At 35.5% G+C, this 57,671-nt stretch carries 56 protein-coding genes and 5 pseudogenes (1 of these 61 running past the window's edge); 48 read left to right on the top strand and 13 right to left on the bottom strand.

Annotation, left to right across the window (positions count from 1 at the left end):
* From ACIQ7N_RS04420 to ACIQ7N_RS04365, 12 genes are all read left to right on the top strand, one after another.
* Positions 1-400, top strand: the 3' portion of a protein-coding gene (locus ACIQ7N_RS04420; protein ID WP_402930479.1) for a flavin reductase family protein. It extends 74 nt beyond the left edge of the window; 400 of the gene's 474 nt are visible here — the last part of the coding sequence; the start codon falls outside the window, past its left edge; its stop codon occupies positions 398-400.
* A 21-nt stretch (positions 401-421) separates the two neighbouring features.
* Complete coding sequence (locus ACIQ7N_RS04415; protein ID WP_402930478.1) at positions 422-1,318, top strand: cytidyltransferase; 897 nt, start codon at positions 422-424, stop codon at positions 1,316-1,318.
* 33 nt (positions 1,319-1,351) lie between these two features.
* Positions 1,352-2,794, top strand: a complete 1,443-nt coding sequence (locus ACIQ7N_RS04410) for an aldehyde dehydrogenase family protein (RefSeq protein WP_402930477.1) — start codon at positions 1,352-1,354, stop codon at positions 2,792-2,794.
* 63 nt (positions 2,795-2,857) lie between these two features.
* A complete protein-coding gene (locus tag ACIQ7N_RS04405) occupies positions 2,858-3,211 on the top strand; it encodes a DUF485 domain-containing protein (protein WP_248716596.1) in 354 nt (117 codons plus the stop codon).
* Positions 3,212-3,215: 4 nt separating this feature from the next.
* Positions 3,216-4,772, top strand: coding sequence for a solute symporter family protein (locus ACIQ7N_RS04400; RefSeq protein WP_402930476.1), 1,557 nt, complete (start codon positions 3,216-3,218; stop codon positions 4,770-4,772).
* A 327-nt stretch (positions 4,773-5,099) separates the two neighbouring features.
* Entirely contained in the window at positions 5,100-5,858 is a 759-nt protein-coding gene (locus ACIQ7N_RS04395) for a fumarylacetoacetate hydrolase family protein (protein WP_402930475.1), read from the top strand.
* Positions 5,859-5,892: 34 nt separating this feature from the next.
* On the top strand, positions 5,893-6,681 hold the full coding sequence (locus ACIQ7N_RS04390) for a fumarylacetoacetate hydrolase family protein (RefSeq protein ID WP_402930474.1): 789 nt from the start codon (positions 5,893-5,895) through the stop codon (positions 6,679-6,681).
* A gap of 13 nt (positions 6,682-6,694) precedes the next feature.
* The gene (locus ACIQ7N_RS04385; RefSeq protein WP_132356870.1) at positions 6,695-7,081 is read left to right on the top strand and encodes a 5-carboxymethyl-2-hydroxymuconate Delta-isomerase; all 387 of its coding nucleotides are present in this window, start codon (positions 6,695-6,697) and stop codon (positions 7,079-7,081) included.
* Between the two features lie 179 nt (positions 7,082-7,260).
* Positions 7,261-8,721, top strand: coding sequence for an aldehyde dehydrogenase family protein (locus ACIQ7N_RS04380; RefSeq protein WP_402930581.1), 1,461 nt, complete (start codon positions 7,261-7,263; stop codon positions 8,719-8,721).
* Positions 8,722-9,179: 458 nt separating this feature from the next.
* A complete protein-coding gene (locus tag ACIQ7N_RS04375) occupies positions 9,180-9,998 on the top strand; it encodes a helix-turn-helix domain-containing protein (RefSeq protein ID WP_402930473.1) in 819 nt (272 codons plus the stop codon).
* A 759-nt stretch (positions 9,999-10,757) separates the two neighbouring features.
* Positions 10,758-12,155 carry an APC family permease gene (locus ACIQ7N_RS04370; RefSeq protein WP_402930472.1) on the top strand — a complete coding sequence of 466 codons (1,398 nt, stop codon included), beginning with the start codon at positions 10,758-10,760 and terminating at the stop codon, positions 12,153-12,155.
* Positions 12,156-12,379: 224 nt separating this feature from the next.
* Positions 12,380-13,759, top strand: a complete 1,380-nt coding sequence (locus ACIQ7N_RS04365; RefSeq protein WP_402930471.1) for an aminotransferase family protein — start codon at positions 12,380-12,382, stop codon at positions 13,757-13,759.
* Between the two features lie 354 nt (positions 13,760-14,113).
* Here ACIQ7N_RS04365 and ACIQ7N_RS04360 read toward each other — a convergent pair whose 3' ends face one another.
* From ACIQ7N_RS04360 to ACIQ7N_RS04345, 4 genes are all read right to left on the bottom strand, one after another.
* Positions 14,114-14,272 (bottom strand): YjcZ family sporulation protein, encoded by a 159-nt coding sequence (locus tag ACIQ7N_RS04360; RefSeq protein ID WP_402930470.1) that lies wholly within the window; start codon positions 14,270-14,272, stop codon positions 14,114-14,116.
* Between the two features lie 406 nt (positions 14,273-14,678).
* Complete coding sequence (locus ACIQ7N_RS04355) at positions 14,679-15,305, bottom strand: exosporium glycoprotein BclB-related protein (protein WP_402930469.1); 627 nt, start codon at positions 15,303-15,305, stop codon at positions 14,679-14,681.
* Between the two features lie 520 nt (positions 15,306-15,825).
* The gene (locus ACIQ7N_RS04350) at positions 15,826-16,350 is read right to left on the bottom strand and encodes a SpoIIIAH-like family protein (protein ID WP_402930468.1); all 525 of its coding nucleotides are present in this window, start codon (positions 16,348-16,350) and stop codon (positions 15,826-15,828) included.
* A 289-nt stretch (positions 16,351-16,639) separates the two neighbouring features.
* Positions 16,640-17,674, bottom strand: a complete 1,035-nt coding sequence (locus ACIQ7N_RS04345) for a YdcF family protein (RefSeq protein ID WP_402930467.1) — start codon at positions 17,672-17,674, stop codon at positions 16,640-16,642.
* Between the two features lie 233 nt (positions 17,675-17,907).
* On the opposite strand from ACIQ7N_RS04345, the gene ACIQ7N_RS04340 reads away from it, so the two are divergent.
* Positions 17,908-18,399 (top strand): GNAT family N-acetyltransferase, encoded by a 492-nt coding sequence (locus ACIQ7N_RS04340; RefSeq protein WP_402930580.1) that lies wholly within the window; start codon positions 17,908-17,910, stop codon positions 18,397-18,399.
* A 201-nt stretch (positions 18,400-18,600) separates the two neighbouring features.
* Here ACIQ7N_RS04340 and ACIQ7N_RS04335 read toward each other — a convergent pair.
* Positions 18,601-18,780 (bottom strand): annotated as a pseudogene (locus ACIQ7N_RS04335) (GNAT family N-acetyltransferase); the annotation flags it as partial.
* Positions 18,781-18,938: 158 nt separating this feature from the next.
* Positions 18,939-19,808 (bottom strand): cation diffusion facilitator family transporter, encoded by an 870-nt coding sequence (locus ACIQ7N_RS04330; protein WP_371873265.1) that lies wholly within the window; start codon positions 19,806-19,808, stop codon positions 18,939-18,941.
* Positions 19,809-20,147: 339 nt separating this feature from the next.
* On the opposite strand from ACIQ7N_RS04330, the gene ACIQ7N_RS04325 reads away from it, so the two are divergent.
* Positions 20,148-20,900, top strand: a complete 753-nt coding sequence (locus ACIQ7N_RS04325) for a GNAT family N-acetyltransferase (protein WP_402930465.1) — start codon at positions 20,148-20,150, stop codon at positions 20,898-20,900.
* A 9-nt stretch (positions 20,901-20,909) separates the two neighbouring features.
* Here the strand turns inward: ACIQ7N_RS04325 and ACIQ7N_RS04320 are convergent, their stop codons facing one another.
* A complete protein-coding gene (locus ACIQ7N_RS04320; protein WP_248716580.1) occupies positions 20,910-21,071 on the bottom strand; it encodes a hypothetical protein in 162 nt (53 codons plus the stop codon).
* A 107-nt stretch (positions 21,072-21,178) separates the two neighbouring features.
* On the opposite strand from ACIQ7N_RS04320, the pseudogene ACIQ7N_RS04315 reads away from it, so the two are divergent.
* The 3 genes and pseudogenes from ACIQ7N_RS04315 (at position 21,179) to ACIQ7N_RS04305 (ending at position 23,511) form a co-directional block, all read left to right on the top strand.
* A pseudogene (locus tag ACIQ7N_RS04315) lies at positions 21,179-21,516 on the top strand (cupin domain-containing protein).
* An 86-nt stretch (positions 21,517-21,602) separates the two neighbouring features.
* Positions 21,603-22,286 (top strand): VOC family protein, encoded by a 684-nt coding sequence (locus ACIQ7N_RS04310; RefSeq protein ID WP_402930464.1) that lies wholly within the window; start codon positions 21,603-21,605, stop codon positions 22,284-22,286.
* Between the two features lie 232 nt (positions 22,287-22,518).
* Complete coding sequence (locus ACIQ7N_RS04305) at positions 22,519-23,511, top strand: zinc-dependent alcohol dehydrogenase family protein (protein WP_402930463.1); 993 nt, start codon at positions 22,519-22,521, stop codon at positions 23,509-23,511.
* Between the two features lie 358 nt (positions 23,512-23,869).
* Here ACIQ7N_RS04305 and ACIQ7N_RS04300 read toward each other — a convergent pair.
* Positions 23,870-24,391: pseudogene (locus ACIQ7N_RS04300) on the bottom strand (pyridoxal-phosphate dependent enzyme).
* A gap of 477 nt (positions 24,392-24,868) precedes the next feature.
* Between ACIQ7N_RS04300 and ACIQ7N_RS04295 the strand changes: the two are divergent.
* From ACIQ7N_RS04295 to ACIQ7N_RS04275, 5 genes are all read left to right on the top strand, one after another.
* Entirely contained in the window at positions 24,869-25,627 is a 759-nt protein-coding gene (locus ACIQ7N_RS04295) for a formate/nitrite transporter family protein (protein ID WP_248716576.1), read from the top strand.
* A 301-nt stretch (positions 25,628-25,928) separates the two neighbouring features.
* Positions 25,929-26,324, top strand: coding sequence for a hypothetical protein (locus tag ACIQ7N_RS04290; RefSeq protein WP_402930462.1), 396 nt, complete (start codon positions 25,929-25,931; stop codon positions 26,322-26,324).
* A 107-nt stretch (positions 26,325-26,431) separates the two neighbouring features.
* On the top strand, positions 26,432-26,857 hold the full coding sequence (locus ACIQ7N_RS04285; protein WP_132356853.1) for a GatB/YqeY domain-containing protein: 426 nt from the start codon (positions 26,432-26,434) through the stop codon (positions 26,855-26,857).
* A 150-nt stretch (positions 26,858-27,007) separates the two neighbouring features.
* Positions 27,008-27,607, top strand: coding sequence for a TetR/AcrR family transcriptional regulator (locus ACIQ7N_RS04280; protein ID WP_402930460.1), 600 nt, complete (start codon positions 27,008-27,010; stop codon positions 27,605-27,607).
* Positions 27,608-27,664: 57 nt separating this feature from the next.
* Positions 27,665-28,621: an SDR family NAD(P)-dependent oxidoreductase gene (locus ACIQ7N_RS04275; RefSeq protein ID WP_402930459.1), complete on the top strand. Its 957-nt coding sequence runs from the start codon at positions 27,665-27,667 to the stop codon at positions 28,619-28,621.
* 83 nt (positions 28,622-28,704) lie between these two features.
* Here the strand turns inward: ACIQ7N_RS04275 and ACIQ7N_RS04270 are convergent, their stop codons facing one another.
* Positions 28,705-30,411, bottom strand: a complete 1,707-nt coding sequence (locus tag ACIQ7N_RS04270) for a methyl-accepting chemotaxis protein (RefSeq protein WP_402930458.1) — start codon at positions 30,409-30,411, stop codon at positions 28,705-28,707.
* Positions 30,380-32,029 carry a pyridoxal phosphate-dependent decarboxylase family protein gene (locus ACIQ7N_RS04265; protein ID WP_402930457.1) on the bottom strand — a complete coding sequence of 550 codons (1,650 nt, stop codon included), beginning with the start codon at positions 32,027-32,029 and terminating at the stop codon, positions 30,380-30,382. Before ACIQ7N_RS04265 ends, ACIQ7N_RS04270 begins: the two co-directional genes overlap by 32 nt.
* Before the next feature lie 491 nt (positions 32,030-32,520).
* On the opposite strand from ACIQ7N_RS04265, the gene ACIQ7N_RS04260 reads away from it, so the two are divergent.
* The 18 genes and pseudogenes from ACIQ7N_RS04260 (at position 32,521) to ACIQ7N_RS04175 (ending at position 51,239) form a co-directional block, all read left to right on the top strand.
* Positions 32,521-33,711, top strand: a complete 1,191-nt coding sequence (locus ACIQ7N_RS04260) for a DHH family phosphoesterase (RefSeq protein WP_402930455.1) — start codon at positions 32,521-32,523, stop codon at positions 33,709-33,711.
* Positions 33,712-33,948: 237 nt separating this feature from the next.
* The gene (locus ACIQ7N_RS04255; RefSeq protein ID WP_402930453.1) at positions 33,949-34,794 is read left to right on the top strand and encodes a DUF4179 domain-containing protein; all 846 of its coding nucleotides are present in this window, start codon (positions 33,949-33,951) and stop codon (positions 34,792-34,794) included.
* Positions 34,795-34,898: 104 nt separating this feature from the next.
* Positions 34,899-36,059, top strand: a complete 1,161-nt coding sequence (gene chrA, locus ACIQ7N_RS04250; protein ID WP_402930452.1) for a chromate efflux transporter — start codon at positions 34,899-34,901, stop codon at positions 36,057-36,059.
* A gap of 429 nt (positions 36,060-36,488) precedes the next feature.
* Positions 36,489-37,634 carry a radical SAM family heme chaperone HemW gene (gene hemW, locus ACIQ7N_RS04245; RefSeq protein ID WP_402930451.1) on the top strand — a complete coding sequence of 382 codons (1,146 nt, stop codon included), beginning with the start codon at positions 36,489-36,491 and terminating at the stop codon, positions 37,632-37,634.
* A gap of 89 nt (positions 37,635-37,723) precedes the next feature.
* The gene (gene hrcA / locus ACIQ7N_RS04240) at positions 37,724-38,752 is read left to right on the top strand and encodes a heat-inducible transcriptional repressor HrcA (protein WP_402930450.1); all 1,029 of its coding nucleotides are present in this window, start codon (positions 37,724-37,726) and stop codon (positions 38,750-38,752) included.
* A gap of 17 nt (positions 38,753-38,769) precedes the next feature.
* Positions 38,770-39,336, top strand: coding sequence for a nucleotide exchange factor GrpE (gene grpE, locus ACIQ7N_RS04235; RefSeq protein WP_132356845.1), 567 nt, complete (start codon positions 38,770-38,772; stop codon positions 39,334-39,336).
* A gap of 75 nt (positions 39,337-39,411) precedes the next feature.
* Positions 39,412-41,250, top strand: a complete 1,839-nt coding sequence (gene dnaK / locus ACIQ7N_RS04230; RefSeq protein WP_132356844.1) for a molecular chaperone DnaK — start codon at positions 39,412-39,414, stop codon at positions 41,248-41,250.
* A 232-nt stretch (positions 41,251-41,482) separates the two neighbouring features.
* Positions 41,483-42,601 (top strand): molecular chaperone DnaJ, encoded by a 1,119-nt coding sequence (dnaJ, locus tag ACIQ7N_RS04225; RefSeq protein ID WP_132356843.1) that lies wholly within the window; start codon positions 41,483-41,485, stop codon positions 42,599-42,601.
* Between the two features lie 21 nt (positions 42,602-42,622).
* Positions 42,623-43,564, top strand: a complete 942-nt coding sequence (prmA, locus tag ACIQ7N_RS04220; protein ID WP_132356842.1) for a 50S ribosomal protein L11 methyltransferase — start codon at positions 42,623-42,625, stop codon at positions 43,562-43,564.
* Between the two features lie 82 nt (positions 43,565-43,646).
* A complete protein-coding gene (locus ACIQ7N_RS04215) occupies positions 43,647-44,384 on the top strand; it encodes a 16S rRNA (uracil(1498)-N(3))-methyltransferase (RefSeq protein ID WP_132356841.1) in 738 nt (245 codons plus the stop codon).
* 753 nt (positions 44,385-45,137) lie between these two features.
* Positions 45,138-45,959: a CsxC family protein gene (locus tag ACIQ7N_RS04210; RefSeq protein ID WP_132356840.1), complete on the top strand. Its 822-nt coding sequence runs from the start codon at positions 45,138-45,140 to the stop codon at positions 45,957-45,959.
* Positions 45,960-46,486: 527 nt separating this feature from the next.
* Complete coding sequence (locus ACIQ7N_RS04205; protein WP_402930449.1) at positions 46,487-47,920, top strand: BC_2427 family protein; 1,434 nt, start codon at positions 46,487-46,489, stop codon at positions 47,918-47,920.
* Between the two features lie 137 nt (positions 47,921-48,057).
* Positions 48,058-48,843 carry a CsxC family protein gene (locus ACIQ7N_RS04200; protein ID WP_402930447.1) on the top strand — a complete coding sequence of 262 codons (786 nt, stop codon included), beginning with the start codon at positions 48,058-48,060 and terminating at the stop codon, positions 48,841-48,843.
* A gap of 136 nt (positions 48,844-48,979) precedes the next feature.
* Complete coding sequence (locus tag ACIQ7N_RS04195; protein ID WP_402930446.1) at positions 48,980-49,384, top strand: phage holin; 405 nt, start codon at positions 48,980-48,982, stop codon at positions 49,382-49,384.
* The gene (locus ACIQ7N_RS04190) at positions 49,374-49,571 is read left to right on the top strand and encodes a hypothetical protein (RefSeq protein WP_402930444.1); all 198 of its coding nucleotides are present in this window, start codon (positions 49,374-49,376) and stop codon (positions 49,569-49,571) included. The genes ACIQ7N_RS04195 and ACIQ7N_RS04190 overlap by 11 nt, the downstream gene beginning before the upstream one ends.
* Positions 49,572-49,612: 41 nt before the next feature.
* A pseudogene (locus ACIQ7N_RS04185) lies at positions 49,613-49,861 on the top strand (N-acetylmuramoyl-L-alanine amidase); the annotation flags it as partial.
* Between the two features lie 26 nt (positions 49,862-49,887).
* Positions 49,888-50,067: an SPOR domain-containing protein gene (locus ACIQ7N_RS04180; RefSeq protein WP_402930579.1), complete on the top strand. Its 180-nt coding sequence runs from the start codon at positions 49,888-49,890 to the stop codon at positions 50,065-50,067.
* A 485-nt stretch (positions 50,068-50,552) separates the two neighbouring features.
* On the top strand, positions 50,553-51,239 hold the full coding sequence (locus ACIQ7N_RS04175; RefSeq protein ID WP_402930443.1) for a hypothetical protein: 687 nt from the start codon (positions 50,553-50,555) through the stop codon (positions 51,237-51,239).
* A gap of 252 nt (positions 51,240-51,491) precedes the next feature.
* On the opposite strand, the gene ACIQ7N_RS04170 is transcribed toward ACIQ7N_RS04175, so the two are convergent.
* The 3 genes from ACIQ7N_RS04170 to ACIQ7N_RS04160 all read right to left on the bottom strand — a co-directional run bounded on the left by ACIQ7N_RS04170 (position 51,492) and on the right by ACIQ7N_RS04160 (position 52,248).
* Positions 51,492-51,599, bottom strand: a complete 108-nt coding sequence (locus ACIQ7N_RS04170) for an SHOCT domain-containing protein (RefSeq protein ID WP_402930442.1) — start codon at positions 51,597-51,599, stop codon at positions 51,492-51,494.
* A 79-nt stretch (positions 51,600-51,678) separates the two neighbouring features.
* Positions 51,679-51,945, bottom strand: a complete 267-nt coding sequence (locus ACIQ7N_RS04165) for a hypothetical protein (protein ID WP_402930441.1) — start codon at positions 51,943-51,945, stop codon at positions 51,679-51,681.
* 99 nt (positions 51,946-52,044) lie between these two features.
* Positions 52,045-52,248: a helix-turn-helix domain-containing protein gene (locus ACIQ7N_RS04160; RefSeq protein ID WP_402930439.1), complete on the bottom strand. Its 204-nt coding sequence runs from the start codon at positions 52,246-52,248 to the stop codon at positions 52,045-52,047.
* Positions 52,249-52,494: 246 nt separating this feature from the next.
* On the opposite strand from ACIQ7N_RS04160, the gene ACIQ7N_RS04155 reads away from it, so the two are divergent.
* The 8 genes and pseudogenes from ACIQ7N_RS04155 to ACIQ7N_RS04120 form a co-directional block, all read left to right on the top strand.
* Positions 52,495-52,695, top strand: a complete 201-nt coding sequence (locus ACIQ7N_RS04155; protein WP_402930438.1) for a helix-turn-helix domain-containing protein — start codon at positions 52,495-52,497, stop codon at positions 52,693-52,695.
* A 181-nt stretch (positions 52,696-52,876) separates the two neighbouring features.
* Entirely contained in the window at positions 52,877-53,272 is a 396-nt protein-coding gene (locus ACIQ7N_RS04150) for a hypothetical protein (protein WP_402930436.1), read from the top strand.
* A gap of 54 nt (positions 53,273-53,326) precedes the next feature.
* A complete protein-coding gene (locus ACIQ7N_RS04145; protein WP_402930435.1) occupies positions 53,327-53,545 on the top strand; it encodes a hypothetical protein in 219 nt (72 codons plus the stop codon).
* A 530-nt stretch (positions 53,546-54,075) separates the two neighbouring features.
* Positions 54,076-54,267, top strand: coding sequence for a hypothetical protein (locus ACIQ7N_RS04140; protein ID WP_402930434.1), 192 nt, complete (start codon positions 54,076-54,078; stop codon positions 54,265-54,267).
* Between the two features lie 26 nt (positions 54,268-54,293).
* Positions 54,294-54,560, top strand: a complete 267-nt coding sequence (locus ACIQ7N_RS04135; RefSeq protein ID WP_402930433.1) for a hypothetical protein — start codon at positions 54,294-54,296, stop codon at positions 54,558-54,560.
* A gap of 293 nt (positions 54,561-54,853) precedes the next feature.
* Complete coding sequence (mtaB, locus tag ACIQ7N_RS04130; RefSeq protein WP_402930431.1) at positions 54,854-56,203, top strand: tRNA (N(6)-L-threonylcarbamoyladenosine(37)-C(2))-methylthiotransferase MtaB; 1,350 nt, start codon at positions 54,854-54,856, stop codon at positions 56,201-56,203.
* A gap of 186 nt (positions 56,204-56,389) precedes the next feature.
* Positions 56,390-57,061 carry a deoxyribose-phosphate aldolase gene (deoC, locus tag ACIQ7N_RS04125; RefSeq protein ID WP_402930430.1) on the top strand — a complete coding sequence of 224 codons (672 nt, stop codon included), beginning with the start codon at positions 56,390-56,392 and terminating at the stop codon, positions 57,059-57,061.
* 398 nt (positions 57,062-57,459) lie between these two features.
* Positions 57,460-57,671: pseudogene (locus ACIQ7N_RS04120) on the top strand (IS5/IS1182 family transposase); the annotation flags it as partial.

The raw sequence follows: 57,671 nt of genomic DNA, 5'->3' as shown, positions 1-57,671 counted from the left end.
TGGAGAGCCTCATGGCATGACAGCAAATGCCTTCATGTCAGTGTCGCTAAATCCAAAACTCGTACTAATATCGATTAAAGAAAATGCAAAAATGCTCGATAAAATTAACCGCTCCGGTAAATTTGCGGTAAATATTTTATCAGAAGACCAGCAAGAAATTTCTATGTTATTCGCTGGTCAGATCAAAGAAAAACGTGAACCTGAATTTGACCGCCTAAACGACATCTCGGTAGTAAAGGATGCGCTAGCAAATATTGTGTGTAATGTATATGGAAAGCAAGTAGCTGGTGACCATACGCTGTTCCTTGGAGAAGTAGAAAATATTGTCCTTCGTGAAGGAAATCCTCTGACATTCTTTGCAGGGAAATATGGCCAGATTACTGCACCGCAACTAACTTAACATAAAAGGGGAGGGCAAACGATGGAGACGGTTTATATCAAAAGTTCAATGGATCAATCAACATGCACTGAAATGGAAGCTTGTGTTTTGGCTCTCGGTTTTTTTGATGGCGTTCATATCGGTCATCAAAAAATTCTTGAAACAGCAAAACAAATTGCTTTGCAAAAACAATGCGCCTTTGGTGTTATGACGTTTTATCCGCACCCAAAAGATATACTCTTTCCTCATATGGAGCCGATGACTTATTTAACTCCGCTTCCTTTGAAAGAAGATCGATTTGAAAAGCTGGGGGTTGAAAAATTATTTGTTGTTGAGTTTAGCCCTGAGTTTGCCCGTCTTTCTCCTAACGATTTTGTTGAACAATACATTATTGGACTTGGATGTATACATGTTGTAGCAGGCTTTGATTATCATTATGGCTATAAAGGACTCGGTAATATGAAAACGTTAGCGGAGTATAATCCCGGAAGTTTGGGTGTAACGACTGTTCCAAAAATCCAACATTCTGATGAAAAAATTAGTTCCACAGCAATCCGAAAATTGCTTGATGAAGGTCATGTGCAAATGATTCCTATGTATCTTGGTGATTATTATGAAATTAATGGGGAAATGAATCAAAGTTCTCTTTTTTACAAAAAACATCAGTTTCTTAACTTAATAGTAAAAAAGAGATACCGAATGCCTAAACCTGGTATTTACCATATTCAAGTTGAAATAGATGGTACTCATTATGAGGGAACTTGCCACCAAATAGCTAGTAATGAGCAACACACTTCATTGTTAATACAATTAAAAGATTGTTCTGTATTCCCATATAAGAAGCGGATAAAGGTAAAGTGGCTAAGCTATAAATATGGCAAGCAGAATGAGTCATACGGCATGAATGAATACATGAAAAAAGATGAGCTAGTGATCTAATTAATAGTAGGCTATAACAGAAAGGAGTAGACTATGAATTTAAAAGTACAAGCAAGACAGAAAAACTTATATATTGATGGTCAATGGCAAGAAGCCACTGAACAGGCATCTCTAACATCTCCATATTCTGGAGATGTTATTGCATATATTCCTAAGGCTAATGACAAAGAAGTGAATGAGGCAATTGAAGCTGCAGTTCGTGCAAAAACAGTCATGGCGAAAATGCCAGCTCACGAACGTGCAGCTATTTTGGAACGTTTGGTAGTTTTGTTAGAGAAGCGTTTAGATGAAGCGGCAGAAATTATCGCTTTAGAGGCAGCTAAACCAATTGCTACTGCAATCGAAGAAGTGAAACGGACAATACAAACGTATAAGTTTGCAGCTGAAGAAGCAAAGCGAATTCATGGAGAAACACTTCCATTGGATGCTGCACCAGGTGGAGAAAAACGAGTAGCATATACGGTGCGTGAACCTATTGGGGTTATTGGAGCGATTACTCCATTTAATTTCCCGATGAATCTAGTTGCCCATAAAGTAGGTCCTGCCATTGCCGCAGGAAATACAATTGTATTAAAACCAGCAAGTCAAACGCCACTATCTTCTTTCTTTTTAGCAGAGTTGTTACAGGAGGCTGGTTTACCGAATGGAGCTCTTAATGTGATTACTGGAAGCGGAAGAGTCGTGGGGGATAAAATCGTGACCGATGATAGAATTGCAGCCATTACATTTACCGGAAGCCCAGCAGTTGGGATTGGTATTCGAAACAAAGCAGGACTGAAGCGTGTGACATTAGAACTGGGTTCAAATGCAGCGGTTATTATTGATGAAGGGATCGATATAGATACAATTATTAATCGTTGTGTGAAGGGAGCCTTTTCCTTTCAAGGTCAAGTATGTATATCATTACAACGCATTTATATACATGAAAGTTTGTACGAAACATTTGTGCAAAAATTCGTTGAAGCAACTCAACAACTCAAAATTGGTGACCCTTTAGATCCACGTACGGATGTTTCAGCGCTTATTTCAAAAGAAGATGTAGAACGTACTTTAGATTGGATTCATGAGGCGACACAACATGGGGCAGAAGTAGCAACTGGGGGAATCGCCAAAGGAAATATTCTATTGCCAACGGTCCTATTAAATGCAGCGTCTTCTTTAAAAGTTTCGTGTCAAGAAGTGTTTGCTCCAATTGTTATCATCAATAAAGTTCAAGCAGTAGAGGAAGCAATTGAACAAGTAAATGATTCGCGATATGGTCTTCAAGCAGGGATTTACACGGATAATGTTCATACAGCGTTAACTGCAGCTGAAAACCTTCATGTTGGAGGCGTAATGATTAATGATATTCCAACGTTTCGTGTAGATAACATGCCTTATGGTGGTGTGAAGGAAAGTGGAATGGGAAGAGAAGGAATAAAATATGCTGTAGAAGAAATGACCGAGCTAAAACTAGTGGTTTTTAATAGAAATTAAAAATGGAAGAATTAGAAGCATGTAAGAACCCTATTGAATTATTAGGAAAGAGGTGCTATCAATTTGGAGCTAGTAAAAGAACAGCGTAGTGTAAAAAAAGACATCGAACAACAAGATAACAAACAAATAGATTATGACAAAATTTCCACTTCAGAGGATTTTAAACAACTACTTTTAGATAAGAAAAAGTTTATTATTTCATACACAATTTTTTATTTGGCTTATTCACTAGCTTTACCATTCCTAGCCTTGTTTACAAATATATTAAACGTTCAAGTAATAGGAGACATTACGTTGGCGTGGATTTACGGTATTTCAATTATCTTTATGTCATTTGGGGTATGCAGTGTTTATGTAAAGAAGTCTGCTGAATTTGACGAAAAAGTAAAGCAAATCATAGTAAAAGAGGGGCTGTAGACATATGGGATGGGACATTATTCTTCTTTTTGTACTCATGTCAATAGGGGTACTTTTTATTACGTACTATGCTTCCAAAAAAACAAAAACGGCAGGTTCTTTTTATACAGCTGGAGGTGGTCTGACTGCTAGGCAAAATGGACTTGCTTTAGCTGGAGACTTTATGTCTGCATCTACCTTTTTAGGGTTAATTGGAGCCTTTTCTTTAACGGGATATGACGGATTTTTCCTCATGTACGGTGCCCTCGTTTCGTTTCTTGTCATTTTATTTTTAGTTGCTGAACCATTAAGAAATCTTGGAAAATATACGTTAGGTGACATGATTACTGCTCGATTTAAGTTTAAACAAGTACGAGGTGTAACGGCCTTCAATACAATTATTATTTCAGTTTTTTATATGCTTGCACAGCTCGTTGCTGCAGGAGCTTTATTCAAATTATTATTAGGTATTCCGTATAATATTTCAGTCCTTATTGTTGGTGTGGCTATGTTAGCTTTTGTTTTATTTGGAGGAATGACCGCAACAAGCTGGGTTCAAATTATTAAAGCTATTCTTTTAGTAGGTGGAACCTTTATTATGTTTGTCATGGTTATGTGGAAATTTAATTTTAATTTTATTGGCATTTTTACAGATATGAAAACCGCCACTCCTTTTGGAATTGATTTCTTAAATCCAGGTTTAAAATATAAAAACGGTTGGGATGCTGCTTCTTTAACACTTGGGCTCATTCTTGGGACAGCAGGTCTACCCCATGTATTAGTTCGCTTTTTAACTGTACCTAATGCTCAGGTAGCCAGAAAGTCAGTTGTTTGGCTTATGTGGATAATGGGCATGTTCCACATTATGGTCATTTTCCTTGGGTTTGGCGCAGCGAAGCTAGTTGGAACTTCGAGTATTATAGAGGCTAACTCAGCAGGGAATATGGCAGCGCCATTATTAGCAAAGTATATTGGCGGAGATTTTATGTTTGCTTTCATTTCTGCGGTTTCTTTTGCTACTATTCTCGCAGTGGTTGCTGGAATTGTAGTTACGGGAGCAACAGCATTTTCCCATGACTTTTATAACGAAATTTTAAAAGACGGGAAAGCAACTGAAAAACAGCAAATGTTTATGGTACGTCTTGCTTCGATTGTCATCACTGCTATCGCCATTGCCTTATCACTATTTTTGCAAAATTTTAATGTTGCCTTTGTAGCCTCAATCGCTCTTACATTAGCAGCGAGTTCGAATTTACCAGTTATTTTATTAACTATTTTTTGGAGAAAGTTCAACAAAACGGGAGCAATCTTTGGGATGCTTATAGGATTAATTAGCACGATTGGTCTAGTAATGGTAAGTCCAAATGTTTGGAACCCAGAACCAGGTGTAGCCCTATTTACTGGTCATCCTATTTTCCCTCTAGCATCACCAGGAATTCTTTCGATACCGTTAGGTTTTTTAGGCTGCTATATTGGTACCCTTATAGGGGCCCGTAAGTCAAAAAATGCAGCAGATAATTTTCCAGAAATTATCGTTAAGTCAAATATAGGTAATGATGTTAAAGGTGTAGTTAATCATTAGTGATCGTTTTACAAGTTCAATAAGATGAAATAATCATCAGAAAAATTTACGAGTTTATCTTCATTCGCAGAAGACTCCCACCTCTATAGGTGGTGAGATGAATGCGATTTTGGTACCTTTGCAGTGGGTGTCCAAACACCTGCTGAAATAGAGGAACCCAGGCTAAGAACTTCACATCCTGTGAAAACGCCTGAGTGACCAACATCGTGTTGGCCTAAAGCCTCCGGCGGATGTCACGGATTTTCAAAGGAATGAATTGTGCTGGCACAATTCAAAATCCGGACGCTAATTACGCCAAGGCGAAATTGATAAGAGGAGTGAATCGTTATGAGTAAGGCAATTATTAAATTTAGTGAAGCCCTTCACACAAAAGAGGTGGAAGTAGATCCTCAAAGCAATACAATTATTCTCGGTGATAGAAATATACCAGTAGGGCAGTCTTCTTTGGAGGCGCCAATTTCGGGTACAGTTTATGGGGCTTTATTAAATTATAGTGGCGAGCTTAAGGCATTAGGTTCATCGTTAACGAAAGAACCTTATAACCAGCCTCCTAAAACGCCTGTCTTATATATAAAACCAGTGAACACCATTACTGGATTTAAATCTTCCATTCCATTACCCAAGGATACATCACATCTGCAAATAGGTGCCTCACTAGGCATTGTCATTGGGAAAAAGGCTACTCGTGTAACAGAAGAAAAAGCTTTAGATCATGTATTAGGATACACCATTGTAAATGATGTAAGTATTCCACATGAGAGTTTTTATCGACCAGCTGTTAAACAAAAAGCGAGAGATAACTTTTGCCCTGTAGGTCCATGGATTATTGAACGCGATGCAATCTCTGACCCTAATAAGTTAACGATTACTGTATTCGTTAATGATGTATTAAAACAAAAGAATACAACGGCCAATTTAATTCGTCCTGTATCACAGTTGATTTCTGAAATTTCGGAATTTATGACGCTGTATGAGGGAGATGTTTTGCTAGTTGGGGTACCTGAAAATCCTCCGCTTGTGAAAGAGGGAGACCTGGTACGAATTGAAATCGATGGAATCGGTTATTTAGAAAATCCAGTTAAATGAGAATCTCATTGTTTGGTAAAGGAGCGCGATTATTATGAAACATGCACGTGTAGTATTTCAGGATGTTATTCATCACGCAATTGAAACAAATGATGGTCACCTGAAACTAGATAATGGACAAATTGTTTCTGAAGAGGAAGTTGTCTGGCTACCACCTGTACAACCTAGAACCGTTTTTGCTTTAGGACTAAATTATGCAGACCATGCAAAGGAACTTGCTTTTCAAGCACCAACAGAACCTTTAGTTTTTCTAAAAGGCCCTAATACTTTTATTGGTCATCGAGGTCAGACTTACCGACCAGCTGAGGCTACCAATATGCATTATGAATGTGAACTTGCAGTTGTCATTGGTCGTTCCGGGACAAACATTAAACAAGAAGACGCTTATGATTATGTAGCAGGATATACCGTTGCAAATGACTATGCCATCCGTGATTATTTAGAAAACTATTATCGTCCGAACTTAAAAGTAAAGAATAGAGATACTTGTACACCAATCGGTCCATGGCTAGTCGATGCAAAAGATATTAAAGATCCTATGAACCTTACTTTGCGTACTTATGTAAATGGAAAAGTGACGCAGGAAGGCACAACGAAAGATATGATTTTTAGTATTCCGCAATTGATTGCGTATTTAAGTAGTTTTATGACATTAAATAAAAACGACATTATCCTTACAGGTACGCCTGAGGGCTTAGTTGATACAAAGGTAGGGGATCAAGTCATTACTGAAATTGAAGGTGTGGGACGACTAGTAAATACTATTATTAGTGAAAAACAGTTCTTAAGAACAGAAAGTGAGAACGCCATTTTTAGTCAGTGAAAGGGATGAAAACATGCCGCATTTTATTGTTGAGTATACCGATAACATAAAGAAAGAAGCAGACATTCCAAATTTGCTAAAAAAAGTGAACGATGTTTTGATTAGCCGTAGTAATCTTTTTCCGACTGGAGGCATTCGATCAAGAGCAATTGAACTTCAAGATTACCGAGTAGCAGATGGAGCAGAAGATGATGCATTTGTTCATGCTATTTTAAAAATTGGGGCGGGAAGATCTGCTGAACATAAGAAAGAAACTTGTGACGAACTTTTCGAAGTAATAAAGGATCACTTTGCTGATCTATATACTAGTCGATATCTAGCATTATCGATGGAATTGATTGAATTCAGTGAGGAAGGAACATATAAATATAACAATATTCATAAGCGTTTTAAAAAGTAAGAAGGCAGTTAGCCCTATCTAGTTTTGTTTTAATTATCATTTGATAATGGTAGTTCCGCTTTTTACAATAAAAAACAATTAACAGCACCTACAATTTAGGTTACATCGCGTTAAGTATAGATTTTATTTCAGGAAGGGGACTTTAAATGACAAAAAACCAGGCTTTAGATGTGAACTGCATGGAATGGGCAAGTACACTAAACAAAAGTTATATTGGGGGTCAATGGGTAGAGGGGCGGAGTAAAAGAACGTATGCAATAAAGGATCCATATGATCAATCGACTATTACATCTGTAGAATTAGCGAATGTTGAGCAAATAAAAGAAGCATATCATAAGGCAAAAGCTGCACAAAAGAAATGGGCTAAATCTACTCCAGAACAAAGAAGAGAGGTTTTAACGAAAGCATTAGACTATTTAGAGAAAAATAAAGAATATATTTTGGATTTAATTACACGGGAAACAGGTGGAACATTACTTAAAGCTCATATTGAGTTTGGCTTCGGGGTTAGTGACATTAAAGATTCTATTAATATGGTAGATGAAATATACACACCCAAAAATTATGCATCTACTACACCAGGAAAGGTTAGCCGTGTATATCGATTACCTTTAGGTGTTATTACGTCCATCACACCTTTTAACTTTCCTTTTAACATGGCAACAAGAACAATTTTCCCTGCCATTGCTCTCGGGAACAGTGTTGTTCATAAGCCGGATCTCCAAGTTGGAATAGTTGGTGGGCAAGTTTTTGCAAAGGCTTTCGAAGAAGCAGGGCTTCCTGCTGGAGTGTTTAATTCAATTTTAACCGATCTTCAAGAATCAGGAGATGAATTCTTGTTAAATACGAATTCTTCGTTTATCAGTTTTACAGGATCAACTGCAGTAGGAAAACATATTAATAAGGTAACAGGCGGAACATTAAAACAAATGGCATTAGAACTAGGAGGCAATAATCCTTTAGTAGTTTTAGGAGATGCCGACGTAGAACAAGCAGTGAGAGTCGCCATCTTCGGAAAATTTTTGCATAGTGGCCAAATCTGTGCGATTACAAACCGAATTATTGTTAATCGAGATATTTATGATGAATTTGTTGCTAGATACGTAGAAAAAGTAAAGGGATTAACAGTAGGAGACCCCAAGGACCCTAACACAATTATTGGACCTGTTATAAATGAAAAACAAGCTGATAAAATTATGGATTTAGTTAATAAAGCAAAGGAAAGTGGATTAAAAGTTGCCGTAGAAGGTGACCGTACAGGGAATGTTATTTCCCCATTTGTATTTGTTGATGTACCTAATGATTCATGTCTTGCATCTTGTGAAATCTTCGGTCCTGTTGCACAAATTATTCCGGCCGAAAATGATGAAGAGGCCATTCGTTTTGCGAATGACACGGAATATGGATTATCCTCTGCCATTATAACTAGTGACTTAGAAAGAGGAGAAAAATTAGCTCTTGAGATCGAATCTGGTACAACACATATAAATGATATGCCTGCAGTGTTAGAAGGAAATGCTCCATTTGGTGGAGTGAAACAAAGTGGAATTGGGCGTTTTGGATATGAATGGATTGTAGATGAGTTTACTGTTGCGAAATGGGTATCTGTACAGACGAGTAAATTAGATTATCCGTTTTAGGATGACAGCAAGATTCTAATTTAGATTTGAAGATATTTCTCAATAAAGCATAAAACGTTCATAAACCTGTTGTTAGAAAAGCCTGTAACCTTGAGTGGATAAGGAATACAGGCTTTTAAATTAGTGATCGATAATGTTTATGAATGGGAAAAGCGCTCTTAATAGCTGTTTTAAAATTTTCCCGCTAAAAAATTAGAAACTATGGGGGAGGATGATTAATTATCTAAATTTTCCGACAGTTCTGTTGATTATTTTTCCTTTTTTTATTACACTAATTTACGAACGTTCGTAAAGAGGTGGCATATGAAATCTCTACTAAGTAAGAACAAGTTAGGTAATCCAAGAAGAAATTTCTGTAAACCGTTGATTCAGCTGTTATTCGATTAACCGAGGAAATTATCACATATTAAGCATCGATTTGTAAGCGTTTACGAATTTGTATTAAAGGTGGTATAAAATTGATTAATCCTTTAAATTCGAAAATAATTAGTTACTTGCCGTCTCAGCCTGACTTTGAATTTCAGACAGATTACTATACTGAACAAAAAGTTAGAATGAAACCAAATCAACCATCTATTCTGTTTTACCAATTTAAAATGGGAGGGGTAAGTAATCGAATTTCTGTTATCCCGGATGGGTGTATCGATATTCTCATTAATTGTGATCAGCATTACGGAAATATTTGCGGAAGCGTTACTAAAAGTAGAGTGATTAACCTTGTCCCAAACAGTACATACTTTGGTATTCGTTTTCTGCCATGCCTAGATATTAAGAAACTAAAATTCGGTATAAAAGACCTTATAAATAAAGAAATTTCCTTAAATGAAATGTTTCCTGTAAATACGAATATTTTAGAACGGGTAGTAACCGATGAAAGTTTTATGGAGAGAGTCAATATATTCAATGAAATATTGGAAAGCCAAATTTTTGAGATTGATAAATCATCAAAACTAATAAAACAAGCATTATATAATATATACGTGACAAGAGGTAATATTACCATAACTCAACTTGCAGAAGAAGTAGGATATTCAACTAGATATTTAAGAAAACAATTTGAAGACCATATTGGTATTTCCCCAAAATTATTTAGCCAAATAGTAAGATTCCAATCATCCCTAAATATGCTTCTGAGGACAACCCACTATACGTTAAATGATGTTATTCATGAGAATGGTTATTATGACCAAGCCCATTTAATTCATGAGTTTCGAAATTTTGGATGCATGACACCTTATCAATTAACCGGACAAAAAAGTTGCCTGAAAACAAGCTAAATAATGTTTGTAAAGCTAAAGAGGTGGGATATAACAAATAACTCTTTGCGAAAGCCGAATTCTTTCAAATAAATGAAGGAATATATTTAGAAAACCCGAACAATGGCAAAACACCGTATGCGTGTCTTGTAAATTTGTTCGGGTTTTACTTTAGTAGTTAAAATACTATTGTCCCTGCCCCTTTTTTAAGTACATTCAATAAGCGCATAGTTGAAGAATTAGTGGTTAAAAATTTGGAATGTTCCGATTTTTACAATATCAAATTATTATAATCTGATAATCTGTAATTACTATAAAGAGTGCTTATTTTTCTTACTACAGTTCAAAGGAAAAATCGGCAATCAACAAAACAAAAGAGGGGAGTCAGATAAAAGACGAAATACGAACTGTTTATTAGTGGTAATGGGTTCAGGTTGTGTTAGGCAGAACGTAAATGCCGTATTACCCGAGGCCTAACCAGAAGTTGTGGACCTTACAGACAAAGCTGCTAGGAAAGCTTTAGGCGGATGCCTTGGAAAGAGCAAACGACACTGTTTAGGGCGCTAGCATTTGGGGTTTGGATCAAAATGAGTTAAAGTGTGTCATCGAATGGCCCGTGTTATAAAAGTAGAAACAGTTAGTATACAGTTTTTTAAACCATGCAACATCTTTCAAAGGGATGAAACAAATGGTTTCGGACGTGATGTAGGAGTGCCGGCTATGGACAGTTAGACAAAGCATACCTGAATTGGTATGGAGGGTAAATAACAAAATTATAATATGCCAATGGGGGTAGGGATTATAGAAACACAAAAATCAATAGAGAACATTCAAATTTTATCAGATGGGCAAAGTCTAAAAAGAAGTTTAAAAATGCGAGATTTAGTTATTTTTGGTCTTGGCTTTATGGCACCAGTTGCAGCGATGTCAATGTTTGGAATTATCACATTGGTATCACAGGGCCATTCTGTCCTGTCATATGTTCTTGGTTTTGTTGCAATGTTATTTACGGCGTACAGTTTCGGTAAAATGGTTGAAGCTTACCCAGTTGCAGGCTCAACCTATACCTACGCCCATAAAGCGCTACACCCTAAAATAGGATTTATAGCTGGATGGGGAATGCTCCTAGATTATTTGTTGATACCTATGCTAACTTTTTTGATCAGTGCAAGTTTTGCAAACGCCCTTGTACCAAGCATCCCGGTTTGGGGTTGGGTTCTCATCTTCGCTATCCCAATCACGTTTGTAAATATAATTGGCATTGATATAGCTACTAAGTTGAATTCAGTTTTAGTGCTCCTCATGATTATCGCGGTGATTGCCTTCGTTGTCAGCGCAAGTCACTATATTATAATGGGTGATTTAACTTTAATAAACTATAAGGCAATTTATGATAGTGAATCATTTTCAATAGGAGCAGTTATAGGCGGGGCAGCTATTGTTATTGTCGCTTACTTAGGTTTTGATGCTATTACAACCTTGGCTGAAGAGACGAACGTAGGGGGGAATAAAATTGGTTTGGCCATCTTGTTTACCTGTGTCATTCAAACGGTATTTTATGTTTCCGTAACTTATTTAGCAGTGATTCTTGTAGGAAACTATTTAGCTATTGATAATCCCGACACAGCCTTCTTCAACGTTTTAGAGACTATAGGGGGAGGGTTCCTTCAGACGTATATTACACTTACGATTATCGCATCTGGAATTGCAAGCGCCTTAGCTAGCCAATCAGCTTCAAGTCGTCTGCTTTTGGGGATGGGACGTGACAATGTCATCCCTCAAAAATTTTTTAGCTATATCCATCCAAAGTATAAAACACCGATTAATAATATTTTATTAATGTCAATAATCGGAATTATTGGTGCAGTATCTTTGAATTTGCAAATTGTATCCGACTTAGTTGCATTTGGTGGATTATTAGGATTTGCTTTCGTGAATATTTGTGTAATGAATCATTACTATTTAAAAAATAAGCAAAAAAATATCGTTAAATATTTGATTATTCCGTTAATTGGAATGTCGGTTTGTCTTTATATCTTGTGGGGGCTTTCAACAGCCGGAAAAATGGTTGGATTTATTTGGATGGGAATGGGTGTTTGTTATTTAGCGATAAGATCTATGTATTCAAAAGAATCCAAGAAACTCTTAACAGATATAGAAGGGCAAAATATTAGTTAAATAAAGTAACAATCTTCTACCCATTCAGAAAATATCGTGAGCAAGGAGAGAGACACAAAGGAAATAAAAAAATGTGGCTATTTATATACCCTATTGAGAGCCTGCTAGAGGATGAAAACGTAACTTCAATTAGTAAAACAGTAGCTCTATTCTTGGAAAAAATTTATTGATATCGCAACTTAGGAATGCTTCATTATATTTGTCTATTAAAGGAGGAATAAAATATGCAATACGTTACAAAGCGAAAAAACCTAAGTAAATTGGAATTATCAGAACTTGATAAAAAACATTATTTGCATCCAACTACACCACCGAGAGCCCATTATTTATCAGGGCCTTCAACAATCTTTACAGAAGGTAAAGGAATTTATCTGAAAGACATAGAGGGGAAAGAGCGTATTGATGGGGTTTCGATGCTTTGGAATGTTAACCTTGGCTATGGGAATGAAGAGCTTGCTGAGGCAGCAAAACAGCAGATGTTAAAACTTTCTTACAGCTCCTCATTCAGCGGACAATCCAATGAACCCGCTATCCTTTTAGCACAAAAAGTGGCCTCATTAGCACCTGGTGATCTGAATGTTTGCTTCTTCACATCGGGAGGCTCGGAATCTAATGATACAGCATTTAAACTGGCCCGTTTTTATTGGAAAGTAAAAGGCCAGCCAGAGAAAACTAAAATTATTTCTCTTGAACAATCATTCCATGGGGTTACAGTAGGTGCCACAAGTGCTACCGGAATCGAGGGATTCAACAAATTTACGACTTCCAATGCTCCGAACTTCCTTACAGCTGCAGCGCATGTTTTGAATGCAGAACTTGGTGACAAAAGTGATCCAAATTACTCGCGTTCGATTCGTGGGATAATTGAATCAGAAGGATCCGACACTATAGCCGCTGTCATTTTGGAGCCAATCCAAGGTGCAGGCGGGGTAAGATTCCCTCCTGACGGATACCTTCAAGCTGTTCGCAAACTTTGTGACGAACACAACATTTTGCTTATTGCAGATGAGGTGATTTGTGGGTTTGGAAGAACCGGAAAGACCTTTGGTGTAGATAATTGGAACATTGTTCCGGACTTTTTATGTGTTGCAAAAGGAATCTCAAGTGGCTACGCTCACCTAGGTGCTGTAATTATGAGAGAGCATGTAAGAGAAGCATTTATTCAATCAGATGAAATGATGTTCCATGGATTCACCTATAGTGGACATCCGATGGCTTGCGCGGTTGGCTTAAAGACACTTGAAATATTAGAAAGAGATCAAATTATTGAGAATAGTAGGCTTCGCGGTGAAGAGTTATTAAAAGGACTTAAGTATCTCGAAAGCAATCATAAACATATAACGAATGTCAGAGGACTTGGTCTACTGGCCGGTATTGAGCTAATTAAAGATCCTGAAAACGGCATCCCATTTGCTCCTTCGGTACATGCCGCAGCTCTATATACTGATATATGCATGGACTTAGGGCTGCAATTACGTTACTTCGATTGGAAGGGAACAAATACAGTTGCTCTTGCTCCACCGCTTATTATTACAAGCCAACAGGTTGACGAGATTATTAACAGAATGTCTGAGGCTCTTAAAAGGTTCGAAAAACAAATTTAATTCACCCTAGCAAAAGCTAATAAAACTATCTCAAGAATAACAGATAATAGAAGTTGATCATTATTCAATTATAGGACACTTTTCCTGAGTATAGGAGTGTCCTTTTTCATGTATTTTATAAATACAAGATTCAGTAATTTATTATTACCCATGATTTGATCCTTCCAATATGCGCGTATGAGAAAGACTCACCTCGGACAGCATAAATTCTAGATTAATAGAGTTGCCAGTAATGGTCATGTAAACATCGACTATGTTAATGCATAGACATAAAAAGTAACAAACGATAAAGGGTCACTAGGCAGGAAGCGACCCTTTAAAGAGGTGAGAAAGACTAATAGTTTTGTAAGGATGCTAACAGTTTTCATTATTTATGAAAGTAGCGCCGATAATAATTAGAAGAATAAATAGAACAACAATCAGCGCAAATGATGAACCGTAGCCACGGCCATAGCCACCATAACAGCCACAGTAATAATTATTAAAATTACCTACGTTTCCATAGTATCCCATAATAAAATCCTCCTTTCTACACTATATAATATGTAGGCTGTAGCGAAGGAGTGGGGTTTTCATCCAGTCATAATAGGCATTAAAAATTTATCAAGCAAGTAATATTTTAGTGGGGTACGACAATAAAAAAGGTCACTTGGGATTGGAGTGACCCTTCACACTAAAGGAGGATAATTGCTTTACATTACTATTACTATGAAGGAAAAGTTATTTTGCATAGTGAATAGCCTGAGAAATATATTAAAAATAAACACTGTAATGAAAGAAGATACTGTAGCTTAGCTTCTGCTGAAAGAAGGTAAATTTCTTATTTATATTATCTGAAATCGCAGCACCCAAGCCACTAATATAGGAATGGGGATAGCATATTCATTTGTAAAACTTCCACTTCATCCAATTAGAAATTTTAAACAATATTAATTCCTGCACTTGCAGTACCAAGAATAAGGTCAACGGTAGTATCTCCTGGTAACGAAGAAATATAAAATACCATTAATAATTGGTCACCTGGAGCTACTGGTACTGGTGGAATATTAGCGGATGCAAATACTAAAAGACCTAAAGGTATAGGTTCTGTAATTGTTGGAGCTAAATCAACGCTAGCACTTGTACCTGTAAAACTATTACTTCCTATAGGGGCACGAAAAATTTGAGCACGGATTGTTACAGATCCTGATTCAACCTGTCCCCCTAATGCAGTATATGAAGCTGAAATAGTAGTAATATTTCCTGCACGTGGGACGGTGAAGGCTTCAGTTAAAAGTCCAGTTAAATTAATTGTATTATTTGCAATAGGTACAAGGTCTATAGCAGTACCAAACCCTATAAGACTAGCAAGATTATTGCCGAGTATATTTTCAACTACAGTTTGTGTATTTCCAGAGGAAAAAGGAATGATTGAACCGCCGCTGTTTTCTTCGCCGTTTTCGATTTCCGAAATTATACAATTAAAATTTTTAGCCACAAACGGTCCAAAGTTATCACATTCTTTTCTAGTTGATAAACAATTACAATTATCTTTATTAATACACATAAATTTTTCTCCTTTCATCGCTATGATATGTCCGAGAAAGTACGGGAAAAGGGCTATTAACTTGATAATAATATTGTTGTAATGCATCTCTTGCGGTAGGTTATACCGAATTAAATGAACATGAAGATGCCTCTGTAGTTACTACTTTGTTATTTGTAGGGGCATAAGAATGTTGAGCGATTCTGAGAATAAAGCGCACAGAGAACGTCCAGTAAAAATACACAGACATATAAAACTCCATATAGGATTTTCAAGAGCTACTCCAAACAGTGGCCATTTTCTAACAGCCATATTGAAATTAGAGTGATGGTCTTCCACAATCTAAAAATAATAGACGGGTATTTTAGATAATTGGCTACTTTGGTAAAGTATCTTTATACTGAGAATTAGTATTTATGTAGAAAGGTTTGGTTTTGTGATAAAGATACTTCCTGCAAGAGGGGGCTACAGCGTCTTAGAATGGTATTTCCTTAAAGCGCAGTTTTTCGTAAATAAAATGAAGACCCCTTTTTTCCATTTTTTAATAATTATTTGCACTGAATTTTACTTGCACATTTGCATCCTCGCATTCTTTTTTTACTAGATAAATAATTTCATTTGCTCGAGATTTTGATAATTTATTGGCCACCACGGTTACGGAAATGTTTGCTCCTTCTATTCGTACTAAAGCATCGGGAAAGCCTAATGATTTGATTTGCATCTCAAGTAGTCCCTCTGTAGATTCTTCTTTAAGGAGAGTATCGATTTCCATAGACGCTGTATTTTGTTCGTCAATAAAATACTCCCCTGACGTTATTTTTTGCGTTAACTTTTGGCGAAGTTGATTTCTTTCGTGACTAACTTGTAGACGAGTTTCTTTAAATAAAGGGCTGGATGAAGATACTTCCTTCGAAACAGTCTGTATTGCAGCTTTTTGATCAGCTTCTTCTGTCCAGGAAATAGCCTCTTTTGATTGTTTTGGTGAATCCAACAAAGAAAACACTGAAATAACCGCTACTAGAGTTAATAATGCAAGAAACCAAGACGATTTTTTTTGTAAGTGCATTCATTGTCACTCCCTCAATAAATCTAGTTAAAAACCACTATGCAACTTTTCAATGTCTGTTTTATAAGAAATTTATTTATAAATATGCTGACAGTTAAACGAAAACAACTCGAAGCAGTTTAAATAGTGAAATGGAGTTTGGTCGCATTTAAAATAGATGTTATGTACGAAAGTATTGTTACATGTCCTATTTATGGATACTGGAGGAAACATTTACTGTCAACGACAAATAAAAGGGTACTAGAAAATTACGATTTTAGTACCCTTTGTTGATTATTTTTTTATTTAACTAGAAGAATAATAAGCCAAATAAAGAAAGGAGTAGAGAAATTCCAAGAATTGTCCCAACAATTTTCATATGTCTTTTTCGCCACATTACAATAATTGCCACATATTCACGAACCATTGCGTTGGGCCAATAATAAAAAGCTGTTTTTGAGCCGATACCTTGGCTATTCAAGCCAGCTTGTCTAGCGTATAGACCAGAACGGAAAAGGTGGAAATTATTCGTTGTAAAGATGCTGTTGTATTTACCATCTGGTTTTAACGTATCCATAATCCGTTTCGAAAATAACATATTTTGATAGGTGTTTACAGAACGATTTTCTTGTACTGTATGTTCAAGAGGAATGCCTTTTTCAACAGCATATTTTTGCATCGCTTCCGCTTCAGGCAGATTTTCATCAGGACCTTGTCCTCCAGAGAAAATAATTGTTGGTGGTGCGTTAACTGCTGCTTGTTTCTGATAAAAATCAATAGCTTTATTAATTCTACTTGCAAGAAGTGGTGGTACTTTATCGTTAATTAAACCACTGCCTAGCACGATGATAAAATCTTGGTTATACTTTGGTTTATTAAACTGATAGAGAAAATATGCAGATAGAAAGTTGGATAAATGAATCAAGAAATAACAAGCAATAAGAAATATTCCTCCAAAAACAGGCTGAAATATATTAGATAACAAACTGGATGGACTAATAATAGGCATGACAATAAATAATAAAATAATAATAGCTACTATTAATGTTAAGGAATTTGCTAGGCGTCTTCCTTCTCTTTTCATTAAAATTCTTGCATTTAGAAATAGGCCGAACATTAAAGCTACAATTCCAAAAGGTATCAAAAAGAAAAGTGCTATTAAAGGAATAATAACTAAAAGCTTTATAGTATTGTTTTCAGATGCTAAAGAAACAATCGTACAAAATAAAAGAAATGAACAGAAAAAAATATTAAATAAAAAGCCATTTACTATCTTTCTGGGATCTTTCAAGTAAGAATACAAAAAAATAAAAAATAGGATGAGCGGAATAATCCCGAAATACATAAAAAACCTACACCTCGCCTATATAGTATTTATCGTTTTATTTTAAACTCCTATATATTAGCATAGATTTTTAAAATTACATTCTTTTTTCGTTATCCTTACATAAATCTTAAAAATATTGTTAATTGACAGATTGAAATAAATATATATTTTTGTAAATACGGAATGATTCTTCTAAACTAGAATAGGGATCAATAATTTACATATTTAAGGAGTGAACTAAATTGATAATTATGGAAACAGAAAGGTTGGAATTGCGAGAATTACATGATGACAATATTTCTGTCCTTTACGCCATTTTTTCTGATGCTGAAACAATGAAGTATTATCCGTCTCCATTTAATTTAGAACAAACAAAAAATTGGATTAAAAAAAATAAACAAAGATATCAAGCAGATGGATATGGCTTATGGGCAGTATATTTAAAAGAATCGAATGAATTAATTGGAGATTGTGGCCTCGTTAAACAAGTAGTAGATGGAAAAACTGAAGTGGAAGTGGGCTACCATATTCATAAAAAATATTGGTCTAACGGATACGCAACTGAGGCAGCTAAAAGTTGTGTGGAATATGGATTTTCACAGTTAGGACAAGATAAATTAATAAGTATTATTGATCCTAAAAATGGACCATCAATTCGTGTGGCTGAAAAAAATGGTTTTATGAAGGAAAAGGAGACGTTTATTTTTAATAAAATTCATCATATATATTCCCTACAACGATGAGAAATTTAACTTCCCTACAGTAAATTTTTTTGTAACGTAAATGAAATGACAGTTACAATTATTTTCAGTATCGAAAGCGAAGCGACAGCAACACCGACTAAGTGACCAACATCTCCTGCTGACGCTACGCTTTCTCACAAAAACATCTGTTCATTAATTTTCATTCTTCGTTTCAAATAGGTACAAGGAAATTTTGTAAGCCTATGATAGATCCTTTTTTAAATAGTAGTGTTTATAATCCCTCCCGACATTGTCCAATGTACCGTAGATTTGATATCCGTGATTTTGATAAAAATCTAATGCCTGAAAACTTAAAGTATCGACCTTTATGAAATCACATTTGTTATTTAAAGTCATAAGTGTATGTATCTCTAGCCAATTTCGTCAATTGCTAACCAGAAAAATCGCTACTCTCCTTGCTTTCCAAATCCCATTGTAAATTTTCTTTCCCTGTCGTCCTTTTGACGCAACTCCTCAGTGTCTGTCAGCTAAGCGATAAAACAAATAACCAGGTACTTTGAAAAACCTGGTTATTGGCATCATTCATTTATTTTTTCATTTTCCGGTTCTAGGTGAATCAGAATATTGGCTTGATGAAAATGCGTATTAATCTTTTCTTCAATACGATCACATAAATTATGAACGGTTTCAATGCTTTCATTTGATGCTACGACTAAATGGAAATCGATGTATTCTTCCGCCCCAGAACGTCGAGTTCGAAAATCGTGATACTCAATGTATTCATCTTTAAATGATTCAATAATTTGAATGATTTGTTCTTCCTCTTCCATCGATAATCGTGCATCCATTAAAGGAGGAAATGTTTCTTTCATCAGTTTGAAAGCTTCCATCATAATATAACTTGCTAATAATATTCCGATGATCGGATCTAAAATATACCAACCAGTTAAATGGACAATCAATAAACTCAATGCAACACCTAATGATGTATAGACATCTGTAAGTAGATGTAGTGCATTTGATTTCATGGCAACAGAGTTAGTATTCTTTGCAGTTCTATAAACAATTCTTGATACAAAAAAATTAATCAAGGCGCCAAATAACATGACCAGTATTCCTAAAACTGGGAGTTTTATTGGTGTGGGAGCGATAATTTTATGAATACACTCGTAAATAATCCAAATCCCAGCAACAAAAATTAAAAGTGTTTCAATTGTTCCTGAAATATTTTCAACCTTTCCGTGTCCGTAGGGGTGTTCTTTATCGGCTGGTTTACTGGAAATCCGTACGGAGAGAAAGGCAATAAAAGAGGCGAGTAAGTCTAGAAGTGAATGGATTGCCTCCGATACAATTGCAACTGATCCTGTGAACAATCCAACAATAATTTTTAATATGACAACAGTTGAATTACTTAAAACTGATAAAAATGCAATTTTTGATGAATTCACCAGAAATCACCTCCTGATAATATGATACCAAGTAAACTTCGAGTGGGTCTATAGCAACGTTTTTTCCTATCTCCGATTAAATAACTAGTGTGAAAAAAAGTTGCATAAAGGAAAGATGAAACCATCTTTTTTAATGCAGGTTTATGTTAAAGCGATAGAAGAATAATGACTATATTATGTGTAGATACGATAAGGTTTACTTAAAAAAATAAAGTGATAAATTTATTTAAATTGTTCGCTTTTTTGTCGTGAACTCCAGATTATAGACTATCCATTTTCTACCTTCGATATACTAAAATAGTAGTATCAAATTAGATTAGTAAAGAGGCGAATAGTAAAGTGGATTATATTCAAATTACTAGAAACAATATTGAACAGGAACATATATGTTGCGCACTCGGTTCAAAGCAATACGAAGAAGCTGTAAAGGAAAAGAAAGAATGGTTGATGAACCGTATGGATGAGGGGCTAATTTTTTATCGTTTAAACGCCCGGGCAAAAGTGTTTATTGAATATTTACCGGCAAATCAAGCTTGGGTTCCTATCGATGCACCGAATTATATGTATATCAATTGCCTATGGGTTTCAGGAAAATTCAAAAATCAAAACTATGCTAGACAATTGATTGAAAAGTGTAAGGAAGATGCATTAGCGCAAGGTATGGATGGCATCGTCCATATAGTGGGAGAGAAAAAGCTTCCATTTCTAAGTGATAAGCGTTTTTTTGAACATTTGGGATTTGAAATGGTAGATCAAGCAGCACCTTATTTTCAGCTAGCTGTCTATAAATTTAACGATTATGCCGACGATCCTTCCTTTAAACCGCAGGTGAAAAATGCTTTATCGAATAACAGTGGTATTGTGATATACTTCACTGCCCAATGCCCTTTTGCAGTTGGCGTTATAGATGATTTAAAAAAATTGGCTGAGAAAAGGGGCATTCCTTTTCAGGCATATCAACTAAGGACGAAAGATGAAGCACAGAATGCACCTATCATATGGACAACCTTTGGCTTATTTTACAATGCCCAATTTATAACACATGAAATACTGAGTGCCAACAAGTTCGAAAAATTTTTAAATACTTTATGAAAAGGGGATTTATCTCCTTTTCATGAACATTAAAATTAGAGCAAATAAACAAATACCTACAATAGAACCTACAGTAAACGACCAGGAAAAATAATCGAAAAAGATATATGCAATGAATAATGCCAGCACATAGCCGAGAGCAGTGCCCAGCAATTGTTTTTTGATATGCAACGATTCCACTCCCTACTGCGTCATAGTAAAAATACTTATTTTATATTTTATAGAAATATTAGGTAAATATCCATAATAATCAAAATAAAAGGAAGGTGAAATCAGTTTTGAAAATTAGCAAACAAGTTGCAGAACATTATAGATGGGGAGAACAATGTGATGGTTGGCATTTAGTGAAAAATAATGATCTCAGTATTATTCATGACGTATGCCTGCTAAAACAGTAGAGGTAAATCATTATCACCATCATGCATAACAATTTTTCTTTGTACTATCTGGAACAGCAACAATGGATATCGAAGGAGAACGAATGGTGTTACAAAAGAATGAAGGAATTGAAGTGCCGCCCCTTAAACCGCCCCAGATGCGTAATGATTCGGAAGAAGAGGTAGAGTTTTTAGTCATTTCACAACCAAATAGCAGAGGGGATCGTATCCAACTATAAAGTAATTTTCATTCTTTTGCATGAGGAAGATATTTATTTTAATAAGTATAGTAAATGCTAATAATTGCAAAGGAGATGTTTTACGAATGAAGATTACGAAGGTGATACTATATGTGTATGATCTACATAAAATGAAGGAATTTTACTGCAATCATTTAGGATTTTCATTAATACAGAATACGGATAATTTTTTTGATATAGCTGTTGGTGAAAGTGTTATTACTTTTGAAAAAATACCGTATTTGGTAAAAAAACAATATCATTTTGCGCTAAATATTCCATGTAATTTATTTAAACAAGCGAAAAGCTGGGTAAAAGAATATGCAGAGTTATTATTGTCAGAGGGACAGGATGAAGTATATTTTGATACATTAAAGGCTTATTCTTGTTATTTTTATGATCCGGAAGGAAATATTATTGAGCTTATTTCAAGGCAGGAAGTAAATCCTAAACAGGATGCAGAGTATTTTTCACCCAAGCATGTACTAAATATTGCCGAAATGAATTTAACGACGGATGCTATTTATTTAGTAGCTGATCATTTAAAAGAATACGGTATAACGCCAATGAATCATAACGGGATTTGCTCAAATGCTCTCACATTTATGGGGAATTATGAGGATGGAGCAAATTTACTTTTAGGACCAAGTGAACGTGTTTGGTATTTTTCTGACAAAAAAGCAATTATTAGTCCTATTAAGATAGAAATTAATAAAAATTTGCAAATATGTATGACCGAAGACGGTGATTTTACCATTTCACAGCTTTAAAACACCATCGGACCATTAAATCTCCTTATAATTGTCATTGAATAAAAAAGTATTTTTATTCGAAAAGTGATTAGGGGAATATTTAATATTCGCAATGGAATGGGAGAAAAATCGCTCATAAAAGCCCGATGCAGAAGACAATGATCGGTGAGGATAAGGAAAACCTCTGGAAGGTTTCATTTTGGAGTAGTTGCAAAAAATGCTAATAATCAATTATAAAGGAGTTAATTTTTTGAAAGCTAAAAGCATTAAATTATATGAATTTGGAAGCCCTCGGGAAGTTCTCAAGTTTGAAAATAAAACGATTCACCCCCCTCAAGAACAAGAAATTCTTGTTCGAATGCTGGCGCGACCTATTAACCCTTCAGATTTAATACCAATATGGGGGAGTTATGCTCATCGAATTTCTTTACCAACTATTCCTGGCTATGAAGGGGTTGGTATTGTAGAGGATGTAGGTCCGTATGTTTCTCAGGACCTTATTGGAAAGCGTGTATTACCTTTACGTGGAGAAGGAACTTGGCAGGAGATTGTAAAAACAAGTGCAGAATTTGCAGTGCTTATTCCCAATTCAATAGATGATTTTACTGCAGCGCAAATGTATATCAATCCAATGACAGCTTGGGTAACATGTACGGATATATTACAATTGCAGCCAAATGATATTTTATTAGTGAATGCCTGTGGGTCCGCAATTGGGCACATATTTGCTCAGCTAGCAAAATTGTTAGGTTTTCAACTAATCGCGGTAACGAGAAATAATAGACATACGGACGATTTAATTCAGCTTGGCGCTTCCTATGTAATAGATACTTCAGTAGCACCACTCTATGAGACAGTAATGGAACTAACAAATGGCAATGGGGCTAATGCCGCAATTGATTCTATTGGGGGAACAGCAGGTTACGATCTTGCCTGCTGTCTGAAAGCTGGAGGGAATTTTATAGCGATTGGTCTTTTATCAGGTGTACAAGTGAATTGGCAAAGAATCGTTAAAGAGGCGAATGTAAAGGCAAATATGTTTCATTTACGTCATTGGAACAAGCAAGTTTCGATAGAAAGATGGCAAAGTACATTTCATCACTTAATCAATCTAGTTAATAGTGGTAAGTTAAAAATGATGGCAGTGGATTCTCATTATGATTTATTAGACATTAAAAATGCGATAACGGCCGTTGAATCGTCTAAAAAAACTAAAGGAAAGATTTTTTTAACAAGTTATTGAAATGAACGAAGGGTAAGTTAATTTACCCTTCGTTTTTTATAGATGTCTAAACTACTTTGTATTCTTCGATGCGCTTGTTTCTAAAATAAATCAAGTAGACCACAATCCGTCTCCATTTGTTCTCTGGGCGTTTTGCAAGGGCTGTAGCGGTAAATAGAGCGGCACCTAAATGAAGTACCTACTAATAACGATCTGACTTCACAACAGCACGTGCCGCCTCATAAGCTTGTTCAGTTTCCACCCCGAGTACTTCATCAATTATTTCTAAATGAACATTCGATAGCGCGCGAGCCTCGTCAGCATCGGAGAAGCGGTGGTGATTTCAATGATATCTGGATGATCCACTGTTGCAATGGAATTAACAGCAGGCCCTATACCAATAATGAATAGCTTTATTTTTAGATTTTAAATATGCACCAGCTCCACTTATCGTACCACCTGTGCCAATTGCTACTACAAAAATATCAATTTGTCCGTCTGTATCCTCCCTAACTTCAGGATTAGTTGTTAACTTATAAATATTTGGGTTGGCATCAATATCAAGCTGATTTAAAATACAACATTTTCTTCTTGTTCAACGACTGTTTATCGAAATACTTTAATCGTTTCAACAAAGTCACCATCTGTTTGCTCAAAGGCAGTTACCATTTCTGGAACATCTGAAAATGGTACAACCTCCGTTCCGTTTAACTACCTTTGTTCGCTCTTCACTTACACTATCCTGCATGTAAATTCGAAGCTTATAGCCTTTTGCAGCTGCAATTGCTGCTAGACCAATACCTATATTGCCACTAGTTGTTTCAATTATTGTTTTATCCTTTGTCAACACGCCGCGAGCTTCAGCATCCTCAATCATCGCTTTAGCAACACGGTCCTTCACACTATTAGTAGGATTAAAATACTCTAGCTTTACAATAATTTTGGCTTCTAGCTGTTGCTCTTTTACATACTGATTTAATGCTACTTATTTTGTAGGAATTGCTGGGATCATATCAATATAAATCCATATCAATGATAAAATCACTAATAGAAGTATTAAATAATTTGAAAAAAATATTAATCAAAAATTATTTTTGGTTAGTACTGCGAGAAATACGAATTATTCTTGACTATGCCTATGCGAAAGCGGGTAACTCGAAATACAAATTGATGTCTTCATAGAAGTAATAGTGCATGATTATATGTATATTTGGAGGAATTTACTTTAAATTCGCTAATTAACGATATTTTGGAATAATAATTTGTTAAAATGTAAGCCTTGTATAAAAGTTGGTTAGAGTGGAAACCGATGACTACTTAAGACCAGCGTTAAAAATGAGTTATTAAATTAGCTTGATGTTGTTTGGGAGATGAAAGTATGAAAGAGACAATTTCTTCAGTTTGTATTACAGCTGAAACAAAAATTAACATGATGAAGCAAAAGCCTGCTAATTATTTATTGTTAGCTATTTTCGGCGGACTTTTTATTGGATTTGGCATTTTGCTCATCACTACTATAGGGGGCTTATTAAGTCCAGCTGGGGTACCAAGTATGAAGATCGTACAAGGGTTATCATTTGGTGTGGCACTTAGTATGGTCATGATGGCTGGAGCCAATTTATTTACCGGTGATAATCTAGTTTTAACGGTTAGTACACTATCAAAAAAATCATCACCATTAGAGATGTTGGGCATTTGGACATTTAGTTACATAGGAAACTTCTTTGGTTCTTTGTTAGCAGCCGCATTATTTTTTTACTCGGGGCTTGCAGGCGGAGACATAGCAGCTTACATTGAAAAACTAGCTACAGCTAAGATGAGTGGTAGCTTCGTTGAACTTTTATGTCGAGGTATTTTATGTAATTTGCTAGTATGCTTGGCCGTATGGTGCACTTATAAATTAAAAACAGAGACTGGAAAATTAGTGATGATTTTCTGCTGTATTTTCCCATTTGTTACAATTGGATTTGAGCATTGTATAGCAAATATGACATTGTTTTCCCTTGCGCTCCTCATACCTCATGGTGAACTAGTATCGTTTAGTGGAGCCATTTCAAATTTATTACCTGTTACAATAGGTAATATTATTGGTGGAGCTGTTATTGGTTTTGTTTATTGGGTAAATGGCAGAGATTAATAAATCACTAGATATTGCTAATGTAGTCAGTTTCATTGGAGTAAAATACTGGTACCATGGCAATTTGAGAAGTGATTGTAAGGATCTGTTTATAATAGGAATATAAAGTGATACGATTATATCAAGTGAAATTAACGGATGAAAAATTAACAAATTCCATCTCTTAATACTTTGACTTTAAGATAAATCGTAGATAGAATGAAGGTAGAGTTGCTTATGTAACTCTACCTATTTTTATTGTGAGTAATGCGTGAAATTAATAGATAATGTAATAAATATATAAGAGAGGAGGAACTCAAAAATGGAACAAGAAGTCAACCAACATACGATTCTTCAAGCAATTTTAGAGCTTTCAAAGCAAATGCAAGACATGAAATCGGATCTTCAACAACAAATCGAAGCAGTTGAGAAGAGATTAGAAGAAAAAATCGAAGCAGTTGAGAAGAGATTAGAAGAAAAAATCGAAGCAGTTGAGAAGAGATTAGAAGGAAAAATCGAAGCAGTTGAGAAGAGATTAGAAGGAAAAATTGATGTAGCTGAGAAACGACTGGAAGAAAAAAACGAAGCGTTGGAAAAAAGATTAGACAAAGTTGAACAAAATTTAAGTCGAAAAATTGATCTTGTAGATGCAAAATTTGATATTATATCATCGGATTTAATAACGACAAAAGCTGAAGTATCTATGCTTAACAAGTAAAATAGAATTAATTATGCCTCGGCATAATTTCGTGACACATGCTACCGTATCCCTAAAGGTTACGGTATTTTTTTATGGTATAATGATGTCACGAAGGAGTGAAAACATTGTTAAAAACAGAAGTATTTGAACAATTAAAACAGGCAATGAGGGAAAAGAATGTATTAGCAAAAGGCGTATTATCGCTTTTGAAGTCTGCTCTAGATTTAGCTGAAAAAGAAAAGGGGGAGGCTTTATCGTCTGAAGAGGAAATGGCTATTATAAATCGTGAAGTGAAGCAAACAAATCAGGCTTTAGAGGGTGCTCAAAATGCAGGGCGAGCGGACTTGATTGAAAAAGAAGAAGCAAAATTAGCACTTTTAAAATCATTTTTACCGAAGCAATTAACTGAAGAAGAAATTGCAGAAAAACTTGTGGCAGCAGGCATTGCGAAAGGAATGAACATGGGGGAAGCAATGAAAATTGCAAAACCTTTGTTAACTGGTCAGGCTGAAGGCGCTGTTATTTCAAAAGTTGTGAAAAGTTTAATTTAAAGTTGTTAGAAACAATCTCCTACTCTCAAGTGGTAAGAGATTGTTTTTTAGCTCCCGAAATTATTTTTGTTCCATGTTAGTGTCATATTGAAAAAAAATGAAAACAACTATATACTATTTATTAACCACCGGTCAATAAGGGGGATAATTATGTCGCCACGTAAGCCGTCAACAAAAGATTTGACGAAAGAAATGATTATAAATGAGGCTCATAAGCAATTTATCACAAAGGACTTTCACCAAGTATCAATGCGTAGTATTGCGAAAGAACTTGGTTGTAGTCATGGGGCTATTTACTATCATTTTAAAAATAAAGCAGAAATATTTTATGCAATAGTAAGTGACTATTTTTCTGAACTAAATAATACTTTAGATGAAAATATGAACGGTCCTGAAGATCATAACATTAAATTACTGAATGTTTTTGTAGGTTATATGGCGTTTGGTTTAAATAATCAAAGTCAGTATGAATTAATGTTTATAATGAGGGATAGTGAAATTGATGGGCTTTCGCAAGAGGCAGCGAATCTTAGTTATGAAAAATTTGCACAAGCTGTACAGTCCTTATCAAGGAAAGAACTGCTGATTTCAGATATACATTCTACATTTATTGCTCTTCATGGATTTGTTACACATTATCGTCATTATGTAAAAAATTATGAGGAAGCGAAAGAAGCAGTGGATATACATGCAAAATTTCTTATTAAGGCTTTAACACATATTGAAAGTAGCTCTAGTAAAAAAATCTAGAGCTTCATTTAATAGTTATTTTGACCACTGGTTAATTAATAGGGGAGGTAATTTAATTTGCAAACAGCATTGGTTATTGGGGCATCTGGTGGTATGGGATATGCACTAGTAAATGAACTAGTAAGTCGAAATATACAGGTGAAGGCATTGGCTAGAAATAAAGAAAAGTTAGTTGCACTTTTTCAGCATCACAAAAATGTAGAAATCATTTCGGGTGATGTATTTAATGAACAGGATTTGATGAAAGCTTCAAATGGTGTGGATATTATTTTTCATGCTATTAGCTTTCCATATCAAGATTGGGAAAAACGCCATATGCGATGCGTAGACATGGTGATTAACATAGCAGAAAGGAGAGGAGCGAAAATTGCACTAGTAGATAATATTTATGCCTATGGAAGACAATCAACAAACCCTGTAATAGAGCAAGCTAAAAAGGAACCACAAACGAAAAAAGGGAAAATTCGTTTAATGATGGAAAATAAATTAAAAAACAGTAATATACCCTCGTTAATTGTACATTTCCCGGATTTATACGGACCAAATGCAGAGAATACTATACTCTATGAAACGTTAAAAAATGTAGCACAAGGTAAAAAAGCCAATTTTGTAGGAAATATGCAGGTGAAAAGGGAATTCCTTTATACAGTTGATGGCGCAAAGGCTATGGTTGAGCTTGCTTTACGTGACGACACATATAATCAGAATTGGAACGTGCCAGCCGTTCATCCAATTACAGGGGAAGAACTAGTAAAAATTTTACGTGAAATTACAGGTTACAAAAAAGGCATTCGTACAATTTCTAAAGGCATGATCCAATTTATTGGAACATTTAACCCTAATATGAGGGAAGTGGTCGAAATGTTGTATTTAACCGAAGAACCAGTCATTTTAAGTGGGAAAAAATACGAAAAGGAAATAGGCCCTTTACCACGTACCTCATATCGAGTAGGGTTAGAAGAAACGATTGCCTGGATGAACAAGAGGACATTAAAATTAGAGAAGAACTTTTAAGCGTTAATGAAAAAATCCGCATAATCTTCTAAAGGCAAAACTCACCTTTAGAAAATATAGCGGATATTTGATATTCGTTATTCTTATAATTTGAATTTTTGTATGATATTACGAAGTTCCTGAGCCATCTCAGCTAAATTATTTGAAGACGCCGTAATCTCCTCAATACTAGCTGACTGCTCCTCGGAAGCGGCAGCTACATTTTGAATGTTTCCTGATGCTTGAACAGCGATTACACCAACTTCCTCTACAGAAACGGCAATATTGCTAACCCCGTCATTAATATTGGAAATGATATTATTGACAGCATCCATTTCTTGAGTAAGAGAAGTAATATGCGAATATATTTCTTTAAAGGCTTCACCTGATTCATTAAACGTAATGGAGCTTTCTTCAAGGTTACTGTTACTAATTGCCATAGATTTTACAGCTTGTACAGACTCTTCCTTAATCGTTTCAATACGTGTTCGAATACTGTTGGTTGCTGCTAATGATTGGTCAGCAAGTTTTCGTACTTCTTCAGCTACAACCGCGAAGCCTTTACCATGCTCACCAGCACGTGCTGCTTCAATAGAAGCATTTAGAGCGAGTAAATTAGTTTGATCTGTAATCTCATTAATTAAGGTTACAATGTCGCCAATCTCATTTGAGTATGTGCTTAAACGTTCCACGACTTTTGAAGCCTCTTGAATAGCATTAGATGTGACAACCATCTTTTCTGTAGCACTTTGAATCGTCGTATTGCCTTTTTCTGAAATTGAAGAGGCACTAAATGCTTTAGTAGTGGCATCATTCACGCTCGATACAACTTCTGACATCTTTGTGGAGATTGTCGTAATATGACTTTCTACTTCTTCAATAGCGGAAGTTTGTTTATCTGATCCTGCAGCTACTTCTTGCATTGAAGATGTGATTTGTTGAATTGAGGCACTTGTTTGCTCAGAACCTGCCGATAATTCTTCAGACATAGCAGCTACTTGCTCAGCATTTTCGGCAATTTGTTGAATAAGTGAGCGTAAGTCTTCTGTCATATTTTCAATGCCTTCAGAAAGCTGGGCAATTTCATTAGAACCCTTTATTTGAAGTGGTTCAACGGCTAAGTCTCCTTGTGCCACCTTACCAACATAGTTAGTCATATTTTTAATTGGCTTTATAATGCCTTTACTAATGAAATAAGCCACAATAAAACCGAATATCAAAAACATCACGGTCATAATGATACAAGTCCAAAGAGTTTTCGTTTGAAGTTTAGAAATGAAGGAAGCGTCCATATCTAAACCAAAAAGAATATCCGTATCTTTAAATGGTATAAAAATGGATTTATGAATACCGTATTCATCTTTATAAATATCACTAGATTGAACGGTTCCAGTATTTAGCGCTTCATTCATGTCCTTAGTAAAAACATAGCTCTCTTGATAATCATCTTTCTTACTTAATGCCACAATATGTTCTTTGCCATTTGCACGTGAAAGAATGTAAGCATTTTGAATATCGTACTCGTTCATTGTCTCATTTAACTTATTTAATATTCCTTCATATTTATCTTTTTCGCCGTTATCTGCAGCTTTGACATCTTCTTTATCTATATCATCAAAAATTGTTTGAGATATTACCTCTAATGATGACTCAAATTGTGTAATAACAAAATTATCGATAATCTGATAAGACGAAATAAATAATACGATACTAAATATTACCGAAATAATAGCAATTGGAATAGTAAAACTAGCAATATATTTATAGAGTAAAGAGCTTTTAAATTTTTTGACTATACTCAACTTTAACATCCTCCAATACTTTCACCTTTTGTTGTAAAAAATGAATCATATCACTAATATGTTCTGTCTCTGTATAAGGAGAGATTGAAAAGAATTTTGCGGCAGCGACTGGAATTTGTTGTTTTGAATCGCTAGTGTTGACAGTGCAAACTCGTGTAGTATCACCGAAAAATACTTCGTCGCGACCTTCTCCTATAATTTCAAATAAAGAAGCGTTAAGGCCATTAATATATTCAATCTGATCTTGTGTATAGCTACCTGATTGTTCAGCTTTCCAATTAAAGCCTTCAGGATACAAACGAAATGCTGTAACTGGTCCAATATTAGACTCATTGACTACTTGTAACATTGGCGTTTTCTCAGCTAACTGCGCACGGAATGCTAAATTTACACGCACATAATTTGCCAATATTTGTTGGTAACCTTCTTTACCAAACGCCTGTAATGCAGCGTAAATAGCAATTGAACTACCCATACGAGAGCATTCTAATGTATAACCTGTATGATAAGAACCATAGCCTCGGTTACCAACATAAGGTGTGTCGAAGTCCTCGATATCTAATAGTTGTAAATGCTTTCCTTCTTTTATTAGGAATAAGCTTGTTAAATAAGGCGTTTGACCAAGCTTTTGGAAGTCGAAGCAAAGGCTATCTGCAATAGGTAGATATTGCATACGTTCTTTAATTTGTTCCAGTGCTTGTAAAACATTAGTCTCTAACTGAAGTGGATTTGCCTTAAAATCATAATCATTGAAAAATGCGTAAAAACCACCTAAAGCTGAATCAGCGTGAATATGTATAGGTTTTAATGAATGTTTTTGTTCAAGGTCAGTTGTAACTTTTTTGATTGCTTGTACATCATCAATGGCAAACTGATCTGTAGCGCCTGTTGTAGCAACTACGTACACTGGAATACCACCATTTTCGATCACTTCAGTCATACGCATACGTAAATCTTCGATATCCATTGAATGGTCTTTGCCAGCTTTAATACGAATTAAATGTTTGCTACCGATGCCTACTGCTTCAATTGATTTTAATAAGCTGTAATGCGCATTTTCTGAAGCAAAGCAATATAAATTATTTGGTACGCCATCTTCTTTTGCGTTAGGGAATTGTTTAGCAATCGCAAGACGAAGTCCACTGAAAACAGCCCCTTGTCCACCCCAAGTTGTGTACCCAAAGCTTTGAGTATAGTCGTAGCCAACTAATTTCGACATCATTGCTACTACCTTTACCTCACATTCTGCGGCAGCAGGTCCGTATACATCCCATAGATTGTTACCGTTAAGCAGCGCATTTGTAAATTGTCCTAATATACCAGGAATGCTAGCCATCGGTAAAACATTTGTTACAAAGTTACGTGTATGGTAAGGATGACCTTGCATCAATTGCGTTAAATCATTCACAACCTGATCAAGTCCGACACCTGAAGTTGGTACTTGATTTTCTTGCATTAACTCTTTATAAAAGTTGTCAGAGCGCTCTTTCATTGGTCCAAGAGTTGTTGTTTTTGGGTTTTTTAACTCATCTAATGATGTAACAATTTTCTCTAATAGGGATAAAAAATTCTCTCTTTGTTCGATATTACCATCTTCGCTTTGGAATAATTGTTGGATTTTTTTCATGGTCATCATCCTTTTTAGTTCGTTTTTCCTCTATTTTTTATTTAACAAAAATAGGTCGTTTTACTAAAATAATAATAACATATTATAACAAAAAATGAATTTATATTTTATAGGATAATTATTTTCAGTTATTTCCAAATAATCTGATTTAGCGTAGAGTATAATATTTGGAAAAATATTATAATAGATTATGTTCGTAAATGTTGAATTAAAAAGGTTTTTATGACTTTTTTAATAAATTGTTATAAAGCTAATGATGGGAAAGTGCTATAATGCGGTAAAAATTTTTACAATAAATACTATTTTAAAAATAATATTGATTTATTTAAGAGTGGTGAATGTTTTAATGCTTTATAACTATTAAAGGTAATAAATATCTATTAATCTATTTTTAGTTAAAAATTTTTTCATGGGAGCATATCATCATAAATATGTCTTACAATACCGATAATTTTTTCACTGATAAACCATACTAATATTGAGGTGAAAAAATGTATAAATTGCTATCGCATAATGATTTAGATGGAGTAGGTTGCGGGATTTTAGCCAAGCTTGCCTTTCAAAATCAAGTAAAGGTTAAGTACAATTCAATTTCAGCATTGGACCGCGAAATTGAGTATTTTTTAGACAATAACGATCAAGATACATTTTTATTTATTACTGATTTATCTCCAAACGAGGAAAATGAAAGGAGGTTAAACGACTATTATATCGCAACGGGCAAAGTTCAATTACTTGATCATCATAAAACGGCTTTTCATTTAAATGATTATGAATGGGGTAAAGTATCGATAGAAGATGAAAAGGGCAATTTAACATCCGCAACGTCTTTATTTTATCAGTATCTTGTTATACATGGATTTTTAGAACAAAGGAACTCCATCACAGAATTTGTAGAGTTAGTGAGACAGTACGATACGTGGGAATGGGAAAAGAATGATAATCAGCAAGCACGTCGACTCAATGCACTCTTTTTTTTAGTATCCATCGAAGAATTTGAAGAAAAAATGCTTGAACGTTTACAGACTAGCGAACATTTTGACTTCGATGAATTTGAAAAGAAAATTTTAACAATGGAAGAGGAGAAGATAGAACGGTACATCCGTCGAAAAAAAAGGGAGTTAGTGCAAACATCGATAGGAGACTATTTTACGGGTGTGGTTTATGCAGAATCGTATCATTCAGAGCTTGGTAATGAATTGGGAAAAGAAAATGTACACCTCGATTTTATAGCTATATTAAATATGGGTGGCAAAAAAATTTCATTTCGTACCATTCATGATCACATAGATGTTTCGGCAATTGCAGCAGAATTCGGAGGGGGAGGGCATCAAAAAGCAGCGGGTTGCTCTTTAACAGATGAAGCTTATGAGCAGTACGTGGCACAAATATTTCATATAGCACCAATACCAGAGGATGCGAAACGAAATCGCTATAATTTAAGGTTCTCTTCTTTCGGGACAATGTATAAAAACCTAAAGGAAGAATTTTTCCTCCTATATTCAATAAGTGATTTTGATTGGGTAATTGAAAAAAATAAACTTCCATTAGATCAAATCTTTACAAGTTTTTATGAAGCAGAATGGTTTTTAAAAAGAAATTATCAAGCATGGTTAGTGAAAGATGAGTTATTTGTAGATTATTTAATGGAAGAAGCCAAAAAGGTTCGTCATCAAGAGTAGGGATAAAGGATTTACGCACAGTTTTGTGTGTAAATCTTTTTTTACTCCTAGGAAGGTGGATGTCGATAAAATTCAAAAGTTGCGCGATAATTCCTCAATGTGTTCGGATAAAACTAAAATTATACATAGTGAAATCAGCCAAACCTTGACATCGTTAGAGGTTATATAATGTCCAATTGAAAACTACAATAAATAAAAAGCATTTGTGAAGACATACTTTCTTAAAATGAGGTGTACATGGTGTCCAATGATATGCTTCTTGTCGAGAATGAGCCTAAGGAAAATCGAGGGCGGAAAATATGGTTTATTGTTGTATTGCTTTTATTGGTAGCTACTTGTGTTATTGTTTATTATTTTTTGTTTAAGAAGGATTTAAATTTTGAAGCCTACAAAACAGTGATCGATAAAACTGCTGAAAATAGTCTCGGACGTTTAACGTTAAATGAAATAATAATTGATGATAACCAAATACTACTGAATGCTACCTTTAAGCCAGTAAAAGGCTTAAATTTCGACTACCAGACCTTTTTCTTTCCACAGGTTTTGGTGAATGGAAAAGAGTTCACGGTTAGAAATGGAGGACAGACTATCCAGCAATCTGATAAAACCTATACGATCTATAGTAGTGTGAAATTAAGTGAACTACCAGATGATAAAATATTAAACTTAGATATTCGTTATAACGACTGGAACGGCGAAAAAAAGATTGACGCGCCGTGGGAATTTCAAGTGGAAGCTTCACAAGAGCAATTACAAGAAGATAGAAAGGTCTTCCCTGTTGAGAAAAAAGTAAAGCTTTTAGATGGTCAGGAAATAACAATAGAGGAGGTTGTTTCTACACCAATATCAACAACGATATACTTTCATTCAGAGAAAAGCTTACTAAATGAAGCGTTGCATTTTAAAATCCAATCAGCAGCAGGGGAATCTTGGCCATTTAACGTAGCATATCCTTTGAATGAAGAGTATACAAAGTGGGGTGTTCGCCTCGATGCATTATATTTAACGGGAAAGAGCTATGAGCTTATTCCGGTAGCTGCAAATGGAAGTGAATTTGGCTCTGCCATCAAGATTGGAGATTAAGAACAAACATAACGCCCATATTCAAACTTTACAATATCTTAAACCAAACGGTTGATTACCTCTAGTACTATAAATATAGACGACATGGAAAGTAGTTGAAAATATTGCGAAGGTTATGGGAGATTTTTTTAGTTTCGCTTACATTAGGTTGTACATCTTTTGGTGGCCCCACTGCACATTTAGGGTATTTTCAAAATGAATATGTTCAGAAGCGTAAATGGTTATCTGATCATGACTACAGTCAGCTTGTTGCACTCAGTCAATTTTTACCTGGGCCAGCATCGAGCCAGGTAGGGATGGGGATTGGCTTATTAAGAGGCGGTTTATTTGGAAGTATTGTGTCATTTGTTGGTTTTACATTGCCGTCAGTTTTGCTACTTATGGCATTTGCGTATTTCTCTGTACATACAGAGATGGATATCGGGTGGATTCATGGTTTAAAATTGGTGGCCGTTGCGATTGTTGCACAAGCTATTTTTGATATGTCAAAAAAATTAATCCTAAGTATTCGCCATCTAATAATCGCTTTGTTGGCACTGATGGCAGTGCTTTTGTGGATCCATCCACTTGCTCAAGTGACGACTATTATTGTGGCTTCTTTTCTCGGCTATCAATTTTTAAAGAAAATCAATCATAAAGAGAACCCAGAAGAAACGGTTGTACCTATTTCAAAAACGGCAGGTAAATGTTTTTTAGCACTGTTTATTATACTTCTTGTTGGTTTACCAATTGTTAGCTCACTCATTCAATATGAATGGTTTACAATCCTTGAAAAGTTTTATCTATCAGGTGCATTAGTGTTTGGTGGAGGTCATGTCGTATTGCCTTTACTAGAGGCACAGTTTGTCCAAAGTGGGTTAATAAGTTCTTCAGATTTTTTAGCAGGATACGGATTGACACAGGCAGTCCCAGGTCCATTATTTACCTTTGCTTCCTACATAGGCATGGTCATTGCTGGAGTCCCTGGGGCTATTATCGCTACGATAGCTATTTTTTTACCGGCATTTTTGTTAATAATAGGGGCAATGCCTTTTTGGTTAGCTCTTAATCGTTTCGCCGGATTAAGAGGGGCGATGGCTGGTGCAAACGCAGCAGTTGTTGGAATACTAGCTGCAGCTTTTATTCATCCGATTGTGACACAGACAATTCAAAATGCTCTAGATATAGTACTTGCAGCCGCTTTATTATGGTGCTTGATGCGTTGGAAAGTTCAACCTTATTTGCTCGTACTAATTGGCATTTTCGTAGGGATTGTATGTTATTAAGGATACAAAAAACAAAACCATTTATTGCATTGGTTTTGTTTTTTGTGAAATGAATTGAAAGCTTGGATAAACGCTTCTTTTCGAATCGCTAATTTCTTCATATAATATTGTAGAGATTGGCGAGAAATTTAATGGTTAGCAGCGGCTGAAATATTGCCGTTACAAGCTTTAGAATTTTGCGGAAAATAGTGTGCTTGAGGAGCCTTCAAGCATACTATTTTTTTGCGTTTCTTTACGATATACTCTAATTGCTGTTCATACAGAAAGTGTCTCAACTTCAAATGTTGTATATTGTAGAAATTCAAAAGATTGGTATTAACGCAACATAGTTTTGATTTAGTTATTTTACTAACTTGATTCATGGCGTTCCGTGCCGCTATTGTTTATAATGAGGAAATGGAAAAGACTAACGAGAAAGAAGGGATAGCTATGGCACGAGGTGTTTACATTCATATTCCTTTTTGTCATCAAATTTGTAATTATTGCGATTTCAATAAATTTTATTTTAAAAATCAACCAGTAGATGAATATATAGAAATGCTTGGCAAGGAGATGGAGCTTGCGACAAAAAAATATCCCGAGAGTTTTAAGCACATCGAAACGATATTTCTTGGTGGCGGTACACCAACAGCACTATCACCTAAACAAATAGATAGACTTCTTGAGCTTATTCGTACGTATATTCCGATGGACAATGTGACAGAATTTACATCAGAGGCCAATCCGGATGAGCTTTCAGAAGCAAAAATGCAGGCATTGTTTGACGGTGGTGTAAATCGCTTAAGTATGGGTGTACAATCCTTTGATCAAGAGTTGTTAAAGAAAATCGGTCGTACTCATAGTAACAATCATGTTTATGAAACAATTGCCTTGGCGAAAAAGGTAGGCTTCAGAAATATTAGTTTGGATTTAATGTACGGGTTGCCGGGTCAGACGATGGCACAATGGCAGGACACCTTAGAAAAAGCGTTCGCTCTTGAAATACCACATTATTCTGCTTATTCACTAATAGTGGAGCCAAAAACGATTTTTTATAATCAATACACAAAAGGGAAGCTCCATTTACCTACTGAAGATCTTGAAGCTGATATGTACGATGTGCTAATGAACCAGATGGAGGCGCATGGACTTCAACAATACGAAATAAGTAACTTTGCTCAATCTGGTTTCAGTTCTAAACATAATAAAATATACTGGGAAAATGATGAATATGCAGGATTTGGTGCTGGTGCTCATGGGTATTTAGCGGGCCAGCGTTATTCAAATCATGGACCATTGAAAAAGTATATGGATGCAGTAAATGCAGGGGAACTACCAATTGTCTATGAGCATGTTGTAACAGAGAACGAGAAACGCGAAGAGCAAATGTTTTTAGGTTTGCGTAAAACAGAAGGAATTACACACTCTATATATGAAGAAAAATTTAACGAATCAATGTCTAGGGATTACTCATATGTCATAGAAAAGTTAGTTTCAGAAGGTCTTTTGGAACAGGATACTAAAGGAATTCGACTCACGCGAAAAGGTCGCTTTGTAGGTAACGAAGTATTTCAACAATTTTTACTAGAAGATTGAGCGATATCATTGACATAAAATGTAGGATTTGATAACTTAATAATAGTATTAGCACTCCTCTTAGTTGAGTGCTAACAGAGGTGATAATCATGCTAACAAATCGGCAATTACAAATATTGCAAGCTATCGTAGACGACTTTATTATGTTTGCACAGCCGGTAGGTTCTCGCCAAATCTCCAAAAAGCAAGAGATTACATTTAGTCCAGCCACAATTCGAAATGAAATGGCGGATTTAGAGGAATTAGGCTTCTTAGAAAAAACGCACACTTCCTCTGGTCGAGTGCCTTCGGAAAAGGGTTATAGATTTTATGTAGATCATTTGTTGAATCCCCAAGGCATTAATTCAAGGGATATTCAGCAAATCCAATCAATTTTTAACGATCGCTTAGTAGAAGTAGAGCATATTATCAGAAAGTCAGCCAATATTTTATCAGAACTGACCTCGTATACATCGATTCTTTTAGGACCAGATGTTCAAAGACATCGAGTAAAACGATTTTCAATTGTGCCACTTTCTAGCGACACAGCAGTAGCGATTATCGTAACGAATAATGGGCATGTTGAAAATCGCATGTTTAGTCTACCGCCTAATTTTACCGCTTCTGATTTAGAGAAAATGGTTAATATCTTAAATGAACGACTAGTTGGTGTTTCATTAGAAGATATTCATAAAAAACTCGAAGCTGAGGTGCTAACAGTATTACAGCAGCACGTTCAATCAGCGGATGATTTTATTCACGCTCTCGTGACAGCGACGATGCATAATTCGGAAAGTAAAATTTTCTATGGTGGTAAAACAAATATGTTCAACCAACCTGAATTCCACGATTTAAATAAAGTCCGAATGATTTTGGACTTAATGGAAACGACTAGCCAAGTGCAGTCACTCTTCCATCCTAATGAATCGGGCATTCACATTCGTATTGGTTCAGAAAATAAACAACTAGAAATGGAAAACTGTAGTGTCATTACGACCACTTATTCTATTGGTGAAGATCAGCAAGGGGCTATAGCAATTATTGGTCCAACACGAATGGATTATAAACGTGTTGTTGCTTTACTAGACGTAATACGCTTGGATTTAACACAAGCCTTTACGAAGAATCGTAGTGATTGATAATGAGGAGGATAAAAGTGACGGAAAAAACTGAAAGCAAAGACCTTGTACAGGATTTACAAGCTGAAAATGAGGTAGAAGAAACAGAAGTAGTAGAAGAACAAAAAGCCGAATTAACAATCGAAGAACAGTATGAAGCAAAGCTAGCCGAGTTACAGGCAAAGCTAGACGACGAGGAAAATCGTCATCTACGCTTACGTGCTGACTTCGATAATATTCGCCGCCGCAATCAACTTGATCGTGAGGCCGCTGAAAAGTATCGCGCGCAAAGCTTACTGTCTGATTTATTGCCAGTAATTGATAATTTTGAGCGTGCCTTACAAGTTGAAGCGACTTCTGAAGAAGCTGCTTCCATCGTAAAAGGTATTGAAATGGTGTACCGTTCTCTGATAGAAGCTGCTGAGAAGGAAGGCTTACAAATTATTAAAGCTGAAGGTGAGCAATTTGATCCTAATGTTCACCAAGCTGTCATGCAGGAGCAAGATAGTGAAAAAGAGACAGGTGTTGTCTTACGCGAGCTTCAAAAAGGTTATATGTTAAAGGATCGTGTATTACGCCCAACAATGGTATCTGTAAACGAATAGGCTTAGTACTATTTAATTAATTACATTTAGTTAGAAAACGCATTATTTGCGTTTAAATAATAGGAGGAAATTTTTATGAGCAAAATTATCGGTATTGACTTAGGAACAACAAACTCTTGTGTTTCTGTACTTGAAGGCGGAGAACCAAAAGTAATTCCAAATCCAGAGGGGAACCGTACAACACCATCTGTTGTCGCGTTTAAAAATGGCGAACGTCAAGTTGGTGAAGTAGCGAAACGTCAATCAGTAACAAATCCTAACACAATTATTTCTATTAAATCTAAAATGGGTACATCTGAAAAAGTTAAAGTGGAAGATAAAGAATATACGCCACAAGAAGTTTCTGCAATGATTCTTCAATACTTAAAAGGCTATGCTGAAGACTATTTAGGTGAAAAAGTAACAAAAGCAGTAATTACTGTACCTGCTTACTTCAACGACGCTCAACGTCAAGCTACTAAAGATGCTGGTAAAATTGCAGGTTTAGAAGTAGAGCGTATTATCAACGAACCAACAGCTGCTGCACTTGCTTATGGTTTAGACAAACAAGATACAGATCAAAAAGTATTAGTATTTGACCTTGGTGGTGGTACGTTTGACGTATCTATTCTTGAATTAGGTGACGGTGTATTTGAAGTATTAGCAACAGCTGGTGATAACAAACTAGGTGGGGACGACTTCGACGATGCTATCATCGAGTATCTTGTAGCAGAGTTCAAAAAAGAAAATGGCATTGACCTTTCTAAAGATAAAATGGCTATGCAACGTCTTAAAGATGCTGCTGAAAAAGCGAAAAAAGACTTATCAGGTGTAACATCTACTCAAATTTCTTTACCATTCATTACTGCTGGTGAAGCTGGTCCATTGCACTTAGAAATTGCTTTAACTCGTGCAAAATTTGACGAAATTACATTACCATTAGTAAACCGTACAGTAGGTCCAGTACGTCAAGCATTATCTGATGCAGGTCTTTCAACATCTGAAATTGACCAAGTAATTTTAGTTGGTGGTTCTACACGTATTCCAGCAGTACAAGAAGCTGTACGTAAAGAAACTAATAAAGAGCCACACCGCGGTGTAAACCCTGACGAAGTTGTAGCGATGGGTGCTGCTGTTCAAGGTGGCGTTTTAACTGGTGATGTAAAAGACGTAGTTTTACTTGACGTAACTCCACTTTCATTAGGTATCGAGACTATGGGTGGCGTATTCACAAAATTAATCGACCGTAACACGACGATTCCAACATCTAAATCACAAGTATTCTCAACTGCAGCGGACAACCAACCAGCAGTAGATATTCACGTACTACAAGGTGAACGCTCAATGGCGGCAGACAATAAAACTTTAGGTCGCTTCCAATTAGCAGATATCCCACCAGCACCACGTGGTGTACCACAAATCGAAGTAACATTCGATATTGATAAAAATGGTATCGTATCTGTTAAAGCGAAAGACCTTGGTACAAACAAAGAACAAACAATTGTGATTCAATCTGATTCTGGTTTAACTGACGAAGAAATCGAGCGTATGGTAAAAGATGCTGAAGCAAATGCTGAGGCGGATACTAAACGTAAAGAAGAAGCAGATCTTCGCAACGAAGCTGACCAATTAGTGTTCCAAGTTGACAAAACAATTGCGGACTTAGGCGAACAAATTACAGAAGATGAGAAAAAATCTGTTGAAGATGCTCGTGATGAACTGAAAAAAGCGCTTGAAGCTGGCGAATTAGAAGGCATTAAATCTGCTAAAGAAAAACTAGAAGGCGTATTACAGCCATTAGTTATGAAAGTATATGAACAAGCTGCAGCAGCTGCTCAAGCAGCTCAAGGTGGCGATGCTGGTGCAGATGCTGGCGCTGGTAAAAAAGATGATATCGTAGACGCTGATTTTGAAGAAGTAAAAGACGATAAATAATAGTAAGTAACACAGTTAAGTGAAGAAGCCAAAGACCGCTTGCGGCTTTGGCTTTTCTCTTTATCTTAAATATATCCACTTACATTTAATCATCTAGGTGCATAGGTATGAATGAGAAATGTGAAAAAATATATATGCAACATTTTTAATGAATATTTAATAATAAAATAGAGGCAGTTTTTTTAACTGCGTGATACAATAGATTTTATGCAAAAAGAGCGGAGTGTGAATCATGGAGAAACGCGATTACTACGAGGTGCTTGGTTTAACGAAATCGGCTTCTAAAGATGAAATTAAAAAAGCATACCGTAAATTATCAAAACAATACCATCCTGACCTTAATAAAGAGCCGGGTGCAGATGAAAAATTCAAAGAAATCGCTGAAGCTTATGAAGTTTTAAGTGACGATCAGAAAAAAGCACGCTATGATCAATTTGGCCATGAAGATCCAAATGCAGGCTTTGGTGGTGGCTTCGGAGGCGGCGGCTTTGGCGGCTTCGAGGATATTTTCAGCTCATTCTTTGGTGGTGGCGGTCGCCGTCAGGATCCGAATGCACCACGCAAAGGTGACGACCTTCAATATCGTATGAATATTACATTTGAAGAAGCAATTTTCGGGAAAGAAACAGAAATCGAAATTCCTAAAGATGAATTATGTGATACTTGCCACGGTTCGGGTGCAAAACCAGGTACTAAACCTGAAACATGTTCAACATGTAAAGGTGCGGGTCAAGTAAATCAAGCTGTAGATACACCTTTCGGCCGTATGATGAATCGTCGTACTTGTTCTACATGTCATGGTACAGGTAAAATCATTAAAGAAAAATGTTCAACTTGTCGTGGCGAAGGGAACGTTCAGAAACGTAAGAAAATTAAAGTGAACATTCCAGCAGGTGTAGATGATGGTCAGCAAATCCGTGTGTCTGGTCAAGGTGAGCCAGGTATAAATGGCGGCCCGGCGGGGGATTTATATATTATGTTCCGCGTTCAAGGACATAAAGAGTTTGAACGTGATGGCGATGACATTTATTACGAACTAAAACTGACATTCCCACAAGCAGCTCTTGGTGATGAAATAGAAGTCCCAACGGTTCATGGAAAAGTAAAACTACGTATTCCTGCGGGAACACAGTCAGGTGCACAATTCCGTCTAAAAGACAAAGGTGTCAAAAATGTACATGGCTATGGTACAGGGAATCAATATGTAACAGTAAAAGTTATAACGCCAGAAAAATTAACGGAAAGACAAAAGCAATTACTACGTGAATTTGCGGAAATCAGTGGTGACATTCCTGAAGAACAAGGAAGCTCACTATTCGATAAAATTAAGAAAAAATTCCAAGGTGAATAATTAGAGGAGCTGAAGAGCTACGTGAAGTGGTCAGAATTATCCATTCATACAAAAAATGAAGCGGTAGAAGCAATTTCGAATATTTTGCATGAAGCAGGGGCAAGTGGTGTAGTTATTGAGGATTCTGCAGAATTTGCGAAGCCACGAGAGGATCAGTATGGTGAAATTTATGCGCTAAATGAAGCGGATTTTCCGAGAGATGGTGTTATTGTTAAGGCGTACTTATCGGAGTCTAGTTTTTTAAATGAAACAGTCGAAGAAATTAAGGCGGCTATAACAAATTTAACGAACTTCAACATCGATATTGGTGAAAATGTTGTATCGATTGTGGAGGTTAACGAGGAAGATTGGGCAACAGCATGGAAGCAATATTATCATCCTGTAAAAATTTCTGAACGCTTTACAATTGTGCCAACATGGGAAGAATATGTACCAGTATCAACAGATGAATTAATAATTGAATTAGATCCTGGTATGGCTTTTGGTACAGGAACACACCCTACAACTGTTATGTGCTTACAAGGGCTTGAGAAGGTTGTAAAAGAGGGCGATACGGTGATCGATATCGGCACGGGTTCAGGCGTTCTATCAATTGGTGCAGCTTTACTAGGAGCTAAGAGCGTACATGCACTTGATTTAGACGAAGTAGCTGTTCGTTCAGCACAAGAAAATGTTGCATTAAACAAAGTAGATGATAAAGTATCTGTATTCCATGGAAATCTATTGGATACAGTTAAGGAACCAGCTGATGTCGTTGTGGCTAATATTTTAGCAGAAATTATTATGTCCTTTACTGACGATGCATTTTCAGTTGTTAAACCGGGTGGATTATATGTCACTTCAGGCATCATCGGTGCGAAACGTGATGATGTAAAAGCAGCACTAGAAGCTTCAGGGTTTGTAATCGAAGAAGTATTACTAATGGAAGATTGGGTAGCGATCATTGCCCGTCGACCACAATAAATTGATTGAGGAAGCGCCAAATCGTGAGCCGAGTGCTGGCGATTTGGCGTTTTCTCTTCTTGCTATAAAGGAGTATGGTAACATGCAACGCTATTTTATTGAGACGACCATTGAGGAAGCACGTATTAGTGGCGAGGATGCGCGACATATTGAACGAGTAATGCGTATGAAAGAAGGCGACAAAATCGTTGTCGTTGCACAAAATACCGCTCATATATGTGAAATTATAGCCTTCGATGCCGATGAGGTACACGTTCAAACTACAGGTGAAATTATTCCTTCTCCAGAGTTACCTGTTCATGTAACAGTGGCATGTGGTTTGCCAAAGGGCGATAAACTAGAACTTATAACGCAAAAGGCAACGGAGCTTGGAATGTTTGCCCTAATGCCATTTGAAGCAGAGCGTTCCATCGTTAAATGGGATAAAAAGAAAGGTGCCAAAAAGCAAGAGCGACTACAAAAAATTGCAAAAGAAGCAGCTGAGCAATCCCATCGTACACATATCCCAGAAATTTATGAACCAATCTCTTTTAAACAGCTACTGGAACAAGTTGGCCATTTCGACGCCGTATTTATAGCAGATGAAGAGGATGCAAAAGCACAGCAACGCACAAGATTTGCGGAGAAGTTAAAAAAAGTGTATGACAAGAAGTCGAAATCCGTTCTTATTATCTTTGGTCCAGAAGGTGGCATTGCTAGAAAAGAAGCAGATGCACTGCTTCAAGCCGGTGCCCAAACGATGTCATTAGGACCCCGCATTTTACGTGCAGAAACAGCGCCACTATATGCACTGTCTGCAATATCTTATGAATTTGAATGAAATAGGCATTTAGCCTTGTCAAAAGAGCCTTTTCAAACAATGGCTGTGCATAGTTAAACTGCAATATAATGACGTGTTAGTGCAGTCAGGTTTGAGGAATAGTAAAGGACGACAAGGATTTTATTAATAATCCTAACAAAAAGAGCCGATTCAAAAAAAATGAATCGGCTCTTTTACATTGTAGTCCAAAACAGACTCGTTAGAATGGTTTATGGGGTAGATTCTCCTTATTATCATTGACATTCATTTTATTTTAGGAACTTGGCAGTTAGTTATTTTTAAAAGAAAGCTCTAAGAAATAATGAAGCATCTCACTTAATTATTTCTAGTTGTACTTCTATCATAAATTATATTTCTCAAAACATAAGGCATTCACCTTTTTGTATAGTTTAAGGTTTCGTCGTGACAAATATACGATTTTAAAGCTCGTTTTTTATCGTTTTAACTCTCGTGATGAACTGAGGTAAATATCTTAATAATAATTATTTATTTTTGTAATTTCTATAAATCTATTCTGCAACCTTAATTGCTACAGGTTATTTGTTTACATGAAGAAAGTGAATATTCAGCGATTTAACTGTAGCATTCAGATGAGGACCGAGTTTAAAGAAAAGCTTTAAAACACAAATTAGATTCAACTCATTTTTATTATAAGTAAATAACTAGTATACAAGTCCATATATAGTTTTAAGTTCTTCATATTCTAATATAGAGCGCTCCTAATACTATAAAAAATGAAAAGAGGGAATTTTTTTGAGTGATCCATTAGATTTTCAAGTTAATCAAGTCGAACCTTGTCCAGTAACATCAACAGAACAAATTCCATTAACTACTGAAGTTACTCCAATAGTCGCTACACCGTTAGTGACGCCAACTGTTAAAGTTCCGGTTGTACTTGCAGAACCAACACTTCAAATTGCTGTGGAGGCGGATATTACGCTTACTCCTGCAGCAACTGAAATCAAAAGAGTGAAAAAAAACGTATTCCTAAATCAAGTGAAACTAGTGCCTGTTGCTTTTGCACGTATTGGCACTACTGACTTTTTTGCGGTAACAAGAGCCAAATTATTTGTAGCAGGACATATTCGTAAAAATATAGAATATGCTACAGCAGCATGTAACGCGGCACTCCAAGATAGAATTGCCGATGTTCCGTTTTCAGGTTTTACAGACCTTACGTTCCCACAAACACTTGGAGGCCCTACTCCGATTTTAGGAATTTCTGAGTTTGCCGAAGCGAACTTCCTTAATGAAACTACGCAAATGGATGCTCGATTGGATAAAGCATTCTTCCAAAATCTAGTTAAATACAATGAACAACCATTTGGCGAGTTAGTAGCTGCAAACTTCTTTGAACTTGATTTTTCACCAGTTATGGCAACACCAGAAGGCACTTTCGACACATTACGTGAAAAAATCGTGCTAGAGCTTACAGTAAAAGTACTGCAAGTTCAACAAATTCGTCTTGGAGCAGGCACTAGTGTTATAACTCCTGTTCTTACAGGGCTTACTCCTCCAGTTAGTCCTCCTACTCCTACGCCAACTCCGACTCCTCCTTCTAATCCTTGTTGTTAATCTCGGATTTAGAGGAGCAAAATAGACAAGAACGGGCATTTCGTAGGCACTAAAAAAACCTTAAATGGCAGTTGAAAGTTCGGATAAATCCAACTTTCAACTGCTTTTTGTATTAAAAATAGTGGATAGATAAAATTTTGGGTGCTATCGTCTCTCAAAATATGGGTATCTTAATTGCTACCCGAAATTTGGGAAGTAATCTGTGACAAAAGTGAAAATAAAGCATAGAATGGATTGTAATTAGTGCAAATACCTAGATCAAAGTAAAAGTAGCTCATAATCGTTTGACAATATTCAAAAAAGGAGCATTCATTAAAACTTTACACATTTAAATAGAAGAAAAAGTGTTTAGCTGTTAGCAAACATTAAAAGAAATGAAAAGGGCAGTTTTAGCAATCCATGGCAACGTAAGTAAATGAACTACTTCGTGAGTTTTTCCTGAAGAAAACGATTTTGAACATGTTTCTCTTATCGTAGGATTTTATGGATCAAATGTTTCACAATAAACATTATTTGGGAGTGAACGAATGCAAACTCCATGGATTAACTATAAAGTGATGAAAGAGATAAGTTCCGAACAAAAATATAATTGTCAAATTGAACCCATCGAAATGGATCAAGCATCGCAACAGAAACCTCCTTATTCCGATTTTATAAATGATTTACTTGATATAGAAAAAGAAAGTGAATCCGGCCTCGCACCACATGTCATTCCTTCTGAAACGAATGTAGGGGATGAAATGGATAATCCTCTTGATGCAGACGATGTAGAAGAAACCAAGCCTGTGGAAGAAATGAATGATCCTCTTGATCCAGAAGATATAGATGAAACCAAGTCCATGGAAGAGCAGGATGTTGTAGCTTGTTTAGATTCCGTCATTCCTCCTGAAACCAATATAGAGGATAAAATGAATGATCCCCTAAATATAGAACCTTTGGAAGAGCAGGATTTTGCATCACATGTAGATTTCGATTGTGAACTATCTAATCCTTCTGAAACGAATGTAGGGGATGAAATGAATGATTCCCTTGATTTAGACGATGCAGATGAAACCAAGCCTGTAGAAGAACAGGATATTACAACCCAACTAGACTCTAAACGTGAAAATTGTAGTCCTTGTGAATCCGATGTTGGGAAGAAAATAATATGTCTTATTGATTCAGAAGAGATGGAAAATAGCAATTTTACAGATCGTGTTCATGCATTTCCTCGGTCAGTACAAGGGGAAGTACATTCTAAAACGAAAAAAAGCCCATTCTCTACTCACGTAGAAATTGATGATTTTCTTCATGCTCCTATCTGTGGGGAGGTTGTTAAAAATACATTTGATTTTCTTGATCGAACCAATCATCTAACTCCGCAATTTGAAACGAAACTATTTAGTACTACAACGGATTATCCTGACCAACCTGATTGTCGTTTGGTTCACTCAAAAATTAATCAAATTACATTTTTAATGAAAACTGATACTTATGATAAAAATAATCAGAAGAGTAATCCGTCTAAATCAGTTGTTATTCCCTTACATAACACACAATCAACTAAAAAAGGAGAAACCGATTATCACTCTTACGGTTCCGGTGACTTTATGCACATTAGAGCGCCAGTTGTAGTTGGGGAATATAAAGTAGAAATATGCCTTGAAGAGAATATCGTATTTGAAAAAGGAATTGAGGGGGTTAAAGATATCTCGAATGAGGTAGTATTAACGAATTGTAGATTCGTTCCTCATCAATTTTCTCAATCATTAGGTAATGGGACATGTTCAGCGCTGAGGGGGAATTTATTTATTGAAGGTTATATTCATCAGAGTATTGAATATACAGCATCCCACATTGGGAATGTAGTACCTGCACAAAATGAGTCATTAATTCATTCAAATCAAATGTGTCAAAACATAGTATTAGAAATAATCATTCATTTGCTACAAGTCCAAAAAATTCGAGTGCCTAAGATCTAAAGGATGCTTAAGCATATATCTCTGCTCAAAAAACTCTTTTTTTAAAAAACTAGTGTATATGTCCATATATGGATTAAATCCCGACATATTCTAGCGATATGAGTACTCTCATAAAAAAAATGAAAAGAGGGAACATTTTGAGTGATCAATTAGATAATCAAGTTAATCACGTTAGTAAAGGCGAACCTTGTCCAGTGGCATCAACTGAACAAATACCATTAACTAGTGCTATTACTCCAGTAATCGCTACACCGGTTACGACTCCAACTATTAAAGTTCCAGTTGTACTTGCAGAACCAACAGTTCAAATCGTTGTGGAATCGGATATTACACTTACTCCAGCAGCAACTGAAATCAAAAGAGTGAAAAAAAATGTATTCTTAAATCAAGTAAAATTAGTACCGGTTAGCTTTGCACGTATTGACAACACTGACTTTTTTGCAGTAACAAGAGCTAAATTATTTGTAGCAGGACATATTCGTAAAAATATAGAATATGCTTCATCTGCATGTAATGGGGCACTTCGTGATAGAATTGCTGATGTTCAGTTTTCTGGTTTTACAGACCTTACTTTCCCACAAACACCTGGAGGCCCTACTCCAATCTTAGGAATTTCCGAGTTTGCCGAAGCGAACTTCCTTAATGAAAAAACGCAAATGGATGCTCGATTGGATAAGGCTTTCTTCCAAAACCTGGTGAAATATAATGAACAACCATTTGGCGAGTTAGTAGCTGCAAACTTCTTTGAACTTGATTTCTCACCAATTATGGCAGCACCAGAATGTACTTTCAGCACATTGCGTGAAAAAATTGTACTGGAACTTACTGTAAAAGTACTGCAAGTTCAACAAGTCCGCCTTGGAGCAGGCACTAATGTAATAACTCCAGATCTTTTCGGACTTACGCCTCCTACTAGTCTATAATAATCTCTAGTTTTTAGAGGAGCAGAACAAGTAAAGGTATCTCTTTTATTTGGAAAAACAACAACTATGTAATATTTAATGAGCACTAATAAAAATCCAATATTCGAGAGGGCAGTTGAATGTTAGGTTGCATCTAATGTTCAACTGCCTTTTAGAAAGATTGAATCAACATTTAAACGAGGTTGACGGAACCTCAAAAGAATCTGCAAAGCGTATCAATAATCATGAAGTACGAATTGTTGTATTGAAAAAAGTAGCTGGTATTCAAAAAGTGTGCATCATGAAAATTAATTGGAAAGTTCGTATTCGTCGTAAACAGTTTTGGGTGTCATTAATTGCATTACTTATTGTACTTGCTAATCAAATAGCAGGCATTTTTTATGTCGATATTAAGATTTACAACGACCAGGTAACAGCGATTTCGGAGAACATTCCAAGCATTTTAGGTTTACTTGGTATTATCATCGACCCAACTACAATAGGGGTTTCAGATAGCACGGAAGCAATGGATTATAACAAACTAAAGGACGGTGAACAATAATGAGTACAATTCGAAAAAAATTGTTCCAGATGTACAAGCTAACAAGGTCTCTTATGGCAAAGGGAACTCTAAAAAGTTTGTCGTTGTCCATGAAACAGATAATCCGCGATCAGGAGCCGATGCAGACGCACACGCACGATTACAATACAATGGTAATAGTCGTAAGCATCGTGCCACTATACAGTAGATTACAAAGATGCCGTACAATTTTTTGAACATGCTTGGAGATGTTGGGCCGCGGGAAGCACGACAGGTAATAATCAAGGGATTCAAGTAGAGGTATGCGTAAACGGTGATGGTAACTATCAAAAAGTAATGCAAAATGCTGCAGAGTTAGTTGCTAAAATCATGAAAGACGGAAATATACCAATTCAAAATGTTGTTCAGCACAACCACTTTAGTGGTAAAAATTGCCCTCGAAATATGTGTGAAGGTAAAATTACATGGTCGCAATTTATTACAATAGTTAAAATGTAAGTGGTAATGAACAGCCACCTAAACCAATTACAGATAATAATAGATATCGTGTACTTACTGGAACATACGCTACCAAACAAGCTGCAGAAAATGTACAAGATGTACTTAAACATCGATTTGGTTGGGTTGCATATATTGAACCGGACGGATCTAAATGGCGTGTTAAAACAGGTACATTTGCAGGTATGGCAGCAGCACAAGCCTAAAATTAAAAAAGCTAAGTTAGCCCAGGTAACAAATATAGTAACCGAATGATTTTAAGCCCAGGTACTCATTTTAAAGGTTGGTACCTGGCTTTTTATTTCAATAACATAATAATTAACAATTATCTATTTTGTGAACTTTTTAATATGAAAATATTATTGCTGATTGAACAAGAATTAAAACTAATGTCAATAGTATCGGTCTATTTTATTTCCTTTTTCCTATATTTAAATAAAAATACCGCCAAAAATTGACGGTGGCATTGGCGTGATATGGCGGTTTTCACAAATAAGAGGAAAACGCCGCCGAAATTTTAGTTTGATACCGCCAAAAAATGGCGTAAATGCAGGGTTGAATTAACCTTTTTGGAAATGATAGGATATAGGTACTCGAGTTAAAGAACATTATAGCTATGGTGGGAAAATTACAATATTATCACTACACCATTTTCTGTTGTAGTTGACAATACATTATGGAGGAATTAAAATTGCGTAAAATATTAATTGCAGCTTTATTAACAGTTTTTTCGTTCTCAACAGTAACACCAGCATTTGCTCAAAGTTATGAGCCTTCTGTAATTGAAAATAAAAATGTAAATGATGTTAAAGAATATACTTTTGATGATATACTCGCTTTAGAGCCTTACGTACATGTTGAGGATGGTTTATTAATCCTTGATGAAAATTCAGCTAGTGACGCTGGTATTGATAATGAATTAATTCAAGGTCAACAAGAATATTTTAACTATTTAAATCAACAAGTCAAAACTAATGTTATTAGTGTATCGCAAGATTTAACTATTCAAGATTTATCTGAAGATAATAATGAAAAACAAAGTGATTCTCCTATGCTATTTAAAGCTACTTGTAAACCTAAAGGTAAAACTACATCACCTGAATCTTTTTGGTGGGGATATAGAACAAAATTAAATAGTTGTGATACTAAAAAGGCTATTACTGATGCTAATACTGTAGCAGCCGGCGCAGCTATATCTACTGCAGGTCTTGGTGGACTTGGTGCTTGGTTCCCTGTATTTCTTGCTGGTGGAGTCATTACTGGTTTAACATCAGGTTATTTTTGGTTATTTGGAACACGTTTAGATGCAAATAATAATGGGAGCGGAGTTATTGTAGATATGACTTGGGCTACTGTTTATGATATTGAGCCTCAATAATTAGAAAAAAGAATTGGGGTGTTGCAATGAAATATAATAATATAATATATATAATTTTTTTAATTATTATACTTTCATTAGATGCATATTTTGGTTATCTGGCTATTTGGAAGAAACAATTTGATTTTGTGCCAATTTTAATATTTTTGGGATTAAGTGTTCTCCTTGTAGTTGTATTTTTAAAGAGAAAATAATGTTAAAAGTGAAAAACGGTTGCCAGTGGAAAACTCCCTTGGCTACCGTTTTATTTATTTATATCCCTAACAATTGCTTTTTCTTCGCGTCAAATTCTTCTTGAGTAATTAATTCATCCTTTAATAGTTCCTTCAATTCACGAATTTCATCGGCAATATCGTACATGTCCTTAGCCTTTTTAGCAGATGGGGTAGACGCAGTTTTATTCACTGTCTTTAAGTTTTCAATTCCTGAATTTCAATTTTTAAGTAAACAAGCTTATTGTGTTGATACTACCAATTGAAGACAAAGGAATGCTCGTTTCATCATTGGATACGATACCTTTGATTTCATGTAATAAGATTCTTTGGTCGGTAACATAAAGTTTTTTTGTACCTTTAACAAATGCACATACAGCTAATAATGTTTCACCTTGTTCCGTCAGTCTATCGTCAAACATTTGAATCTGTTTTGCCATTACTTTCTTCTTTCGAAAGCCTGCAAATTTTATTGTTTCTGCTATTGTATCCATGCTATCGATCCTTACAGAATTATGTGTTTCAATTCTATGGAAAATCTTGCTATTAGAACATATAATAAAAACAGACGACCCTAATTAGTTATTTGTTACTTAAAATTTACGTCCATCCTCTAAAACAAAGTGGGCCTCGTATTTTGCCTCTAATGCAGTTGCAATCTCCTCTAATTCCTTTTCACTGAAATTATCTCTCTTTAGCTTATTAGAAATATTGGATTGAGAAGTACCTAGCTTTTCGGCTAATTTAGTAGCTGTTACATCTCTTTCAACCATCAACAATTTAATCTTCTTTGCCATGCTCATGCCTCTTACACCACCTCAATAATTATTGTTACCACTATTATAGTTTATAAATACACTGAAATGAAATATAAATTCACTTTTTAGTGTATTTTCTATTTACACTCTCATTTTTATGAGATATATTATTATCAAATAGTGTAGTTTTTACACTATTAAGTGGAATTAAGGTGAAAACGATGGCGTTTGAATACTTATCAACTTACAAAACATTTGAATCAATAGCAGATATGGACACAGCTGTTGAGAACCACATGGCAGCGCTACTATGATTTGACTGAATCAGAACGTGCCATCGTTTTCAAGCTTGATAGTCATGCTTTGGAACATCCAGGGGCTTGTCATTTAAAAGCTTCCACAATCGCTACATCATTGGAGATCAGCACAAAGACATTTAATCGCGCTATTTCGAAACTGGAATCACCAAAAAAGAAACGACTGTAAAAAGTAAAGGTGACAAGGTGCAAGTATTTATATCATTCTACCTTACGATGATGTCCCTGCGTTAATGTCTGAGCGTGAAAAAGCTGGAAAACCCTGCGAGAGTAGGGTTGAAGAGCAACAATCTGAAAACCTATCTTTAAACTCTTTTATTCTTTTAGGTTCTTAACAAGCAAATAATATTATGAATCTAGAAACTGAATTAGCTTTGCAAGTTGAAAAGAAAAAAGAATACATAAATGAGTACCAGGTAATGCTATTTGATTTTATGCATTCACTACAATTAGCAGATAACTTAAAAGAAGATTTAAATAAATGTGTATTAGCTGATCAGATTCAAAGTGCAACTGACTTTATCACAGCTAAGAACGTTCTATTAAAAATTGCTAAGGATATAAAAGAAGGTGTACTGACGGTTGCTAGTACATTAAGAGCCGTATTCGTAGGGGCATATAGTAAAGCTGTAGAGCGATTAAGTATTAAGACTAGTAAATCATCATATATAGAAGAAACACCAAATAGAGAACGTCCTGTACCGTTTAATAACTGGCTTAATGAACGTGAAATGTTTAAGTTGTAATTTTGGTTATATTTAGTTAAATGGTATTAAAACTATATGTGGAAGTGATTTGAAATGAGTACTAGCATTGAAGAAAGAATTTTAAGTAGCTTATCCAATTCGGAAATTTTTTCTAAAAATAATTCTAAAGCTCAACAATACATAGATAGTGTAATTACAGAAAATTTTCATGAAGAAAGATTAGTTGAGGGGTTTGACGCTATTGAGGAAATATCGGAGAACAAATTAGTGACGATATTTTGCGATTACTTTCTTTTTCTAGATTATCTTTAAGTATCATTAATAGTAATAGTGAAACATATAAATTCGGTAAATATTATAAATTGTTGATACACAAATTTAGAAGGAAATTTAACCGACTAAGAAGGCTTGATGAAAACGGAGTGTCTACGTTAATTAATATAACGGATAGTTTGGAAGAGAATGACAATAAATTATGTAGCTCAGAGGGCTGATAAATCATATGTAGAGTATAAATTAACACATAAAAGTCAGATTTCAGTCATAAATTACTTCATAAACGCTTTTACTCGGTATGTTTCATCGTCTAACTATCTAGATAAAGATGACTTAGATGATTTTATAGAAGATATTAATGGGGTAAGGGTTCGATAGATAAACTCGAGTCTACTATTCAAAATATAATAGAGGAAATAGATAATAAATGAAATAAAAGTTGAACGTAGTAAAAAAACAGACCTGTTTTTAGAGATAACCGTTTAACTGTCTTCCAAGGTTGGAAGACTAAAAGTTTTGATGAGGAATATGAATTAGAAGATACTACACTTGCTGATTTTGATGAAATGTCAAAAAGACCTCTTGATTTCGACGAGCTTTATAGTGCAGTGGTTCATTATTTTAATGTTCGTATGGGCACAGATGTATCTAATAGTCCAAAAGTACATAAAACTTCGAGTAGTGGTGGAGGAGGGAACGGCATGGAGCATAGAATAGAAAGATTAGAGACAAAAACAGATAAAACCCAAAGTGATTAAGTAATATCTCACAAAGTATTGCTGTCATGGACGAAGCACAAAAAAACGTTGCCACTAAATCAGATATTCAAGACATAAAAAATGAGATACTCCAAGCAATACAAAAAATACATTCAGACGATAAGATAAAACAAATTATCTCAGACTTTAATAAAAACCACAAAATAGCTTCCAAATTATTTGTGGAATCAAAATTAAGTAGTTTTTTCAATAAACAACTTGTATGGATTATAGGTACTGCCTTAACAACTGGTTTACTCATAGTAGCTATATTAAGACTTTTACTTAAGTAAAATTACTTTGTCCCACTATGTTTCTCTATACATTAGTGGGATTTATTTTTTAAAATCAGATTAAATAAAAAGTCTGTGAAAAGAGAAATTTTATATTATTTCTCACAAGCGATAGGAAAAACTTTATAAATGAAATAACTAGGCAACGATAACTTTGTCATTCCAAATCTTAAATGTACTGATTTTAATAGGTTTATGTTATCATAAATCACGTGTCTAAAATTAATACATCAAAAAATAATTATAAGATAAGAAGCACAATGTAATGTGAAGTTGAAAGGATGAAATATACTATGAGTGAAACGCTTCCTAAAACCCTAGCTCTATATACTCTAGGTTGTAAAGTGAATCATTATGAAACAGAAGCGATTTGGCAGCTATTTAAAGAAGAAGGCTATGAACGTACGGAATTTGATCGTCAAGCAGACGTTTATGTCATTAATACATGTACAGTTACAAATACAGGGGATAAAAAATCACGTCAAGTTATCCGTCGTGCTATTCGTCAAAACCCAGACGCTGTCATTTGTGTAACAGGATGTTATGCTCAAACATCTCCAGCTGAAATTATGGCGATTCCTGGTGTTGACATTGTTGTAGGTACACAGGATCGTACAAAATTAATTGGCTACATAGACCAATATCTTACTGAACGCCAACCAATTAATGCAGTCCACAACATTATGAAAAATCGCGTTTATGAGGAATTAGATGTACCGGCATTTACAGACCGTACACGTGCATCTTTAAAAATACAAGAAGGCTGTAATAACTTCTGTACGTTTTGTATTATTCCATGGGCACGCGGGTTAATGCGTTCTCGAGATCCTCAAGAAGTATTGAACCAAGCTCAACAATTAGTGGATGCAGGGTATCTAGAAATTGTTTTAACGGGTATTCATACAGGTGGCTATGGACAAGACTTAAAAGATTACAATTTAGCTCAGCTACTACGTGATTTAGAGGCAAATGTGAAAGGCTTAAAACGTCTTCGAATTTCTTCGATTGAGGCAAGTCAATTAACAGATGAAGTGATTGAAGTTTTACGCGAATCAAAAATTGTTGTTAATCATTTACACATTCCAATCCAATCTGGCTCTGATACCGTTTTAAAACGTATGCGTCGTAAATATACAATGGAGTTCTTCGGTGAACGCTTAACTAAACTACATGAAGCTTTACCAGACTTAGCTGTCACTTCTGACGTAATCGTAGGTTTCCCAGGAGAAACTGAGGAAGAGTTCATGGAAACATATAACTTTATACGTGATCATCAGTTTTCTGAATTACATGTATTCCCGTTTTCTCCACGTACAGGTACACCAGCAGCGCGTATGGAGGACCAAATTGACGAGGACATTAAAAACGAACGTGTTCACCGATTGATCGCATTAAATGACCAATTAGCAAAGGAATATGCTTCTCGCTTTGAAGATCAAGTACTAGAAGTAATTCCTGAAGAATTCGTGCATGATGGAAGTGAAGAAGAGGGGCTATTAACAGGTTACACAGATAATTACTTAAAAGTAGTCTTTGAAGGTCCTGAAAGCCTAATCGGTCAGCTTGTAAAGGTGAAAATTATTCAAGCTGGATATCCACACTCTAAAGGACAATTTGTTCGTGTTTTAGAAACTGTAAAATAAAAATTGTAACTATGAAGAGAAGCACCGTCCGAACTTTGGACGGTGTTTTACTTTTTTGATTGAAGAGATGTCGTTTATTAACTTATAGAAATCCCTTACTATAAAAGAAATTAGACGGAAACGTTAAAAAATGTTATGATGCCAAAGAGGTACGTACAACTTGTTGGTAGAGGAGAGTTTATTAAAATGGAACAAAATTTTGCGCGTATGATTGATCACACATTATTAAAGGCTGAAGCAACAAAAGAGCAAATCGAAAAATTATGTGCAGAGGCAAAACAATTTAACTTTGCTTCTGTTTGTGTAAATCCAACTTGGGTAAATTATAGCAGCGAGCTTTTACAAGGCTCAGAGGTCTTAGTTTGTACTGTAATTGGCTTCCCTTTAGGTGCTAACACGCCAGCAGTTAAAGCATTTGAGGCGAAAGATGCGATTGCTAACGGTGCTAAAGAGGTAGACATGGTTATCAATATCGGTGCGTTAAAGGATAAAAATTATGACCTTGTGCAAGCAGATATTGCTGCAGTTGTTGAAGCGGCGAAAGGTAATGCACTTGTAAAAGTAATTATTGAATCTTGCCTTTTAACGGACGAAGAAAAAATAAAAGCATGTGAGTTAGCTGTGGCAGCAGGTGCTGATTATGTGAAAACATCAACTGGTTTTTCTACTGGAGGCGCAACAGCAGAAGATATTGCATTAATGCGTAAAACAGTAGGCCCAGATTTAGGTGTAAAAGCCTCTGGTGGTGTCAGAAGCTTAGAGGATATGAAAAAGATGATTGAGGCTGGAGCAACTCGTATCGGAGCAAGCTCTGGTGTTGCTATTATGAACGGATTAATTGCAGATTCTAATTATTAATAGTAATGAAAATCCTTATATAGTAAGTGTTACGGGGCTGTTCGTTAAGAACTAGCCCCCTATACATTTAGAATTTAAAAACCCATTAACCCCCACGATTAAAATCCTTCAGCAATTTATAACAAATATTTAATCAATCGATCTATTGTTATTATTTCATCCACATCCCCCCCTTTTTAACTTATAGTAGATGATGTATTATTGAGAGTAATTGCAAAAATGTATAGGAAGGAATATGATAAATTTTAGGTTTTTAATAAAGTTTTTATAGATGAGTTAATTTCATAATTCTAACCTCTTTAGTATCAAGGGTTCTAAAACAATAAAAAACGGGCACCTCCCCAAATTCGGTATAATGATAGCGACGAAACTAACATACAGAATGAGGTGAATGCCCTATGACTATTGTAAAACAAATGAGCCTATTTGGCATCCAAGAATTATTGGAAATGGAAAGTTCACGTCGATTTGATGAAATTTTCGCCACTTTCGACGTGCAGCCCGTTTTTCAGCTGTTTTCCAAAAAGACGTTACGTGGTGCCCCACGTGAATTAAATTACGGTGCGATGATACAATCACTCATTATTCGTATTGTCGAACGGATTCCAAC

Source organism: Lysinibacillus sp. NPDC095746 (assembly GCF_044763535.1).
GTDB lineage: Bacteria > Bacillota > Bacilli > Bacillales_A > Planococcaceae > Lysinibacillus.
This window is presented reverse-complemented; position numbering and strand designations above follow the sequence as displayed.

Excerpts from the sequence above, each read along its gene's own strand:
- mtaB (WP_402930431.1), top strand. The coding sequence starts at position 54,854 with ATGAGTGAAACGCTTCCTAAAACCCTAGCTCTATATACTCTAGGTTGT.
- ACIQ7N_RS04365 (WP_402930471.1), top strand. The coding sequence starts at position 12,380 with ATGCAATACGTTACAAAGCGAAAAAACCTAAGTAAATTGGAATTATCA.
- ACIQ7N_RS04360 (WP_402930470.1), bottom strand. The coding sequence starts at position 14,272 with ATGGGATACTATGGAAACGTAGGTAATTTTAATAATTATTACTGTGGC.
- ACIQ7N_RS04390 (WP_402930474.1), top strand. The coding sequence starts at position 5,893 with ATGAAACATGCACGTGTAGTATTTCAGGATGTTATTCATCACGCAATT.
- ACIQ7N_RS04380 (WP_402930581.1), top strand. The coding sequence starts at position 7,261 with ATGGAATGGGCAAGTACACTAAACAAAAGTTATATTGGGGGTCAATGG.
- ACIQ7N_RS04265 (WP_402930457.1), bottom strand. The coding sequence starts at position 32,029 with ATGAAAAAAATCCAACAATTATTCCAAAGCGAAGATGGTAATATCGAA.
- ACIQ7N_RS04295 (WP_248716576.1), top strand. The coding sequence starts at position 24,869 with ATGAAAGAGACAATTTCTTCAGTTTGTATTACAGCTGAAACAAAAATT.
- ACIQ7N_RS04290 (WP_402930462.1), top strand. The coding sequence starts at position 25,929 with ATGGAACAAGAAGTCAACCAACATACGATTCTTCAAGCAATTTTAGAG.
- ACIQ7N_RS04400 (WP_402930476.1), top strand. The coding sequence starts at position 3,216 with ATGGGATGGGACATTATTCTTCTTTTTGTACTCATGTCAATAGGGGTA.
- ACIQ7N_RS04345 (WP_402930467.1), bottom strand. The coding sequence starts at position 17,674 with ATGTATTTCGGGATTATTCCGCTCATCCTATTTTTTATTTTTTTGTAT.
- ACIQ7N_RS04350 (WP_402930468.1), bottom strand. The coding sequence starts at position 16,350 with ATGCACTTACAAAAAAAATCGTCTTGGTTTCTTGCATTATTAACTCTA.
- ACIQ7N_RS04310 (WP_402930464.1), top strand. The coding sequence starts at position 21,603 with ATGAAGATTACGAAGGTGATACTATATGTGTATGATCTACATAAAATG.
- ACIQ7N_RS04385 (WP_132356870.1), top strand. The coding sequence starts at position 6,695 with ATGCCGCATTTTATTGTTGAGTATACCGATAACATAAAGAAAGAAGCA.
- ACIQ7N_RS04370 (WP_402930472.1), top strand. The coding sequence starts at position 10,758 with ATGCCAATGGGGGTAGGGATTATAGAAACACAAAAATCAATAGAGAAC.
- dnaJ (WP_132356843.1), top strand. The coding sequence starts at position 41,483 with ATGGAGAAACGCGATTACTACGAGGTGCTTGGTTTAACGAAATCGGCT.
- deoC (WP_402930430.1), top strand. The coding sequence starts at position 56,390 with ATGGAACAAAATTTTGCGCGTATGATTGATCACACATTATTAAAGGCT.
- ACIQ7N_RS04145 (WP_402930435.1), top strand. The coding sequence starts at position 53,327 with ATGAGTACTAGCATTGAAGAAAGAATTTTAAGTAGCTTATCCAATTCG.
- ACIQ7N_RS04260 (WP_402930455.1), top strand. The coding sequence starts at position 32,521 with ATGTATAAATTGCTATCGCATAATGATTTAGATGGAGTAGGTTGCGGG.
- ACIQ7N_RS04135 (WP_402930433.1), top strand. The coding sequence starts at position 54,294 with ATGGACGAAGCACAAAAAAACGTTGCCACTAAATCAGATATTCAAGAC.
- ACIQ7N_RS04270 (WP_402930458.1), bottom strand. The coding sequence starts at position 30,411 with ATGTTAAAGTTGAGTATAGTCAAAAAATTTAAAAGCTCTTTACTCTAT.
- ACIQ7N_RS04255 (WP_402930453.1), top strand. The coding sequence starts at position 33,949 with ATGGTGTCCAATGATATGCTTCTTGTCGAGAATGAGCCTAAGGAAAAT.
- ACIQ7N_RS04150 (WP_402930436.1), top strand. The coding sequence starts at position 52,877 with ATGAATCTAGAAACTGAATTAGCTTTGCAAGTTGAAAAGAAAAAAGAA.
- ACIQ7N_RS04410 (WP_402930477.1), top strand. The coding sequence starts at position 1,352 with ATGAATTTAAAAGTACAAGCAAGACAGAAAAACTTATATATTGATGGT.
- hrcA (WP_402930450.1), top strand. The coding sequence starts at position 37,724 with ATGCTAACAAATCGGCAATTACAAATATTGCAAGCTATCGTAGACGAC.
- ACIQ7N_RS04415 (WP_402930478.1), top strand. The coding sequence starts at position 422 with ATGGAGACGGTTTATATCAAAAGTTCAATGGATCAATCAACATGCACT.
- dnaK (WP_132356844.1), top strand. The coding sequence starts at position 39,412 with ATGAGCAAAATTATCGGTATTGACTTAGGAACAACAAACTCTTGTGTT.
- ACIQ7N_RS04215 (WP_132356841.1), top strand. The coding sequence starts at position 43,647 with ATGCAACGCTATTTTATTGAGACGACCATTGAGGAAGCACGTATTAGT.
- ACIQ7N_RS04195 (WP_402930446.1), top strand. The coding sequence starts at position 48,980 with ATGTTCAACTGCCTTTTAGAAAGATTGAATCAACATTTAAACGAGGTT.
- ACIQ7N_RS04395 (WP_402930475.1), top strand. The coding sequence starts at position 5,100 with ATGAGTAAGGCAATTATTAAATTTAGTGAAGCCCTTCACACAAAAGAG.
- ACIQ7N_RS04280 (WP_402930460.1), top strand. The coding sequence starts at position 27,008 with ATGTCGCCACGTAAGCCGTCAACAAAAGATTTGACGAAAGAAATGATT.
- hemW (WP_402930451.1), top strand. The coding sequence starts at position 36,489 with ATGGCACGAGGTGTTTACATTCATATTCCTTTTTGTCATCAAATTTGT.
- ACIQ7N_RS04355 (WP_402930469.1), bottom strand. The coding sequence starts at position 15,305 with ATGTGTATTAATAAAGATAATTGTAATTGTTTATCAACTAGAAAAGAA.
- ACIQ7N_RS04160 (WP_402930439.1), bottom strand. The coding sequence starts at position 52,248 with ATGGCAAAGAAGATTAAATTGTTGATGGTTGAAAGAGATGTAACAGCT.
- ACIQ7N_RS04205 (WP_402930449.1), top strand. The coding sequence starts at position 46,487 with ATGCAAACTCCATGGATTAACTATAAAGTGATGAAAGAGATAAGTTCC.
- ACIQ7N_RS04340 (WP_402930580.1), top strand. The coding sequence starts at position 17,908 with ATGGAAACAGAAAGGTTGGAATTGCGAGAATTACATGATGACAATATT.
- ACIQ7N_RS04165 (WP_402930441.1), bottom strand. The coding sequence starts at position 51,945 with ATGGATACAATAGCAGAAACAATAAAATTTGCAGGCTTTCGAAAGAAG.
- ACIQ7N_RS04140 (WP_402930434.1), top strand. The coding sequence starts at position 54,076 with ATGTCAAAAAGACCTCTTGATTTCGACGAGCTTTATAGTGCAGTGGTT.
- ACIQ7N_RS04170 (WP_402930442.1), bottom strand. The coding sequence starts at position 51,599 with ATGTACGATATTGCCGATGAAATTCGTGAATTGAAGGAACTATTAAAG.